Source organism: Amycolatopsis sp. NPDC034160 (assembly GCF_055575355.1).
Genome location: NZ_JBVISU010000001.1, coordinates 525,473 through 580,322, shown reverse-complemented (window position 1 = coordinate 580,322; position 54,850 = coordinate 525,473). Strand labels below are relative to the sequence as shown.

At 66.6% G+C, this 54,850-nt stretch carries 60 protein-coding genes and 1 tRNA gene (1 of these 61 only partly in view); 25 read left to right on the top strand and 36 right to left on the bottom strand.

The window, feature by feature from the left end; all coding sequences use genetic code 11:
• The first annotated feature begins 38 nt into the window (after positions 1-38).
• The 3 genes from ACZ54P_RS02815 (at position 39) to ACZ54P_RS02805 (ending at position 2,653) form a co-directional block, all read left to right on the top strand.
• On the top strand, positions 39-1,139 hold the full coding sequence (locus tag ACZ54P_RS02815) for an FAD-binding oxidoreductase (RefSeq protein ID WP_465460223.1): 1,101 nt from the start codon (positions 39-41) through the stop codon (positions 1,137-1,139).
• Between the two features lie 159 nt (positions 1,140-1,298).
• A complete protein-coding gene (locus ACZ54P_RS02810) occupies positions 1,299-2,051 on the top strand; it encodes a lytic polysaccharide monooxygenase (RefSeq protein WP_465459836.1) in 753 nt (250 codons plus the stop codon).
• Complete coding sequence (locus tag ACZ54P_RS02805) at positions 2,048-2,653, top strand: DUF305 domain-containing protein (RefSeq protein WP_465459835.1); 606 nt, start codon at positions 2,048-2,050, stop codon at positions 2,651-2,653. Before ACZ54P_RS02810 ends, ACZ54P_RS02805 begins: the two co-directional genes overlap by 4 nt.
• A 68-nt stretch (positions 2,654-2,721) precedes the next feature.
• Here the strand turns inward: ACZ54P_RS02805 and ACZ54P_RS02800 are convergent, their stop codons facing one another.
• The 7 genes from ACZ54P_RS02800 to ACZ54P_RS02770 all read right to left on the bottom strand — a co-directional run bounded on the left by ACZ54P_RS02800 (position 2,722) and on the right by ACZ54P_RS02770 (position 10,057).
• Positions 2,722-3,150 carry a heat shock protein transcriptional repressor HspR gene (locus ACZ54P_RS02800; protein WP_208616280.1) on the bottom strand — a complete coding sequence of 143 codons (429 nt, stop codon included), beginning with the start codon at positions 3,148-3,150 and terminating at the stop codon, positions 2,722-2,724.
• Between the two features lie 5 nt (positions 3,151-3,155).
• The gene (gene dnaJ, locus ACZ54P_RS02795) at positions 3,156-4,328 is read right to left on the bottom strand and encodes a molecular chaperone DnaJ (protein ID WP_465459834.1); all 1,173 of its coding nucleotides are present in this window, start codon (positions 4,326-4,328) and stop codon (positions 3,156-3,158) included.
• Between the two features lie 33 nt (positions 4,329-4,361).
• Positions 4,362-5,138, bottom strand: coding sequence for a nucleotide exchange factor GrpE (gene grpE / locus ACZ54P_RS02790; protein WP_465459833.1), 777 nt, complete (start codon positions 5,136-5,138; stop codon positions 4,362-4,364).
• Positions 5,135-7,012: a molecular chaperone DnaK gene (gene dnaK, locus ACZ54P_RS02785; protein WP_465459832.1), complete on the bottom strand. Its 1,878-nt coding sequence runs from the start codon at positions 7,010-7,012 to the stop codon at positions 5,135-5,137. Before dnaK ends, grpE begins: the two co-directional genes overlap by 4 nt.
• A 163-nt stretch (positions 7,013-7,175) precedes the next feature.
• Positions 7,176-8,594: an alpha/beta hydrolase gene (locus ACZ54P_RS02780; protein WP_465459831.1), complete on the bottom strand. Its 1,419-nt coding sequence runs from the start codon at positions 8,592-8,594 to the stop codon at positions 7,176-7,178.
• A complete protein-coding gene (locus ACZ54P_RS02775) occupies positions 8,591-9,262 on the bottom strand; it encodes a DUF4097 family beta strand repeat-containing protein (RefSeq protein WP_465459830.1) in 672 nt (223 codons plus the stop codon). Before ACZ54P_RS02775 ends, ACZ54P_RS02780 begins: the two co-directional genes overlap by 4 nt.
• A 27-nt stretch (positions 9,263-9,289) precedes the next feature.
• Entirely contained in the window at positions 9,290-10,057 is a 768-nt protein-coding gene (locus tag ACZ54P_RS02770) for a DUF4097 family beta strand repeat-containing protein (RefSeq protein WP_465459829.1), read from the bottom strand.
• A 161-nt stretch (positions 10,058-10,218) separates the two neighbouring features.
• Between ACZ54P_RS02770 and ACZ54P_RS02765 the strand changes: the two genes are divergently transcribed.
• On the top strand, positions 10,219-10,758 hold the full coding sequence (locus ACZ54P_RS02765) for a YbhB/YbcL family Raf kinase inhibitor-like protein (protein WP_465459828.1): 540 nt from the start codon (positions 10,219-10,221) through the stop codon (positions 10,756-10,758).
• An 85-nt stretch (positions 10,759-10,843) separates the two neighbouring features.
• On the opposite strand, the gene ACZ54P_RS02760 is transcribed toward ACZ54P_RS02765, so the two are convergent.
• The 3 genes from ACZ54P_RS02760 to ACZ54P_RS02750 are packed head-to-tail and all read right to left on the bottom strand — an operon-like array spanning position 10,844 to position 12,184.
• The gene (locus tag ACZ54P_RS02760; protein WP_465459827.1) at positions 10,844-11,275 is read right to left on the bottom strand and encodes a GNAT family N-acetyltransferase; all 432 of its coding nucleotides are present in this window, start codon (positions 11,273-11,275) and stop codon (positions 10,844-10,846) included.
• A 21-nt stretch (positions 11,276-11,296) separates the two neighbouring features.
• Positions 11,297-11,857, bottom strand: a complete 561-nt coding sequence (locus ACZ54P_RS02755; RefSeq protein WP_465459826.1) for a TetR/AcrR family transcriptional regulator — start codon at positions 11,855-11,857, stop codon at positions 11,297-11,299.
• On the bottom strand, positions 11,858-12,184 hold the full coding sequence (locus ACZ54P_RS02750) for a DMT family transporter (protein ID WP_465459825.1): 327 nt from the start codon (positions 12,182-12,184) through the stop codon (positions 11,858-11,860).
• 151 nt (positions 12,185-12,335) lie between these two features.
• Between ACZ54P_RS02750 and ACZ54P_RS02745 the strand changes: the two genes are divergently transcribed.
• From ACZ54P_RS02745 to ACZ54P_RS02735, 3 genes are all read left to right on the top strand, one after another.
• Entirely contained in the window at positions 12,336-14,630 is a 2,295-nt protein-coding gene (locus ACZ54P_RS02745) for a (Fe-S)-binding protein (protein WP_465459824.1), read from the top strand.
• A gap of 192 nt (positions 14,631-14,822) precedes the next feature.
• Entirely contained in the window at positions 14,823-15,323 is a 501-nt protein-coding gene (locus ACZ54P_RS02740; RefSeq protein WP_465459823.1) for a DUF742 domain-containing protein, read from the top strand.
• A gap of 30 nt (positions 15,324-15,353) precedes the next feature.
• Entirely contained in the window at positions 15,354-16,349 is a 996-nt protein-coding gene (locus ACZ54P_RS02735) for a cation diffusion facilitator family transporter (RefSeq protein WP_465459822.1), read from the top strand.
• Here the strand turns inward: ACZ54P_RS02735 and ACZ54P_RS02730 are convergent.
• The 3 genes from ACZ54P_RS02730 to ACZ54P_RS02720 form a co-directional block, all read right to left on the bottom strand.
• A complete protein-coding gene (locus tag ACZ54P_RS02730; RefSeq protein WP_465460222.1) occupies positions 16,343-17,038 on the bottom strand; it encodes a CAP domain-containing protein in 696 nt (231 codons plus the stop codon). The two genes, ACZ54P_RS02735 and ACZ54P_RS02730, sit on opposite strands and share 7 nt — an antisense overlap.
• Positions 17,039-17,257: 219 nt before the next feature.
• Positions 17,258-17,839, bottom strand: a complete 582-nt coding sequence (dcd, locus tag ACZ54P_RS02725) for a dCTP deaminase (protein ID WP_125679521.1) — start codon at positions 17,837-17,839, stop codon at positions 17,258-17,260.
• Positions 17,840-17,852: 13 nt separating this feature from the next.
• On the bottom strand, positions 17,853-19,058 hold the full coding sequence (locus tag ACZ54P_RS02720; protein WP_465459821.1) for an oxygenase MpaB family protein: 1,206 nt from the start codon (positions 19,056-19,058) through the stop codon (positions 17,853-17,855).
• Positions 19,059-19,169: 111 nt separating this feature from the next.
• Here ACZ54P_RS02720 and ACZ54P_RS02715 point away from each other — a divergent pair.
• Positions 19,170-19,240 (top strand) — tRNA-Gly (locus tag ACZ54P_RS02715).
• 94 nt (positions 19,241-19,334) lie between these two features.
• Here the strand turns inward: ACZ54P_RS02715 and ACZ54P_RS02710 are convergent.
• From ACZ54P_RS02710 to ACZ54P_RS02675, 8 genes are all read right to left on the bottom strand, one after another.
• A complete protein-coding gene (locus tag ACZ54P_RS02710; protein WP_465459820.1) occupies positions 19,335-20,513 on the bottom strand; it encodes a tyrosine-type recombinase/integrase in 1,179 nt (392 codons plus the stop codon).
• 1 nt (position 20,514) lies between these two features.
• The gene (locus ACZ54P_RS02705) at positions 20,515-20,733 is read right to left on the bottom strand and encodes an excisionase family DNA-binding protein (protein ID WP_465459819.1); all 219 of its coding nucleotides are present in this window, start codon (positions 20,731-20,733) and stop codon (positions 20,515-20,517) included.
• Positions 20,734-20,749: 16 nt separating this feature from the next.
• Positions 20,750-22,372 carry a replication initiator gene (locus ACZ54P_RS02700; RefSeq protein WP_465459818.1) on the bottom strand — a complete coding sequence of 541 codons (1,623 nt, stop codon included), beginning with the start codon at positions 22,370-22,372 and terminating at the stop codon, positions 20,750-20,752.
• The gene (locus ACZ54P_RS02695) at positions 22,372-22,758 is read right to left on the bottom strand and encodes a hypothetical protein (protein ID WP_465459817.1); all 387 of its coding nucleotides are present in this window, start codon (positions 22,756-22,758) and stop codon (positions 22,372-22,374) included. The genes ACZ54P_RS02700 and ACZ54P_RS02695 overlap by 1 nt, the downstream gene beginning before the upstream one ends.
• On the bottom strand, positions 22,755-24,329 hold the full coding sequence (locus ACZ54P_RS02690) for an FtsK/SpoIIIE domain-containing protein (RefSeq protein ID WP_465459816.1): 1,575 nt from the start codon (positions 24,327-24,329) through the stop codon (positions 22,755-22,757). Before ACZ54P_RS02690 ends, ACZ54P_RS02695 begins: the two co-directional genes overlap by 4 nt.
• Positions 24,330-24,640: 311 nt before the next feature.
• Positions 24,641-24,895, bottom strand: a complete 255-nt coding sequence (locus ACZ54P_RS02685) for an AMED_5909 family protein (RefSeq protein ID WP_465459815.1) — start codon at positions 24,893-24,895, stop codon at positions 24,641-24,643.
• Positions 24,873-25,121, bottom strand: coding sequence for a hypothetical protein (locus ACZ54P_RS02680; RefSeq protein ID WP_465459814.1), 249 nt, complete (start codon positions 25,119-25,121; stop codon positions 24,873-24,875). The genes ACZ54P_RS02685 and ACZ54P_RS02680 overlap by 23 nt, the downstream gene beginning before the upstream one ends.
• 303 nt (positions 25,122-25,424) lie before the next feature.
• Complete coding sequence (locus tag ACZ54P_RS02675) at positions 25,425-25,880, bottom strand: hypothetical protein (RefSeq protein WP_465459813.1); 456 nt, start codon at positions 25,878-25,880, stop codon at positions 25,425-25,427.
• A gap of 168 nt (positions 25,881-26,048) precedes the next feature.
• On the opposite strand from ACZ54P_RS02675, the gene ACZ54P_RS02670 reads away from it, so the two are divergent.
• Together ACZ54P_RS02670 and ACZ54P_RS02665 are read left to right on the top strand one after the other, a co-directional pair.
• On the top strand, positions 26,049-26,816 hold the full coding sequence (locus ACZ54P_RS02670) for a GntR family transcriptional regulator (RefSeq protein ID WP_465459812.1): 768 nt from the start codon (positions 26,049-26,051) through the stop codon (positions 26,814-26,816).
• Between the two features lie 13 nt (positions 26,817-26,829).
• Positions 26,830-27,492, top strand: a complete 663-nt coding sequence (locus tag ACZ54P_RS02665) for a YdcF family protein (protein ID WP_465459811.1) — start codon at positions 26,830-26,832, stop codon at positions 27,490-27,492.
• 164 nt (positions 27,493-27,656) lie between these two features.
• Here ACZ54P_RS02665 and ACZ54P_RS02660 read toward each other — a convergent pair whose 3' ends face one another.
• The 3 genes from ACZ54P_RS02660 to ACZ54P_RS02650 all read right to left on the bottom strand — a co-directional run bounded on the left by ACZ54P_RS02660 (position 27,657) and on the right by ACZ54P_RS02650 (position 29,672).
• Complete coding sequence (locus tag ACZ54P_RS02660) at positions 27,657-28,190, bottom strand: hypothetical protein (protein WP_465459810.1); 534 nt, start codon at positions 28,188-28,190, stop codon at positions 27,657-27,659.
• On the bottom strand, positions 28,187-29,026 hold the full coding sequence (locus ACZ54P_RS02655) for a hypothetical protein (RefSeq protein WP_465459809.1): 840 nt from the start codon (positions 29,024-29,026) through the stop codon (positions 28,187-28,189). The genes ACZ54P_RS02660 and ACZ54P_RS02655 overlap by 4 nt, the downstream gene beginning before the upstream one ends.
• A 523-nt stretch (positions 29,027-29,549) precedes the next feature.
• Positions 29,550-29,672 (bottom strand): hypothetical protein, encoded by a 123-nt coding sequence (locus tag ACZ54P_RS02650; protein WP_465459808.1) that lies wholly within the window; start codon positions 29,670-29,672, stop codon positions 29,550-29,552.
• 1,277 nt (positions 29,673-30,949) lie between these two features.
• Here ACZ54P_RS02650 and ACZ54P_RS02645 point away from each other — a divergent pair.
• On the top strand, positions 30,950-31,465 hold the full coding sequence (locus ACZ54P_RS02645; protein WP_465459807.1) for a hypothetical protein: 516 nt from the start codon (positions 30,950-30,952) through the stop codon (positions 31,463-31,465).
• Positions 31,466-31,479: 14 nt separating this feature from the next.
• A complete protein-coding gene (locus tag ACZ54P_RS02640; RefSeq protein ID WP_465459806.1) occupies positions 31,480-31,968 on the top strand; it encodes a GNAT family N-acetyltransferase in 489 nt (162 codons plus the stop codon).
• Positions 31,969-31,971: 3 nt separating this feature from the next.
• On the opposite strand, the gene ACZ54P_RS02635 is transcribed toward ACZ54P_RS02640, so the two are convergent.
• Both ACZ54P_RS02635 and ACZ54P_RS02630 read right to left on the bottom strand, forming a co-directional pair.
• The gene (locus ACZ54P_RS02635; protein ID WP_465459805.1) at positions 31,972-32,625 is read right to left on the bottom strand and encodes a hypothetical protein; all 654 of its coding nucleotides are present in this window, start codon (positions 32,623-32,625) and stop codon (positions 31,972-31,974) included.
• Positions 32,626-32,769: 144 nt separating this feature from the next.
• Positions 32,770-33,171 (bottom strand): DUF4279 domain-containing protein, encoded by a 402-nt coding sequence (locus ACZ54P_RS02630; protein ID WP_465459804.1) that lies wholly within the window; start codon positions 33,169-33,171, stop codon positions 32,770-32,772.
• A 214-nt stretch (positions 33,172-33,385) separates the two neighbouring features.
• Here ACZ54P_RS02630 and ACZ54P_RS02625 point away from each other — a divergent pair, with 214 nt between their 5' ends.
• Positions 33,386-33,913: a GNAT family N-acetyltransferase gene (locus tag ACZ54P_RS02625; protein WP_465459803.1), complete on the top strand. Its 528-nt coding sequence runs from the start codon at positions 33,386-33,388 to the stop codon at positions 33,911-33,913.
• Here the strand turns inward: ACZ54P_RS02625 and ACZ54P_RS02620 are convergent.
• From ACZ54P_RS02620 to ACZ54P_RS02605, 4 genes are all read right to left on the bottom strand, one after another.
• Positions 33,910-34,248 carry an MmcQ/YjbR family DNA-binding protein gene (locus ACZ54P_RS02620; RefSeq protein WP_465459802.1) on the bottom strand — a complete coding sequence of 113 codons (339 nt, stop codon included), beginning with the start codon at positions 34,246-34,248 and terminating at the stop codon, positions 33,910-33,912. The genes ACZ54P_RS02625 and ACZ54P_RS02620 overlap by 4 nt on opposite strands.
• Before the next feature lie 126 nt (positions 34,249-34,374).
• Positions 34,375-36,060, bottom strand: a complete 1,686-nt coding sequence (locus ACZ54P_RS02615) for a bifunctional metallophosphatase/5'-nucleotidase (RefSeq protein ID WP_465459801.1) — start codon at positions 36,058-36,060, stop codon at positions 34,375-34,377.
• Between the two features lie 105 nt (positions 36,061-36,165).
• Entirely contained in the window at positions 36,166-36,477 is a 312-nt protein-coding gene (locus ACZ54P_RS02610; RefSeq protein ID WP_465459800.1) for an alpha/beta fold hydrolase, read from the bottom strand.
• Positions 36,474-36,950 carry a GNAT family N-acetyltransferase gene (locus tag ACZ54P_RS02605; RefSeq protein WP_465459799.1) on the bottom strand — a complete coding sequence of 159 codons (477 nt, stop codon included), beginning with the start codon at positions 36,948-36,950 and terminating at the stop codon, positions 36,474-36,476. Before ACZ54P_RS02605 ends, ACZ54P_RS02610 begins: the two co-directional genes overlap by 4 nt.
• Positions 36,951-37,100: 150 nt before the next feature.
• Here ACZ54P_RS02605 and ACZ54P_RS02600 point away from each other — a divergent pair, with 150 nt between their 5' ends.
• Positions 37,101-37,748: a VanZ family protein gene (locus ACZ54P_RS02600; protein ID WP_465459798.1), complete on the top strand. Its 648-nt coding sequence runs from the start codon at positions 37,101-37,103 to the stop codon at positions 37,746-37,748.
• On the opposite strand, the gene ACZ54P_RS02595 is transcribed toward ACZ54P_RS02600, so the two are convergent.
• On the bottom strand, positions 37,689-37,865 hold the full coding sequence (locus ACZ54P_RS02595; protein WP_465459797.1) for a hypothetical protein: 177 nt from the start codon (positions 37,863-37,865) through the stop codon (positions 37,689-37,691). The two genes, ACZ54P_RS02600 and ACZ54P_RS02595, sit on opposite strands and share 60 nt — an antisense overlap.
• Positions 37,866-37,992: 127 nt before the next feature.
• Between ACZ54P_RS02595 and mug the strand changes: the two genes are divergently transcribed.
• The 6 genes from mug (at position 37,993) to ACZ54P_RS02565 (ending at position 43,118) form a co-directional block, all read left to right on the top strand.
• Positions 37,993-38,544 carry a G/U mismatch-specific DNA glycosylase gene (gene mug, locus ACZ54P_RS02590; RefSeq protein ID WP_465459796.1) on the top strand — a complete coding sequence of 184 codons (552 nt, stop codon included), beginning with the start codon at positions 37,993-37,995 and terminating at the stop codon, positions 38,542-38,544.
• Positions 38,545-38,825: 281 nt separating this feature from the next.
• Complete coding sequence (locus tag ACZ54P_RS02585; RefSeq protein ID WP_465459795.1) at positions 38,826-39,626, top strand: response regulator transcription factor; 801 nt, start codon at positions 38,826-38,828, stop codon at positions 39,624-39,626.
• 138 nt (positions 39,627-39,764) lie between these two features.
• Positions 39,765-41,609, top strand: a complete 1,845-nt coding sequence (locus ACZ54P_RS02580; RefSeq protein WP_465459794.1) for an acyl-CoA dehydrogenase — start codon at positions 39,765-39,767, stop codon at positions 41,607-41,609.
• 125 nt (positions 41,610-41,734) lie between these two features.
• Positions 41,735-42,010 (top strand): GlsB/YeaQ/YmgE family stress response membrane protein, encoded by a 276-nt coding sequence (locus ACZ54P_RS02575; RefSeq protein WP_465459793.1) that lies wholly within the window; start codon positions 41,735-41,737, stop codon positions 42,008-42,010.
• Between the two features lie 73 nt (positions 42,011-42,083).
• Complete coding sequence (locus tag ACZ54P_RS02570; protein ID WP_181775301.1) at positions 42,084-42,380, top strand: GlsB/YeaQ/YmgE family stress response membrane protein; 297 nt, start codon at positions 42,084-42,086, stop codon at positions 42,378-42,380.
• A 21-nt stretch (positions 42,381-42,401) separates the two neighbouring features.
• Complete coding sequence (locus ACZ54P_RS02565) at positions 42,402-43,118, top strand: leucine-rich repeat domain-containing protein (RefSeq protein ID WP_465459792.1); 717 nt, start codon at positions 42,402-42,404, stop codon at positions 43,116-43,118.
• Positions 43,119-43,121: 3 nt separating this feature from the next.
• On the opposite strand, the gene ACZ54P_RS02560 is transcribed toward ACZ54P_RS02565, so the two are convergent.
• The 3 genes from ACZ54P_RS02560 to ACZ54P_RS02550 are packed head-to-tail and all read right to left on the bottom strand — an operon-like array spanning position 43,122 to position 47,138.
• Complete coding sequence (locus tag ACZ54P_RS02560; protein WP_465459791.1) at positions 43,122-44,969, bottom strand: VanW family protein; 1,848 nt, start codon at positions 44,967-44,969, stop codon at positions 43,122-43,124.
• A gap of 26 nt (positions 44,970-44,995) precedes the next feature.
• Positions 44,996-45,289 carry a GroES family chaperonin gene (locus ACZ54P_RS02555; protein WP_061981779.1) on the bottom strand — a complete coding sequence of 98 codons (294 nt, stop codon included), beginning with the start codon at positions 45,287-45,289 and terminating at the stop codon, positions 44,996-44,998.
• A gap of 40 nt (positions 45,290-45,329) precedes the next feature.
• A complete protein-coding gene (locus tag ACZ54P_RS02550) occupies positions 45,330-47,138 on the bottom strand; it encodes an NHL domain-containing thioredoxin family protein (RefSeq protein WP_465460221.1) in 1,809 nt (602 codons plus the stop codon).
• Between the two features lie 189 nt (positions 47,139-47,327).
• Here ACZ54P_RS02550 and ACZ54P_RS02545 point away from each other — a divergent pair, with 189 nt between their 5' ends.
• Positions 47,328-47,897: a hypothetical protein gene (locus tag ACZ54P_RS02545; protein WP_465459790.1), complete on the top strand. Its 570-nt coding sequence runs from the start codon at positions 47,328-47,330 to the stop codon at positions 47,895-47,897.
• Positions 47,898-47,967: 70 nt separating this feature from the next.
• Here ACZ54P_RS02545 and ACZ54P_RS02540 read toward each other — a convergent pair whose 3' ends face one another.
• The gene (locus ACZ54P_RS02540; RefSeq protein ID WP_465459789.1) at positions 47,968-48,438 is read right to left on the bottom strand and encodes an SRPBCC family protein; all 471 of its coding nucleotides are present in this window, start codon (positions 48,436-48,438) and stop codon (positions 47,968-47,970) included.
• Positions 48,439-48,473: 35 nt separating this feature from the next.
• A complete protein-coding gene (locus tag ACZ54P_RS02535; protein WP_465459788.1) occupies positions 48,474-50,819 on the bottom strand; it encodes an oxidoreductase in 2,346 nt (781 codons plus the stop codon).
• 1,089 nt (positions 50,820-51,908) lie between these two features.
• Between ACZ54P_RS02535 and ACZ54P_RS02530 the strand changes: the two genes are divergently transcribed.
• The 4 genes in view from ACZ54P_RS02530 to ACZ54P_RS02515 are tightly spaced (at most 3 nt apart) and all read left to right on the top strand, a layout consistent with a single transcriptional unit that may run on beyond the window.
• Positions 51,909-52,412 (top strand): hypothetical protein, encoded by a 504-nt coding sequence (locus ACZ54P_RS02530; protein ID WP_465459787.1) that lies wholly within the window; start codon positions 51,909-51,911, stop codon positions 52,410-52,412.
• Positions 52,412-53,017 (top strand): DUF3558 domain-containing protein, encoded by a 606-nt coding sequence (locus ACZ54P_RS02525; protein WP_465459786.1) that lies wholly within the window; start codon positions 52,412-52,414, stop codon positions 53,015-53,017. The genes ACZ54P_RS02530 and ACZ54P_RS02525 overlap by 1 nt, the downstream gene beginning before the upstream one ends.
• A gap of 3 nt (positions 53,018-53,020) precedes the next feature.
• On the top strand, positions 53,021-54,229 hold the full coding sequence (locus ACZ54P_RS02520; RefSeq protein WP_465459785.1) for a hypothetical protein: 1,209 nt from the start codon (positions 53,021-53,023) through the stop codon (positions 54,227-54,229).
• A 2-nt stretch (positions 54,230-54,231) separates the two neighbouring features.
• Positions 54,232-54,850 carry the 5' portion of an ESX secretion-associated protein EspG gene (locus ACZ54P_RS02515; protein WP_465459784.1) on the top strand. It continues 125 nt past the right edge of the window, so 619 of the gene's 744 nt are visible here — the first part of the coding sequence; it begins with the start codon at positions 54,232-54,234; the stop codon falls past the right edge of the window.

Genomic DNA, 54,850 nt, shown 5'->3' with positions numbered 1-54,850 from the left:
CACTGATCGAAGCACCGGCGGCGGACAAGACCGTCCAGATGGCCAAGCTCATCAGGGAGAGTTTCGCCGCCGTCGAAACGAAAGCCGAGGAGCTGTCCCAGTACTTCTACGGGGTGCTCTTCTCGGTTTCGCCGGACGCCAGGGCGTTGTTCCCGATCAACATGGCCACGCAACGAAATCGTTTACTGCGCGCCCTCGTCTACGTCGTACAGATGGTGGGCCGGCCGGACGAACTGTCCACGTTTCTCAGTCAGCTAGGCCGGGACCACCGTAAGTTCGATGTCCTCGGCCGCCATTACGACGCCGTCGGCGTCGCGCTGATCACCGCGCTGAAACGGTTCTTGAAGGACGACTGGACGCCTGAGGTCGAAGACGCCTGGGTCACCGCGTACGGCGTCATTTCGAAGAGCATGCGTGAGGCCGCGGGCAAGGAGATCGGGCCGGCGTGGTGGAAGGCCACGGTGGTCGAACACCGCCGCGCCTCCCGCGACGTCGCCGTCATCAAAGTGCGCACCGACCAGCCACTGCCGTACCGGGCAGGCGGCTACGTCAGCGTCGAAGTCCCACAACGTCCCCGGATGTGGCGGTACTTCTCACCGGCGACGGCGCCGCACGACGACGGGACACTGGAGTTCCACGTGCACGCCGTGCGCGGCGGCTGGGTCTCGCGCGCGATCGTCCACCACACCAGGGTCGGCGACGTCTGGCGCATCGGCCCCGCACTCGGCGCGCTTTCGGTGCACCACACGGAAAGCCGTCCACTGCTGATGATCGGCGGCGGTACCGGCATCGCGCCGCTGCTCGCCCTGCTCGACGACATGTCCCGCTGGCGCCACAACCCGCCGGTGCATCTGTTCTTCGGCGGCCGGCGGCCGGAAGACCTCTACGCCCTCGACGACCTCCGCGGGCTGACCGTCACCTGCCCTTGGCTCACGGTGACCCCGGTGACCGAGGAAGGCACCATCCCCGGCGGTGACCGCGGCACGCTGGCCATGGCGGTCACGCAGCGCGGAGAATGGAAGGACCGTGACGTCTACGTCGCCGGGTCGCCGTCGATGATCCGCGCGACGATCGCGAAACTGCTCGCCACCGGGACGGACCTGGCCAGGATCAAGTACGACCCCTTCACCCTGGATTGACCCGGCGGTTCCTTCGTATTAGGCCGATCGGCTGTTCCACTTGGGCTCTCTGCAGCAGTAGGTCAGTGAATCATTGACCGTTGGTCACCGGCGGATCTATGGTCTAGACCACATTGCTCCCCCTCGCGGGAACACCGTCGTTCCATCCCAGGAGCCGGCATGACCGTCAAACGTAAGCTCATGGCAGCCGCCGCCGGTGCGGTGCTCGCCCCGATCGCCATCGTGGCCATCCCGCAGGTGGCCAGCGCGCACGGCTACGTGCTGTCCCCACCCAGCCGTCAGGCGAACTGCGCACAGGGCAAGGTTTCCGGTTGCGGCAGCATCGTCTACGAACCGCAGAGCGTCGAAGGTCCCAAGGGGCTTCGCAGCTGCAACGGCGGCGTTCCGGGGTTCGCGCAGCTCAACGACGAATCGAAGTCGTGGCCCGCCGCCTCGGTCGGCAACAGCGTGACCTTCAACTGGAAGTTCACCGCCTACCACCGGACCACGAACTACGAGTACTACATCGGCGGCACCAAGATCGCCGACATCAGCGGCAACAACTCCGCGCCGAAGGACCCGACGTCGCACACGGTGAACCTGAGCGGTTTCAGCGGCCGCCAAAAGGTCCTCGCCATCTGGAACATCGCGGACACCCCGATGGCCTTCTACAGCTGCATCGACCTGCAGATCGGCGGCGGAAACCCGCCGACAACGAGCAACCCGCCGACCACCAGCAACCCGCCGACCACGTCGAATCCCCCGACCAGCACCACCACCCCGCCCGCTGGTGGCACCTGGGCGACCGGGACGGCCTACTCGGTCGGCACCACGGTGACCTACGGCGGCGCGACCTACCGCTGCCAGCTGGCGCATACGGCGATCCAAGGCTGGGAACCGCCGAACACCCCGGCATTGTGGAGCCGGCAGTGAAGTTCGGCCTGATACTCGTCGCCGGTCTCGTGGCCCTCGCGGGCTGCGGGACCGGTGATGGCTCACCCACCACCGCCGGCGCCCCGATCTCCCCGGTTCCCCAGTCGGCGACGGGCGCCCCGGCGTCCGCGGAGTACAACGACGCCGACGTGATGTTTCTGCAAATGATGATCGCCCACAACAACCAGGGCGTGGAGATCGTCAAGCTGGTGCACACCAAACAGGGGCAGCAACAGCCACTAAAGGATCTCTCGTCCGCCATCGAGGCGACGCAGCAGAGCGAGAGCTCCGACATGCGGAACTGGCTGAAGTCCTGGGGCAAACCCGAGACGGGCTCGATGGACCCGCACGCGCACCACCATCACGGTGGCGACGGGCTCACCGACAAGGGTCTGCTCGAAGCACTGTCCAAAAAGGATGGCGGGGAGTTCACCCTCGACTTCGTGGACATCCTCGTCGCGCACCAGCACAACGGGGTCGCCCTCGCGAGGACCGAACTGAAGGACGGCAAGAACCCGGAGTCGAAGGCCTTGGCCCAGCGGATCATGGACTCGCGCACCGGCGAGGTCCAGCAGCTGCGCGCCCTGGTCCCCGGCCAGTAGAACGCATTTAGTCCTCTAAATGCACCGGTCGCAGCCAAGCACCGGAAGGCGTTCCCGCATTTAGAGGACTAAATGCGTTTTTTGGGCTTCCAGATCACCAAGGCCGTCTGCTGCCGCATGGGCACGAGGTCCTTGCGGTAGGAGGCGTGCACGGCCGCGGCCGTCTGTTCGGCGGCGACGTACGCGGCCGTGAGCTCCTCGGTCAGTTCGGCGATCCGGCTCCGCAACGCGTCGACCTGGTTCTCCAGCTCGATGATCCGCTTGATGCCCGCGAGGTTGACACCGTCCTCTTGGGACAGTCGCTGCACTTCGCGCAGCAACGCGATGTCCCGCATGGAGTAACGGCGTCCACCGCCGGACGTCCGGCCCGGAGACACGAGACCCTGCCGGTCGTAGGACCGGAGGGTCTGCGCGTGCATACCGGAAAGCTGCGCCGCCACCGAGATGACGAACACCGGCGTGTCTTCGTCCGCACCGTGCGGCAGCCCGCCGAACATCATGCTCACCTGCCTTCGAGAAGTTCGGTGATCTCCGGTCGCGGATCGTGGTCGGCCATGGCTTCCGCGTAGGCTTCCAGTGCCTCACGGGCCTTGTCGTCCAATTTGGACGGAATGGCCGCCTGCAGGGTGACCAGCAGATCGCCTTGCGAGCCGTCCCGTTTCGCGATTCCCTTGCCGCGTACGCGAAGCACACGGCCGCTCGCCGTGCCCTGCGGCACCTTCAGCGAGACCTTGCCCTCGAGGGTCGGCACGGTGATCGTGCCGCCGAGGGCCAGTTCCGCGAAGGACACCGGCACGGTGATCGTCAGGTCGAGGTTCTGCCGCCCGAACACCGGATGCGGTGCGACGTGCACGCGGACGTACAGGTCACCCGCATGCGCGCCACCCTTGCCCGGTTCACCCTGGCCGGCGAGCCGGATCCGCTGGTCGTCGGCGACGCCCGGCGGAATCCGCACGGTCAGCGTGCGGGTGCGGGTGCTGACGCCCTCGCCCGCGCATTCCGGGCAGGGGTCGTCGATGATCGTGCCGCGGCCACGGCAGTCGCGGCACGGCTCGGAGAACGCGAACGCGCCCTGGCTGCGGCTGACCAGCCCGCTGCCCAGACAGGTCGAACACGTCCTCGGGGAAGTCCCCGGTTTCGCGCCGTTCCCGCCGCAGGTGGAGCAGGTCGCCGGGCTCGACAACCGGAGCGGCAGGGTCGCGCCCTTGACCGCCTCGGTGAAGTCGATCCGGACGTCGGTCTCCACGTCCGAACCGCGCTGCGGCCGGTTCGCCGTGGCACCGGCGGCACCGCGGCGGCCGAAGAGACCACCGAGGATGTCGCCGAGCCCACCGAAGCCACCCTGCTGCTGCTGGCCCGCCTGGCCGAAGATGTCGCCGACGTCGAACCCGCCGGCACCGCCGCCGCCGGGGAAGCCGAAGCCACCGGGACCGCCGGAGCCGAAGAGACGCCGGGCCTCGTCGTACTCCTTGCGCTTGGACGTATCGGAAAGCACGCCGTAGGCCTCGGAGACCGCCTTGAACTTCTTCTCCGCCTCCGCGTTGCCCGCGTTGGCGTCGGGGTGGTTCTCCTTGGCCAGCTTGCGATAGGCCTTCTTGATCTCGTCCGGGGTGGCGTCGGAGGAGACGCCCAACTCACGGTAGAAGTCCTTACCGATCCATTCCCGTGCACTCACCGAACGTCTCCTCCTTTCACGCCGTTTCGCCGATCAGCGATTGTTTTCATCGAAGAGCTCGCCGTCGAGCGGCAGCTCGCCGCCGACGGGCGGATCCACCGGGGTGGCCTGCGCCTCTGGTGCGGACGCGGCCGCGGGTGCGGCACCCGGTTCGTGATCGGTGACCCCGACCAGCGCCGCGCGCAGCACACGCTCGCCGAAGCGGTAACCGCGGCGCATGACCGTGGTGACCGTCGGGCCGGCGACGTCCGGGGACGTGCTGTGCTGGACGGCCTCGTGCACGCTCGGGTCGAAGGCTTCGCCCTCGGCGCCGAACGGCTCGAGTCCCGACCGCTGCAGGCTGGCGACCAGCTTCTCGCCGACCGCCTTGAAAGCGCCCGTCAGATCGCCGTGCTGCTCCGCGCGCTCGAGGTCGTCGAGCAGCGGGAGCAGGTCGCCGACGACCGACGCCTTCGCGCCGGCGACGACCTGCTCGCGGTCACGGTCGACGCGCTTGCGGTAGTTGGCGTACTCCGCCTGGAGACGCTGGAGGTCCGCGGTGCGTTCCGCCAGCTCTTTCTCCAGACCGGTGGCCACCGACACCGAATCGTCCACAATGGAGTCCCCGAGGCCGGGGCCCGCGTGGGTCGCGGCCGACGGGGGGTCCGCGGGCTCCTCGGTGGGGGCCGCGTGCTTCGGGCCGTCCTGGGGTTCGGCGGCCGGGGCGGCCTGACGGACCTCACCGGTCGTCGGATCGACCCGGCCACGGTCCCGCACGACCACCGGTTCGTCCGGGCCCCGGCCCTCGGTTTCGTCGTAGCGTTCCGTCACTTCTTGTCCTTCTCGTCCTCTTCGACGATCTCGGCGTCGACGACGTCGTCGGCCTTGGCCTGCGAACCCGCACCGGCACCGGCCGCGCCGGTGGCGCCTTCGCCCGCGGCCGCACCGTCGGCGGCGTTGCCTGCCGCGTTGGCGTAGAGCGCGGTGCCGAGTTCCTGTGAAGCGGTGTTCAGCTTCTCGATGGACTCGCGGATCTTCGCCGAGTCGGTGCCCTTGAGCGCCTCGTTGGCTTCGTCGATCGCGGTCTTCACCTTGCTCTTGAGGTCGTCAGGCAGCTTGTCCTCGTTGTCCTTGACGAACTTCTCCGTCTGGTAGACGAGGGTCTCCGCCTGGTTGCGGGTCTCCGCCTCTTCGCGGCGCTGCTTGTCTTCCTCGGCGTGCGCCTCGGCGTCCTTGACCATGCGCTCGATGTCGTCCTTCGGCAGCGCGGAACCACCGGTGATCGTCATCGACTGCTCCTTGTTCGTGCCGAGGTCCTTCGCGAGGACGTGCACGATGCCGTTGGCGTCGATGTCGAAGGTGACCTCGATCTGCGGCACGCCACGCGGGGCGGGCGGGAGACCGGTCAGCTCGAACATGCCGAGCTTCTTGTTGTGCGCCGCGATCTCGCGCTCACCCTGGAACACCTGGATCTGCACCGACGGCTGGTTGTCGTCCGCGGTGGAGAAGATCTCCGAACGCTTGGTCGGGATCGTGGTGTTGCGCTCGATGAGCTTGGTGAACACGCCGCCCTTGGTCTCGATACCCAGCGAAAGCGGGGTCACGTCGAGCAGCAGGACGTCCTTGACCTCACCCTTGAGCACACCGGCCTGCAGCGCGGCGCCGACGGCGACGACCTCGTCCGGGTTCACGCCCTTGTTCGGCTCGCGGCCGCCGGTCAGCTCCTTGACCAGGTCCGACACGGCGGGCATGCGGGTGGAACCACCGACGAGCACGACGTGGTCGATGTCGCCGACCGCGACACCCGCGTCACGGATGACGTTGTTGAACGGCTTGCGAGTGCGCTCGAGCAGGTCCGAAGTGATCTTCTGGAACTCGGCGCGGGAAAGCTGCTCGTCGAGGAACAGCGGGTTCTTGTCCGCGTCCACGGTGATGTACGGCAGGTTGATGCTGGCGGAGTTCGAGCTGGACAGCTCGATCTTCGCCTTCTCCGCCGCCTCGCGGATGCGCTGCAGCGCCATCTTGTCCTTGGTCAGGTCGATGCCGTTGGACGACTTGAACTTGTCGACCAGCCAGGTGACGATGCGCTCGTCCCAGTCGTCACCACCGAGGTGGTTGTCACCGGAGGTCGCGCGGACCTCGACGACGCCTTCGCCGATCTCCAGCAGCGAGACGTCGAACGTACCGCCACCGAGGTCGAAGACCAGGATGGTCTGTTCCTTCTCGCCCTTGTCCAGGCCGTACGCCAGCGCCGCCGCGGTGGGCTCGTTGACGATGCGGAGCACGTTCAGGCCGGCGATCTGCCCGGCCTCCTTGGTGGCCTGCCGCTGCGCGTCCTCGAAGTAGGCGGGGACGGTGATGACCGCGTCGGTGATGGTCTCGCCCAGGTACGCCTCGGCGTCCCGCTTGAGCTTCATCAGCACGCGGGCGCTGATCTCCTGCGAGGTGTAGGCCTTGCCGTCGATCTCGGTCTTCCAGTCGGTACCGATGTGCCGCTTGACCGACCGGATGGTCCGGTCGACGTTCGTCACGGCCTGGTTCTTCGCCGGCTGGCCGGTCAGCACTTCGCCGTTCTTGGCGAAGGCGACGATGGACGGGGTGGTGCGTGAACCTTCGGAGTTGGCGATGACCGTCGGCTCGCCGCCCTCAAGGACAGCGACGACCGAGTTGGTCGTGCCGAGGTCGATGCCGACCGCTCGCGCCATGGTGTTCCTCCTGCTATTCGTGACCTGCACGTTCACCCCCACCTTGAGTGGGTGCTACGCAAGTTCTATCGGGATGATGCGGTTTCCGTCAAGCCGGACTTGAGCCGACTGCACTCAACCTTGTACCCGGCTCAACGAGCGACCAGGGCGTCTTGTTCCCGGCTTACCGGCAGACCGTGCCCGGAGCGGGTGTGACCCCGCTCACCAGGTATTTCACTTCTTCGGCGCGTACGCAGGCCGAGTTGAGCAGCCCGGTGTGCCCGTATCCGGCGTCGACCAGCAACATCGAGTTCTCGATGTTCCGCGCGAGCCCCCGCGCCCACACCAGCGGCGTCGCCGGGTCGTGTTCGCCCCCGACCACGAGGATCGGCGCCGCGCCCCGCACCTTCTGCGGCCGCGGCAGGTACGCCGACGCCACGGGCCAGCCCGCGCAGCCGCTCGCCATGTCCCAGAACTCCGTGTAGCGCCAGGCATGCGGAGCGAGGGTCTTCACCAGCCCCTGCATCGCCTTCATGTCGGCGTAGGAGGTGAAGGGCGAGCCGAAGTCGTGGCAGCCGATCGCGCGGTACGCGCCGTACGTCGGATCCAACTGGGCGTAGGGCGCCAGCGCCGACGCGTCCGGCTTCTCCGCCGTCGCGGCGGCGATGCCCTGTGCCACCGTCGGCCAGAACGCCGGCAGGATCAGCCCGCCGTAGATCCCCGCCGACATCTCCTCGGCGGTCACGTTCCGCCCGAGTTCCTTCGCCGGGACACCACCCGGCGTCCGCATGAGGGCGTCGTAGGTCGCGAGGACGTCCTTGCCGCGAAGCACGCATTCAGCCGACGTCGTGCACCACTTCGCGAAGTCGTTGAGCGCGCCTTCGGTCGCGATGGTCTCGTCGAGGATCGCCTGCCACGTCGGCCGGGAATGGTCGACGGCACCGTCGAGCACCATCGTGCGGACCCGCTTCGGGTACTTCTCCGCGTACACGGCGCCGAGTTCGGAGCCGTAGGAGACGCCGAGCCAGTTGACCTTCGGCTCGCCGAGGGCGGCCCGGATCGCCTCGACGTCGTCGGCGGCATGCCAAGTGTCCACCTTGGACAGTGCGGGACCGGTCCGGTCGAGACATTCCTGCCCCGACGCGCGGTTGTGCGCGAGGAACCGGTCGTACTCGGCACGAGTCCGCGGGAACCGGCTGACCAACGGGTCGTGCAAGGCCGGGCCGCAGCGCACGGCGGGTGTACTGGCCCCGACGCCGCGCGGGTCGAAACCGATGACGTCGAAGCGCTGCCGCACCTCGGCCATTTCCGGTTTGTCCAGTGCGAACCCGAGGCCGCCGTACCGGAGCACGGAGACCCCGGAGCCGCCAGGTCCGCCGGGGTTGGTCAGCAGTGACCCGACACGGCGCGCGGGGTCGGTCGCGGGCAGTTTCGCCAGCGCGATCGAAAAGGTGCCGCTCGTCCGGAGGCTCGCGCATTCCAACGTGGGCGCGTACTCGGTCGCGCAAGGTGTCCAGTCGATCCGCGGTGCGGCGGCCGCGGGCAGCGCGGAAAGCGGCAGCAGGGTCAGCGCGGTGACGGCGGCGAGTGCCTTCGTTTTCACGCGGCCTTCACCGTGACCTTGCCGGTGCCCGCGTTGAGGTCCAGGACGTTCGGCGAAGCCTGGTCCTGCCGCACGCCGCCGGTCTCGACGCCGCCGACCTCCGACTTCGCGCGCACCTGATACGCGCCGTCCGGGACGGTGACGGTGATCTTGCCGACCTCGGCGTTCGCGGTGACCGCGCCGGGTTTGGCGAGACCGACCTCGATGTCACCGGTGCCGATGCGCAGTTTCACCGGACCGGAAGCACTCTGGACCTCGAGACCCCCGACGTCGCCGTGGAGGTCGACCGAGGCGGCGCGGGTGAGCGTGATCTTGCCGGTGCCGATACCGCCGGAGATCGCCAGCTCACGCGGGACCACGACCTCGTAGTCCACCCCGCATTGGCTGCAGCCGCCGAGTACCAGAGTGCCGTTCTCGACGCTGTGCGTCTTGCCGGGATTGCGGCCGGTGTAGGTCACTTCGCGGCGCAGCGAGACCGGTGCGCCGTCCTCGACCCGGAGCGTGACGCCGCCGACCGGGACGTCGACCCGGACCGCGGTGATCTGCTCGGTGACCGGCGTGCCGTCGCTCAGCGTCTGGCGGCTTTCGCTTGTGCAGCCGACGATCCCGAAGGCCGTCAGCGCGCCGAGTGCGAGCGCGCCGAGGACGCGCTTTTCCGTGTTCCCCATGAGAAAGTGTTTCCCCCGATAAGTCCGTCAGGCCGCGTTGACCTTGACGCTTCCGCTGTCGGTAGTGAGATCGAGCTTGTGCGGGGCCGAACCGGACTGGTTCACGCCGATGTCGCGGCTGCCGCTGTCGGTGGTGCCGCTGACGTTGTAGTCGCCCGAGGGCACGGTGACCTCGATCGAACCGCTGTCACTGCGCGCCGTGACGTCGGCGCCCTTGACCAGCCCGAGTTCGATCCGGCCGCTGTCGGCGCGCGCTTCGACGTTGCCGCCGAGCCGTTCCCCCTTGATGGCGCCGGAAGACGCGTGCACGGTGACGGCCTGTCCGATGTTCTTGAGCTCGACGCGACCGGAGTCGGCCTTGACCTTCACCGTGCCCGGCACGTCACTGACCTCGACCCCGCCGGAGTCGACGGTGACATCCACAGTGGACACCCCGGCGATGTCCAGCGAGCCGGAGTCGAGCCTGCCCGAAACCGGGATGCCCGCCGGGACGATCACGTCATAGCGGACCTCGCAGTTGCTGCCGCAACCGGCGAGGACGAGGGTGTCGCCCTCCACGCGGTAGGCGTCGCCCGGCTTGTTCCAGCGGTACTCGAACTCCTGGTGCACCTTCACCGGCCCGCTGCCCGTGCGGATCTTGACCGCGCCTTCGTCGTTGTCGACCCGGACGCTCTTGATCGACTGGGTCAGCTCGGCGGTCGCCTTCGCGTCGGACGGCCACCACCAGCCGAGGCCGGTGAGGACACCGACGCCGATCAAGGCGATGCCTCCGATTGCGAGGAGTGGGCGCGCCATGGTCTTGAGTCCCTCCAGAGCAGGTTTTCGTGTGCCTCGACGCTAAGGGGGCCACGCCGGGAAGGACATAGGGGTTACCCCCGGAATCGTCCCTGATCCCGCACCGGGGTCCTCGGGGTCATAACCTGGCTTGGTCATCGGTTCCACGACCAGGAGGACGCATGCCGCAGGCACCCGATCCGTACGACTTCCTGCCCGATCTGCCTGCCTTCACCTTGAGCAGCAAGGACATCGAGGAAGGCGGCTTCCTGCCGACGCCGCAGCTGTCCGGGATCTTCGGCGCGGGCGGCGAAGACCGTTCCCCGCAGTTGTCCTGGGAAGGCTTCCCGGCGGAGACCAAGAGCTTCGCCGTGACCTGCTACGACCCGGACGCCCCGACGGCGAGCGGATTCTGGCACTGGGCGGTCTTCGACATCCCCGCTTCGGTGACCGCGCTGGCGGCGAACGCGGGCGACGCGGCAGGGTCCGGCCTGCCGGCGGGCGCTGTCACTCTGAAGGGGGACGGCGGCGTGAAGCAGTTCCTCGGAGCCGCCCCGCCGCCCGGGCACGGTCCGCACCGGTACATCTTCGCGGTGCACGCTGTCGACGTCGAGAAGCTGGAAGTCGGCGAAGACGCTACGCCGGCCTTCCTGGGCTTCAACCTCTTCAGCCACGCGATCGCTCGGGCCACCCTGACGGCCCTTCACGAGAACAAGGGCTGAGGCGGCTTTCCCTCAAGTGTCATGGGGGGTCCCCATAGGACGAAATCTGTCCTATGGGGACCCCTCATGACACTCCGGCAACGCGCTAGACCCGTCCACCGGGCCGGGCACGCTCCATGTACTGGGTGTCCGGGGCACCGAAGCCGAACCGCCGGTACATCTCGTGCGCGTCGGCGGTGTGCAGCATCCACCGGAACTCCGCGCCCGGCCCGTTGTCGATCATCTCCCGCACCAGCTCCTTGCCGAGTCCGGCACCGCGCGCGTCCTCGACGACGAAGACGTCCGCGAGGTACGCGCTCCCGATGGTGTCCGAGAAGGCCCTCGCGAAGCCGACCATCCGTCCGGTCGAAGTCTCGTACGCGCCGACGACGCGCCACGCGTTCCGGACGACCTTCTCGATCATCTCCCGATCGCGCCACTTGCCCCAGTAAGCGCTGGTGGAGAGGAACTTCCACACCACGTCGAGGTCCACCCGCGCCGGGTCGTCGTCCAGTTCGTAAGCACCGACAGTCCGCATGATCCGAAATTACCCGGCGGGTCAACGGGGTTTCAGCAGGTAATCCACCACCGGGCGGAGCTCCTCCGCGGACGGCGGCTCGTCGTCGATGAGGCCCTGGATCAGCAGCCCGTCGATCCCGGCGAGGAACACCCGGAACGCGACCTCGTCGTCGTGCCGGACCATCGAGGTCAGCACGTCCAGCCAGCGCCGCGCGGCAGGCCGCAGCTCGGGTTTCCGCGCGGCGAGCAGGTACAGCTCGTACTCCGCCATCGTCCGCCCGCGGCGGGGGCCCAGCGCCTGCGCGAGCAGCCCGGCGACCTCTTCCGCGCCGCGGCTGCCGCGCGAGCGGGCCCTGTCGATCATCCAGTAGACCTCGGTCGCCATGTCCCTCGCGCACGAGATGAGGGTCGCGATCAGCAGGTCGTCGAGGCTGGAGAAGTGGTACGTCGTCGAAGCGGTCGGCACGCCGGCCTCGGTCGCGACCGTCCGATGGGTGACCCCGGCGACGCCGTCCCGCTCGATCACCCGCAGTGCGGCCGCGATGATCTCCTCGCGCCGCTTCTCGCCCCGTGCCTTCCGGCCGTCGATCTGGATCTTCACTTAGTGCGCGCTCCCTGCCTCGATCAACACGACGCCGCCGATCACCAGCACCAGCCCGCTGATCACCGCGAGGTTGACCGGCTCTTTGAAGAAGACGATGCCGACCGCCGCCACCAGGGCGACACCGGCCGCGGCCCAGATCGCGTAGGCGATGCTCACCGGGACACCCGCCTTCAGAACGTACGCGAGCGCTACGAAGGCGATGGCGTATCCGACGACCACGACGATCGACGGGCCCACCTTGCTGAATCCCTCGGAAAGTTTCAACGACACCGTCGCGGATACCTCCGCGGCGATGGCCAAAGCGAGGAGGAAGTACGCACTCATGTCACAAAAACTACCTGGACGATCGTCTTAAAACAAAGAGAGGTGTACACCACATCGGTGGGACTTGGGCGCGGTCAGTGGGTTACCCATCAGTAAGAAGCATTAGTCTGCCTCCACCACCACGCTTCACTCGGACGAAAGGCACCCGACGATGGGCGCTGTACAGCTGACGCTCGGCGGGATCTCGGTCCTGCTCGGCGTCGTCGCCTGGGGAATGTTCTTCGCGACCATCGCCCGCTTCGTGCGGGTGATCCGCCTCGGTCAGCCGGACTCGACCCGCAACGGCCCGATCACGGCGCGGCTGAAGACCTTGATCAAGGAATTCGCCGCGCACACCCGCATGAACAAGATCCGCAGCGTCGGCGCCGCGCACTGGCTGGTCATGTGGGGCTTCCTGCTCGGGTCACTCGCCCTGTTCGAGGCCTACGGCGAAGTCTTCGTCCCCACGTGGGGCTGGCCCATCCTCGACGACTGGTCGCTGTTCCAGCTGCTCATGGAGCTGCTCGGGGTGGGCACCATCGTCGGTGCCTTGGTGCTGATCGGGATCCGCCAGAAGAACCACCCGCGCCGCGCCGACCGGCAGTCCCGCTTCCAGGGCTCCAACTTCAAGTGGGCGTACTTCATCGAGGCCGTCGTGCTCATCGAGGGCATCGGCATCATCGGCGTCCGCGCCGCGAAGTCCGCGATGAACGTCCACGAAACCCCGGTCTGGGCCGCGTTCGTCTCGCATCCGATCGGTGAGCTGCTGCCCGCCAGCCCGAACCTGGTGTCGGTGTTCGCGTTCGTCAAGCTGATGAGCGCCACCATCTGGCTGTTCGTCATCGCGCGCACGATGACGATGGGCATCGCCTGGCACCGCTTCAGCGCCTTCTTCAACATCTACTTCAAGCGCGAGGCCGACGGCGGCGTCGCGCTGGGCGCGCTCAAGCCGATGATGAGCAACGGCAAGGTGCTCGACCTCGAAGAGGCAGACCCGGACGAGGACACCTTCGGCGTCGGCAAGGTCGAGGACTTCAGCTGGAAGGGCTGGCTGGACTTCTCCACCTGTACCGAATGCGGCCGCTGCCAGTCGCAGTGCCCGGCGTGGAACACCGGTAAGCCGCTTTCGCCGAAGCTGCTCATCACCCAGCTTCGTGACCACGCCTACGCGAAGGCGCCGTACCTGCTCGCGGGCGGCAAGCGCGACATGGCCGGTGACGAGGTCGGCTTGTCGGGCGACGACATGTACGCGGGCATCGACGTCCTCGCCATCGCGGAATCCCAGAAGGCCCTCATCGGCGACGACGGCGGCGTCATCGACCCCGACGTGCTGTGGTCCTGCACCTCTTGCGGCGCGTGCGTCGAGCAGTGCCCGGTGGACATCGAGCACGTCGACCACATCGTCGACATGCGCCGCTACCAGGTGATGATCGAGTCCTCGTTCCCCAGCGAGCTCAACGGGATGTTCAAGAACCTGGAGAACAAGGGCAACCCGTGGGGCCAGAACGCCAAGGACCGGCTCGCCTGGACCGAGGACCTGGACTTCGAGGTGCCGGTGTTCGACGGCGACCTCGGCGACACCGAATACCTCTTCTGGGTCGGCTGCGCCGGCGCGTTCGAAGACCGCGCGAAGAAGACCACGCGCGCTGTCGCGGAACTGCTGCACATCGCGGGCGTGAAGTACACCGTGCTCGGCTCCGAGGAGTCCTGCACGGGTGACCCGGCCCGCCGCGCGGGTAACGAGTTCCTGTTCCAGATGCTCGCGCAGCAGAACGTCGAGATCCTGAACTCGGTGTTCGAGGGCCGCGAACGCAAGGCGCGCAAGGTGGTCGTCACCTGTGCCCACTGCTTCAACACGCTCGCGAACGAGTATCCGGAACTGGGCGGCCAGTTCGACGTCGTGCACCACACGCAGCTGCTCAACCGCCTCGTGCGGGAGAAGCACCTGACCCCGGTGGCCCCGGTCGCCGAGGACGTCACCTACCACGACCCCTGCTACCTGGGCCGCCACAACAAGGTCTACGACGCTCCGCGTGAGCTCGTCAGCGCTTCGGGCGCACAGCTGCGGGAGATGCCGCGCCACGGCGACCGTTCGATGTGCTGTGGCGCCGGCGGTGCGCGGATGTGGATGGAAGAGAAGATCGGCAAGCGGATCAACGTCGAACGCGTGGACGAGGCGCTCGGCACCGCGCCGTCGAAGATCGCGACCGGCTGCCCGTTCTGCCGCGTGATGCTCACCGATGGCGTCACCGCGCGTCAGAGCGACGGTCAGGCGAGCGAGAAGGTCGAAGTCGTCGACGTCGCCCAGCTCCTGCTGACCGCGGTCAAGCGGAAGCCGGAGCCGCAACTGGTCCCGGCAGGCGCCCCTTCGCTCGACGGCGTCTCGGATGCCGAACTCGACGGTGAGGCCGACGTGCCCACCGACGAAAAGGCCACCGGTACGCCACTTCCCGAGGAAGACAAGTAGCACGTTCCTGCCAGTGGGGGCATTCTCTCGCACATAATGCGAGAGAATGCCCCTTCGTGTTTTATCTGGACTAGACCATTCTGTTCCCTTACCCGTTCGGCGGTACACGGTGACGATAAGCTGGCGTTTCCTCGTTGCCGTTGTCGTCCGCGAGGTTCCTTTCGGCGGCACAGAAATGGGGCGAGGAAATCAATGGGCAACCGTCACGAACTCCGTCCGGGCAAGGAACATCGGCTCGCGTTGCCGGGCTCGTCGACACCTCGTCCGCCCTCCCGCGCCGCACTCGCCCGAATGGACCAAGAGGCCACCATTCCGAGCATCCCGGCCGCCCGGCGCCCCCAGCGACAGCAGCGGCAACGCACGCGCGTCCGCCCGTACGTCCGCACGGGCGGACGCACACACTCCAAACGGAACTTCGCCATCGAAGCGATGATTTCCGTCCGTGACGACGCGCCATGGAACGCCCCGGGGTTCAGCATCGAATTCCATTCGGTCCGATCACTGTGCCACCGGCCGACTTCGGTCGCGGAAGTAGCCGCGTCACTAAGAGTTCCGCTTGGCGTTGCAAAGGTCCTTTTGGGTGATATGGCCGAACTCGGTTTGGTCACTGTTCATGAAACGCAGGCTGAATTCGACGGCCATCCGGCACTCGCCTTGATGGAACGTGTACTGCAGGGTCTTCGTCGTCTGTGAGATCGGCTCGGTCGCACTACGCTACGCAAGGTGAGTGAAGAATCCGGTGGCGAAAGCACCCTGACCGTAGTGCTGGCTGGCGGGGTCAACCTCGCCATCGCGGTGCTGAAACTGATCGCCGGGATCGTCACCGGCTCCGGCGCGATGCTCTCGGAAGCCGCGCACTCGGTGGCCGACACGATCACCGAGGTCCTCCTGCTGACCGCGCTGAAACGCTCGGACCGGCCCGCCGACCGCGTCCATCCGTTCGGCTACGGCAAAGAGCGGTACTTCTGGTCGCTGCTCGCGGCGGTGTCGATCTTCGCCTCCGGCGCGATGTTCGCGCTTTACGAAGGCTTTTCGACGGTGTTCGGGGAGGGAACCGAGCAGACCGACCCGATCGTCGGCTACGTCGTGCTCGCGATCGCCTTCGTGCTCGAATCGGTCTCGTGGGTCCAAGCCGTGCGGCAGGTGCGGCGCGACGCCGCCCAAGCGAACCAGAAGGTCTCGGTCTACCTGCGGATGATCGACGACCCGGCGCCGAAGACCGTCCTGTTCGAGGACTCGGCCGCACTGATCGGCCTGCTGCTCGCGTTCGCCGGCATCGGCCTGCACCAGCTCACCGGCTCCCACGTCTGGGACGGGGCGGCGTCGATCGCGATCGGGGTCCTGCTGGCACTCGTCGCCTACGTGCTCGGGCGCACCAACCGGGGGCTGCTGATCGGCAGGCAGGCGGATCCGAGGCTGGTGCGCGGACTGCGGGACCACCTGGTGGCCGCACCCGAGATCGAGGCCGTCGTCGACCTGCAGACCATGCTCATGGGCACCGACCAGGTGCTCGTCTGCGCCCGCGTCGACTTCGACGACGCGCTCGGCGCGGCGGACGTCGAACGCGCCTGCGTCCGGCTGGCGACCGAGCTGACGGCGGGGTTCGGCGACGTCACCGAGGTGTTCATCGAACCGGTCCCGCGCACGGATCCCGAGCTGCGCGCGGCGGTACTGGCCCGCTACGGCGACATCGCGCAGCGATGGGACAAGGGTCAGTAGCCGAAGTTCTGCGTCCAGTACATGCCCTTGGTGTTCACGCCGACGCCGATCTTCTTCAGCTTGCAGTTGAGGATGTTCGCGCGGTGGCCGTCGGAATTCATCCACGCGTCCATCACCTTCGCGGCCGTCGACTGGCCCTTGGCGATGTTCTCGGCGCCGGGCTTGTCATAGCCGGCGGCCCGGATGCGCTGGTCGAAGGTGACGCCTTCCGGCGTGGTGTGCGAAAAGTAGTTCCGGGCGGACATGTCGTCGCTGTGGCCCTGAGCCGCGGCGGCAAGGTGCGATTCGTTGCTCACCGGCGAGCAGCCCGCGTCGGCACGCTCGGCGTTGACGAGATCGATGACCTGGGTGGCGAGCGAGCTGTCCTGCGAGCGAGGCGGTTCCGGAGCCTTGCTGGGGGTCGGCTTCGGCGCCTCGGAAGGCTGAGCGGGCGGCTCGGCCGGAGCCGAGGACGAGCCGGGCGGGGCGGCGGAGGAAGACGTGGGGGCTTCCGAAGTCGACGTCGGAGCGGACGTACCGGGCGCGGCTCCGCCTGGCGCCGGAGCGGACGTCTGACCGAAGTAGGCGGGAGGCTTGGCGAGGGCGTCACCGGGTCTGCCCTTGGTGTCGGGCACACTCAACGACAGGTTACTCAGCGCAGTGCCCTGGAACCGATCGGTCACCATCAGGTAACTCGCACTGGCGAGCACCCCGCCCAACAAGAAGCTGAGCGTGACCAAAAGTAACCGGCTTCGTGTTCTATTGGGGGGCACGGGGCCGAAAACTATCACGAACTGGTTACGACAATACCCCCGAAAGTAGTAATACCGGTCAGCGGTCCCGAAGGCGCTCGCCGCCTACGCAGGGTCGGCTGTCGTGAGTGATTTGGGTCGTTAGAACGACCCAAATCACTCACGAGGCCCTGTCGCTTACCGCCAGGTGTCCACGCGGTGGAAGTTCTTGTACGCACGGCTCGGGGTCGGCCCCCGCTGCCCCTGGTAGCGCGAGCCGGCCTCGTTCGAGCCGTACGGGAACTCCGCGGCACTGGACAGGCGGAAGATGCAGAGCTGGCCGATCTTCATCCCCGGCCACAGCGTGATCGGCAGGTTCGCCACATTCGACAGTTCGAGGGTGATGTGGCCCGAGAAGCCCGGGTCGATGAAGCCCGCGGTGGAGTGGGTGAGCAGACCGAGGCGGCCGAGGGAGGACTTGCCTTCCAGGCGCCCGGCGAGGTCGTCGGCGAGCGTGACGGTCTCGTACGTCGAGCCCAACACGAACTCGCCGGGGTGGAGGACGAAGGGGTCTTCGCCCTCCTTCTCGACCAACGACGTCAGCTCGTCCTGCTGGAGCTGCGGGTCGATGTGCGTGTACTTGCTGTTGTCGAACACGCGGAAGTAGCGGTCGAGGCGCACGTCGATGCTCGACGGCTGGACCATCGTCGGGTCGAACGGGTCGACACCGAGACGGCCGGCGTCGAGCTCTTTACGGAGGTCACGGTCGCTGAGGAGCACGCGATCAGCGTAGTCAAGCTGCCTTCATGTGCCTGCCGTAGGTCGGGTCGAGCCGGAACACCTTGGTGACCTGCCGGAGATAATGGCGTCGTCCGGCGGCACCGAGCCGCTCCTGCAGCGCTGTCGCCCCTGGCACCAGCCGCCGGACGGTCTCGGCGGCGAAGTTGACGCCCGCCACCGCGACCACGGCCGCCTGCGCGATCGGATCGTCGGGCAGCTCCAGGAAGTCGGCGTTGGTCTTGCCCAACAGCAGTCTGCTGATCGACCCATGCGCCGCGACCGACACGTGCGACAGGACCTTGCCGACCGCGCCCCGGCCATCACCGATCGCGGCATGGGATTTCATGAGCGCCGCGGCGAGCCGCTTCGAGTCGTCGTCGGGGATGAACTCGGTGGTGGCGAGCAGCCACAGCAAACGCCAGGCGTCGTCCTCGCCCGCGGGCAGGAGTTCCTCGTCGACGCCCATCAGCCAGCCGACGTAGCGCCAAAGATGCAGGATGTCGGCGCGCTCGCGGGCGCTGTAGCGGAGCCCGAGCAGTTGCGTGCCGAAGACGTAGACGAGGGAGAAGAGCAGAAGCGTGCCCGCGGTCTGGACCTGATTGACCGGCTTGTCCCAAGCGGCGTAATCCCAGTCCTCGCGGCGATTCATGGCCGCGCGGACATGCGCGTGCACGATCCGTACCCGCAACGCCGACTCGTACCCGCGCCCACCCGGCACGAGCGCGCCCGGCGTGGTCACGTCGATCCACCACGTCGCCGTCTCGACGAGCCGCCGCGCCGCCTTGTACTCGATCTCGCCGGTGCCGACGAGCGACTTCGTGGCACGCGAGGCGAGGTAGCCGCCCATCAGCGAGACGTCGCCCAGCGGAAAGAGACCGAGCAACCCGGCACGCGTGACCGCCCGCGCTCCGCGGTCCAGCCTGTCCGGATCGACCCAGTACGGCGTCGCCTCGACATTGCGGAAGAAGGCTTCGAGCTCCTTCGGCGGAGCCTCGACGCTGTCGATGCCTTGCCGCAGCGCCTGTGCGAACTGTTTTTGGGCACCTTTTCGCAGCAAGGGCACCAGCACGTCGGCCGCCGGATCCTCCCGCTGCGCGAACCTCCGCAGCCGGGCCACCTGGCGCTCGTCACCCCTGATGTCACCCTCGATGAACAGCCTCGACGCGACCCGGAACCCGCCTTGGCGGAACAGCTCGGGGTCGGGCAGCCTCTCGTCCATCCGGCTCACCTCCGACGTAGACAACAAGTGTTGTCACTTGATGGCGGCGACGTCAAGATGGGGTGGGGCTTGGCAAGGGGAGATCCGGACCATGTATGCTGACCGGGCACTGCGGATGTAGTTCAATGGTAGAACATCAGCTTCCCAAGCTGAATACGCGGGTTCGATTCCCGTCATCCGCTCTCACGCGAAAGCCCCAGGTCAGTGGATGTCCACTTAGGACCTGGGGTTTTCGCTTTGTCTGCTCGTCGGCTCTCGCGTGCCATTAACGTGCCATTAGCCGATCGGGACCGGCTGGCCGTCCTGATCTTCGTCGTCATCCGGAGTCGTGCCCTTGCGGTGGCGGTCGACGAGCTTGGACAGCCGATCCGCGATCTGCGCGTCGGCCTCACTCGTCGCCCGCTGGTAGATGAGCGCCGCCCGCATGTCGTCATGCCCCATCCGCGCCATGAGGTCTTTGGTCGACGTGCCTGCCTTCGACGCCCAGATGTTCCCCGCGTGCCGCAAGTCGTGGAAGTGCAGCCCCTTCAAGCCCATCTTCTCCACGACCTCGACCCACTTCGTCCGCTGACTGAAATTCGGCCGACGTACCGCGTTCCCACCTCGCTCACCGGTGAAGAGGAGCGCGTCTTGCTCGGGCTTGACCCAGGTCTCCAAGTGCCGCAGGAGGTCAGGCCGGACCGCCGCCGGAATGATCAGCGTCCGGACACCCGCCTTCGACTTGGGCGGCCCGACTATGAGCCCGCGCCCGGGAACCTCGACCATCGCGCGCGACACCCGAACCCAGCCTGCATCTTCGGCGACGTCGCACCGACGCAGTGCGGTCACCTCACCCCACCGCAGCGACCCGAACGCGGCGAGGAGCACCAGGGCGCGGAAGCGCTCCGGCATCCGGCTGGCCAGGTCGAACACTTGGGCCACGGTGATCACCGGGCGTTCGTCCGGATTCTCGCGATCGGCACCGCGGACTCGGCACGGGTTACGAGGCAAGATTTTGTCCTCATCCACCGCCGTGTTCAGGATCGCCCGCAGCAGCCGGTACGCCTTGGCCGTCACCGACTCCGAGATACCAGACGCCAGACGGTCCGCGCGCCAGTGACGGATGACCGCCGTCGACAGCTTTCCCAACTCGACTCCGCCGAGGTCCGGCGCAATGTGCTTACGCAGCAACCATTTGTACAGCTCGACCGTTCGCGGACGAAGCCCAGGCCGTTGGGTGATCCACTGGTCCGCGTAGTCGCCGAGCTTGCGCTTTGCTCGCTCTGGGTCGATCCATTCGCCTTGTGTGACCTGCGTTTCCGTCAACGACAGCCAGCGTTCAGCGGACCGCTTCGTGTCGAAGGTGTCCGGTGCTGGTCGCATGACTCCGTCAGGGCCGGGATAGCGAGCCTGCCACCGCTTGGACGGAAGTTGCCGAACGGTCCCGAAACCACGATGCCCACGCTTGTTCGCCATCTCAAGCCGCCCTTCCCAGGTCACGGCGGACAGATGCGCGCGTGATCGGCTCTACCCGTCCTGCCTGCATGAAGCTCTCCAGATCTGCGAGAGCGAGCCGGACATGAACCCCCGCCTTATGGAAGGCGATCCGACGTTCGGCGATCAGTCGACGTACGAAGCGAACGCCGGTGTTGAGGTAGACGGCCGCCTCTTCGACCGTCAGATACTTGGCTTCCATGTGTCTCCCCCAGTTCCTAAGCAGCCACGCTCTGAGTTGCCGAAAGGTCCGGCGGACTCTGCGCGGCGAGCAATGCCTTGTCGTACTCGGCTTTCCAGGTGATCCGTTCCGAGATTGCGTGCATCACCAGGTGGTCCCGAGGTGGCACATTCGCGTCGCCGGAGTCGACTTTGCGCCACACCAGGTGAGCCGGGTCCGGTGCGGGTTTCTCGATCCCGACCGCCGCCAGCGCCCCCAGGACGAATGCTTTCCGGTCGGCCTTATGGTCGACGAGCGTCTTCCCCGACCACTTGCGCGACACCAGCACGCGACGCCCCGGCAGGCCGAGGGTGGTTCGCCGGTGAGCCCGTCCCTTGCAGTGCCCTGGTGTGGTCTTTCCGTTGGCGCCCTTGGGATTGATCCCGTATAGCAGCCAGACCGCGCAACGCGGCGAGCACGGTGTCACCGACAGTTCCGCGTGCAGCCGGTCGTGGTGATCCTTCTGTCGCGCGGTGTCTGCTTCGACCACCTCACCGGTGGATTTGGTGAGGTACTTGGTCAGGTAGCCGATGTGCCGCCCAGCTTCCTCGGAGCCGCCAAGGATGCCCTTGGAGTGCACCTGTCGTCCGAAGGTGACCACGTGCGCCGGGTCTTCCACGGCCTCTACCGCGTCGTCCCAGTCGGTCAGTGGCTCGCGGGTGTCGGGGTCGACGAACACTCTGGCGTCGCCGTTCCACATCGGCATCCGGTCGACGTAGACCACTTCGTCGTGCGGAGGCCACCAGACCTGGTGATACGTGGCTTCGGTGACTTGGCGGATCACGTCGTGCGGGACCGATCCCCGGATCGCCGCGTGCAGGTGCGGGGCCGCGCGTCGTTGGGGTTCGACGGTGGCGAAGTACTGCGCGTCCCAGCCCACGACCCGTCGGAGGTTCTGCCACCACCGGTCCACGAGCGCGGAGAAGTGGACCGCGTCCCGAGCGGCCCGCCGGTAGTCATAGGTCGATGGGTCGACCGGGGCGCCGTCGGGGCGTACGGGGCCGTAGGTGTCGCAGGTGAGCGTGACGAACATCGACGGCCGGAACCGTCCCGCGTACTCCCGCCCGACCGTGGTCTTGGCGACCTTGCGCCGAGGGAGGTTCGGCGCGTCCTGCCGCCGTTTCGTCGAGCGCTTCACCGCCTTCTTCGCGGGCGGGTCGATGGAGGGGAGGCGGCCGCGCATCCCGAGTTGCCGAAGTTCGTCGTCGACGCCCTGGATCTCCTCCCGCAGCTCGTCGGCTTCGGCCTGGTTGGTCTCTTGCCGGTAGGCGGCGACGAGGTCAGCCCGGAATGCCAGCAGCTCCGTCTGAACCTCACTCGGTGGCTCTGCGGTGAAGTCAGGTTCTTCGGCCATGTGCCAGCCCTCACGGCACTGGACCTGCCTGAGCGCCTTGGCCTTGCGAGCGCAGGGCAGGCAGACCGATTCGACGGTCGAGCCACACGGGACGGGGACGTAGCGGAGTTCTCCAGTGTCGGTGTCCCCGACCTCCATCGTGAACGGCCGGACACAGACCCCGTGCTTCTCAGCGGTCGCCTTCACCACATCCGACGCGAGCGGTTCCCGCATCCGAGCGGCCCGAGTTTTGGCCGGCATAGTCACCGCGGCTTCGTCGGTACTCATCAGGCGGCCACCTCCCCAGGCGTGTGCCACTGCCGCAGCACGAACACCGGCATCTCCTGCCGCATCCCCGCAGGCAAGTCCGGGAAGGTCGCTTCGTCGAACTGGACTCCGCCGTAGACCACGACCGGGATGCCACAGGGAGTCCGGCCCTGCACTTCCAGATGCACGCTCCCGCCGTGGGGCACCCGCCAGATCGAGGCGGTCACGTTTTCCAGGGAATCCGCCCAGACGACCAGGCTCCGCGCCACGTCCGTCAGACGGTCGGTATCGAGCTGGACAGACACCGGGTCTGGGCCGAACCCGACCCGCACGGACGCGACCGGCGGGAAAGCGTAGGAGTCGAGGTGATCGCGGATCGCATCGAGGAACACCAGAACGCGGTTCACGCCGCCACCCCCTCAGGACCGCGACGGGTGGCCAGGTCGACGACATGGGCGCCGCCGTTGGTCACGTAGGTCTCCAGCGCCTTGACCGTCTCGTCCGGTACCCAGCCAGCACGGACCCGCAGCGGTTCGCGGATGCCCTCGCCCCAGATGTAGCCGACACCCGCAGCCGACTCCTCGATCCGATTCGCCCACGCCCCGCGCTCATAGGCCCCGTCACCGAGGACCATCCCGACGTGCGTCTTCGACGTGACTCGCAGGCACACCCGACGCGGGAACAGCTCCCGAACTGGAACCGTGTCCTTCGTCGGCTCCTGCACATACCCGCGCACCGTGTACCCGAGCGCCCGGCCCTGGGTGGTCAGGATGGCGACCCGTTCGACGATGGCTTCACGGGTCTTGCGGTCGGTGTACTTGGTCAGCGCGCCGATCTCGTCGAACTCCAGCACCTCCAACGGGCACTCCGTGGAAATCGGCACCTCACGGGTGAGCCCGGCGAACTCGCGCTTGCGGGATTCAAGACCGCCGAGCAAGTCGTCCAGGACCTCGATCGCTTCCTTACCCGCAACCCCGTAACGGGCGAAGATTCCGCGCCCGTAGGCGAGTTCCATCCCCTTCGGGTCGATCCCCGAGACCCGCACAGTCCCAGCCCTGATCGCCGAGGCCGCCGACACGAGCGGAGACCACATCACGGAGTTCTTCCCGGCCCCTGTCGCCCCGGCGACGAGCATGTGCGCGCCCGGACCGGTCAGCGGCAGCCGCCAGTCCTTGCCGTACTCGGTGCGTCCGGCGAACACCCGCCGCAGATCCACGGCGTCGACGGCCGCCAGCCCGGGCAGCTCCGCACAGTCCACCGGAGCTTTGAGGAGGTCCCGGCGCTGGAAGTCGAGCGAGACGACGTTGGGTTCCAGCTCCCGCACCTGGCACCGCGTGACCTTGCGAGCCACGGCCAGCGCGCGGGCGGCGGCGTCGAAGTCCTCCGGCTTCTGACCGGGTACGAGCCGGACCCGGACCTCATCCCACGACGGCCCCGACTTCACCCCCAGCACCTTCGGCACCTGCACGGCAGCACCACCCGAAGTGCGGGAGACCGCCTTCCGGCGACGGCCGACCAGGTTGACGGTCACTTCCACCGGCACGGTGCCATCGGAGATGGAGAGACCGCAGGCGTGCAGCCAGCCCGGCAGTTTCCGGGCGTAGGTGAACCACCGCAGCCACCAAGCCCGCAGGAACCGGCCACAGCACCGGTCGAACGACACCAGGTCAAGCAGCCGCCACACCGTCAGGACCACCGCGACCGAACCCACGGCGACGGCCAGCGAGAGCCAGCCAAGCCACTGCCACCAGACCACCACCGCGATCACTCCGAGACTGGTCCGCCAGTGCGTCACAACCTGCTTGCCCAACCACACCAACAACTTCACCGCCGACCACAGAGCGATGAACACCACCGCAGCCGCCGCGAGAACTTCCGCGATCGTGGCCAAGGCGCGGCCGAGCTTGTGCAGCAGCCACACCACCACACCCAGCACCCCGCCACCGACGAGAAGAAGACCGATCCCGTTCGCGTTCATCGGCGACCACCGCCGCTCAGGTCCAACGGCAGCATTCCCCGACAGAGAGCACATTCCGTCTCACCGGGCAGCAGTTTCGCGAACCGCTTACAGACTGTGCAGCGCGTTCGGGTGACCCCGTCTAGCGGCCGGTTGTTGCCATCGTTTAGCGTTGTCATTGTTCACTTCCCAGTGGTTGTGGACAGCGCAGGACCGGCGAGGTTTCCTAGGCCAGGTACCGGTTCTGCGCCTTACGAGACGAGGGAAGCGCGCGAGGACGTGTTTGTACGCCGCACGTCCCCACGCACGTTTTCCCTACAGCTATTCAGTTCTCAGCTAGCTTCCGACTTGTTCTTCTGGATCTGCGCGGCCACCTCCTCTGCCTTCCGCTCCTCATAACCCACCCAGTAACGGAGTTCGTGGTGGTGGCCTCGGTCCACATCGGACACAGCGCGGTACATGCGGGCGTTGGCCTGATGGAACTTCAGCCAGGTCGTCAGATTCGCCCCTGGCTTCGGACGATGAGCCGAGGCGACCATGTGCGCGTCCGCCAATGTCTGTGGCTCATTCCGGCCGTGCGTCGTCATCACGCACCGCCTTGTGCTTGCCGAGGAACACGGCCAGTTCGTCCGCGCTGTCGCGGATTTGGCGAAGGAGCCGGATGAACTCCGGCCACTCGGCCGGGTCGGACGGCGGCAGGATCGCCAGGCTGTCCGGATCCAGGTAGATCACCAGGGCCGGGTTCGCCGAACCATGGCCCTGCATGCCCGCGACCGCCTGCCGTCCCGGCTTCCACATCGCGTTGAACGCCACGGCCCTGCCCTCCCTCGCTGTAAGCGCGCATCTCCCACGACCGCGCGTTCTCCTCAAACCCCTCAGCCGCAGCCGTCACCGCCGCCAGCACCCACCACGGCAACTGGCCCTGCGTTGCCAGATCCCGCCACGCCGACGCCACCGCGAAGGAAGCGACGGCCATGTCATGCGCCGCCAGGGCGTCCCCGCCATGTGCGGTCCGCTGCGCCATCGCGCTGTAGTGGCGGTACGCCTCTTCCCAGGCTTGGACCAGGTGCGGTGGAACCACGGCCACGCCCTGACTGCCAGGCACCCGGCCCGTCATCACGCCGCCTTGGGCGCGGACTCGGCAGTGTTACGGCCCGACTTGGATGTGCCACCCGATGCGGCAGCCTTGAAACCGGTCGCGCGGAAAACGTAGGACTGGTACTTGAACTCGCCCTGGCCAGCCACCTTCGGCTCAGCCGTCAGGCCCTCCAGCTCGATCGGCCGCATACCCGGCAGCACCTCGGACGTGGTCGGCACCGGCTGCACGTCTGCCAGGAACGTGACGTCGTAAGACGCGCGCTTGGAGTTGGTCTCGCTTGGGTCGGTGACCGTCGCCTTCCACTGACGCTTGCCCGTCACTTCGTCGACCCGCTGACGAACAGGTCGGCCAGCAGACCTGTCCTCCCGCGACTGGTACTCGTTGTCCGGCGCGACCTCCCCGACCATCACCAGCCCCAGCGGGAACGCGGCATCAAAGTCGATCTCGAAACGGTGTCCCTTGGCGATCGCCATGCGTCTGTCTCCTGTCGTCTCTGGAGCCCTACCGGGCTTACACCTTGTTAGAGGTAGTTCTATTAAGCGCTTCGCCGCGCGAGTTGTCAATAGAACTATCTCTATTGGGCTCCGTAGACCATGATGGGGTGATACCGCTAGCGTTATCGACCGACGAAGGAGGACCAGGTGGGCACTGGCTACCGAGAGCTGGCCGCGATCCTGCGAGACGCGATCCAGCGGGGCGACTACGCCCCGGACACCACGCTGCCCAAGCAAGACGAGCTGGCCGACGAGTACGACGTCAACGTCAACACCGTTCGCAAGGCCGTTGGGGTCCTCGAAGCCGAAGGACTGGTCACGCCGATCAGACGACGCGGGACAGTCGTTCGCGCACGCCCGCCCATGAAGCGCCTGGGCAAGGACCGGTACGCGAAGAGCAAGTGGAAGTACGGCGACACCGTCGCCTTCGTCGCCGACCGCGAAGCCTCCGGCCGCGACTGGAAGCCGACCGACCAGACGCAGACCGTCGCCAAGATCGAAGCTGACCGAGAAGTCGCCGACGCCCTCGGTGTCATCGTCGGATCACCGGTCTACGAGCGGGCACGACTGGTCAAGGACGCCGGCCAGCCCACCCACATGCTGACGAGCTACTACCGGCCCGCCGATGTAGAAGGCACCCCTATCGTCAACCCGACGCCCGGCCCCGCCGGACGAGGGGGCGGGTTCCTGGTCCTCACCTTGCAAGGTCTTGAGCCGGACACCATGAGCGAGACCTTCTACGCCAGGATGCCGACGCCCGACGAGGCCGAACAGCTCGAACTCCCCGCAGGCGAACCCGTCATGGTCCTGCAACGCCGCACGTACACCGAAGACGGCCGCGTGGTCGAATTCGCACGAGGTGTACACGCCGCAAGCCGCTTCTCCTGGACCTACACTTTCAAGATCCCCGACTGACCCCGGAGACCCTATGCCCGAGCGCTCGACCACCCTGCCGGACAACCTCCGCGCCGACGTTCAGACGCTCTGGGACTACCACGACATGCACCACGAACTCCGGCCCGCCGACGTGGGGATCGGACTCGGCAGCCACGATCTCGGGGTCGCGACCTTCACCGCGGAACTGTTCCAGGCCGGAATGTTCCCGCTCATCGTCTTCACCGGAGCCAACGCTCCGACGACCGTCGAACGGTTTCCGCGCGGCGAGGCGGTGCACTACCGCGAACATGCGGTTGAGCTGGGCGTACCCGATGACGCCATCCTTGTCGAGCCCGAGGCGCGGAACACCGGAGACAACATCACGCTCACTCGGAAGCTGCTGGAGTCTCGCGGCATCGAGGTCAGGTCAGTCGTACTCATCTCGCGGCCGTACCAGCAGCGACGCGCGTATGCGACATGCAAGAAGCTCTGGCCCGAGGTCGACGTCATCTGTGCGTCCCGGCCGCTCCCGCTGGATGAGTACATCGAGAGCATCGGCGACGTGGACCGCGTCATCAACATGCTGGTCGGTGACACGCAGCGCATCACCGTCTACGCTGAACGCGGTTTCGCCATCCACCAGAAAGTTCCGACCGACGTCACAAACGCGTACGACCGCTTGGTCCAGGAAAGTTTCACAGAACGCCTGCTCTGACAGAAGCGCGTTCAGAATTCCCTTACATGTTCAAGACGGCCCATGCCGGGAACGCGTAACACTGCGGTACGCGAGCGGCCAATCAACGCTTCAATTGCGAGAATTATAAGACTACGAACTCAATCCAGCATCACAACCACTCGATACACTCGGCATCAAGTTAATTACCCATAAGGACTTCTGTTTCTTTCGAGAATAGCAAGCGTCAGACCCGCGCCCCCCACAAGAAGCCCTATTGCAGATCCGGCGGCACAAGCAAGGTCAATTGCAATCAAATTCTCCGGACCGTGATCGTCAGCATCAATGCCAAGCAGTATTGTTGACAGAATAAGAACCGAGAGGAGCAATAAAGCCGAGGAGAGTAGCGCGCCAGCGACGATCACACGAGCACGCCCTAGCTTCTTCTCGGCAACTTTACGCTCTTTATCCGCAACTTTATTTTGAGAGAATGCAGCGAGAATCGTTACTGCTGCGATAGTAAATCCAAGCAGCGAGCCAGAGGAGCTAGCCAACGATGAATAGACTTGTTGTCGCACCGACGACTTTGCGGAGGCAAGGAATACTGGCGCACTAGAGAAAATCGACCAAACAAGAAGAGTAATGAACACTAGAGCAAATACTACTATTGGCACGATCCATAGATTCCTATCAATCCACGGATCGCTCTTACCGCCCCTCCCGTTTACCTGTTCGCTCATTTGAATACAGCTTGCGCTCGGATGGCGCGTTCGATTAATCCTTCAGCATCAAGGGTCACGCGCGCTTTCTCAATTGCCACAAATGTATCTGCCGCGCGCGGAACGGATGGCACTCCGCGCTCAGCCGGGAGAGCCACCTCTACATGGACACGCTCATTTAGCAGATTAACTCTCTCAGCTTTGCCAGTTCGAGAGCTAATGCCTCCAATGATCATGCGGTCAACTTGATCGTGGGCTTGCTCGGCGATCTCAAAAGCTGCGCTTTCGATTTCCGAATCTAGATATTTATTCCGTGATCCGTAGCGCCCCATGCCAATCGCTACCGTGAGAGACGGAGTCCGGCGGCCAGCTATCTCAGGAAGAAGAGTACTGAAGGCTCCAGCCCGATCACTCTGATTCCAGGTATCGGGCTTAAGAAGTGAAATATGGATATTTCGAACTTGCCCACGGATAGAATCCAACTTCTCGAACATGTCCGGGTTATATAGCCCATCAAACAGTAACTTGTCGCTAAATTTCTTTCTAAGAAACAAAGATAGTCGACCCATTCTAGGAACATCTCGATGAAACTCTTGAGCCGCAACACCATCTGCCCATATACAGATGTGACTGACATCGGCAGAGTACTCTCCACTTAGCAGATTTATAGACTCAAGGGGAGAATCTGGACTCCACTTGGCAGGAAGTTTTGTCCCTCCTCGCAGTGAGAGCATTCGAAGATGCACCGGCGAAGAGTCATTTTCAAATTGCAAGGGAAGCACTGCGGTTTTATACTCGCCCGAGTCGAGTATTTCAAAATCTTCTTGCTCGCGAATTCCCGCACATAGCCGTTCCATGGACCTATGAGGCCGAAAGGGATTCTGTTCATCGAATGACGCCCAGCGATAAAAGACAAGCTTTCGATTTAGCAAGATCGATGCCCCTTTCCCTCACCTTCACAACTGGTCTACTTGTTGGAGTCGGGAAGCATCGATATCCCGTTACAACACGTTGCAGTATGGTTTCAAAGCAATATCAGTGTGGAGGTAGCCTGAGATGCAGACTGCCCTGGAGCAGGGGCTCAGCGTCAAAGGAAACCTCAGTGCCGAGATCAACACGGACCTCGACACTCACCTCTGCCGCCCTGAAACATGAGCATCGACCCGACGTTTACCCTCGCCAATGATCACCAGAAGATGACATCCAACAACAGAAAATGATCATTTGTGTTCGTGATCGGCCCTGCCCTAATCTCTAGGTCGCAGGTTCAGCAGCTTCTGAGCGGCCTGCTTCTAGGCGAATTATCCCCGCCTCCAATCGACGTGGCCTGCCGAACTTGGCTCTATAGGATCAAGGGCGCCGCCAGCGGCGGCGCGCACGTCACCACCCGAACGCCGGGCCACCCGATCGCGGCACGGACGGCCTGCCGCTCCGCTCCGGCCGCCGGCCGCCGGGCGGCCCGCCGAAACACAGGTGGCGCAGCGCGCCGTCACTGGCGGCCATATCAGCTCATCGGCCTAGTTACGGCGAGCACCTCACCTGGCAGGGTCGAGTGCTATGGCGCGATCCGACAAACTCATCGCAGACAGCCACGCCGAAGCAGCCCGTCGAGCCATCAAGGCGGGCAAGTCCGGCACCGACCCGGTCAGCTTGGCCACAGCAGAGGCACTGCTCGCGCTCTTCCACCAGCTTCGGCATATGGAGAACAACTCCATCACCCAGAGAGGCGTGGCTGACCTAAGCGACTCCATCGACCGGCTTAGCCGGAAGCTCGGAGACCGATAGTAGTCACCCCGAAGCTGGATCATGACTACGGCCGGTAGCACCGCGTCAAGGCGGGAAAGCGTGCCTTGACCCGGCACCACCGGCCGCGTGCTGGCTTCGTATCGGGGCGACGGGGGAGGTGTGGGTGGGGCACTGGCCATGCCATTAGCGTGCCATTAAGGCCGGTCAACTAAGGTCAACGGCGGGCACGATGAGACAAGCTCATCCGCAGGTCAGGGCCACTTCCAGCATGATCACCCTGGTTCCCAAGCTGAATACGCGGGTTCGATTCCCGTCATCCGCTCTCCCGCGAAAGCCCCAGGTCAGTGGATGTCCACTGTGGACCTGGGGCTTTCGCTTTGTCCGGCCGACCTTCCGACTGGGCCATCAACGTGCCATTAACCGACCGGGACCGGCTGGCCGCTCAGACCGTCGTCATCGTCATCCGCGTTGCCCGTCCGATGTTGGTCGACGAGCTTCGACAGCCGGTCGGCGATCCGTTCGTCAGCGTCACTGGTCGCCCACTGATAAGGGATGGGACGCCCTGAACTTGCACCAGCCGCGTGCTGGCTTCGTATTGCTGGCGGCGGGAAGTTCAGGTGAATCCCGCCACCTCCACCTCAAAACACCAGCAGAGGCCGTTACCCAATAGCCGCATCCAACTGTTGTGCAACCACCGACCTGTCTGCCGCACGGATCGAATCACCAGATCCAATGAGGTCAGCTGAGACAAACTCAGCCAGCGAGTTTACGACTGGATCTTCCGGCATCGCTAGCTCGACCGACTGCGCGAAAACGACGACGCGGCGGCACAACGTCCGGCTGCCCCTCGGCCAACTGCCTGAGCGCTGCCAACGCAGCAGATACCGGCTCATCGGGGACGGCCTCGAGGAGTAAATTGCTGACGTGTGGGCGTCGGCGAGGCCCGCGTGGACCGGCCTGTCAGAGGCGTCGACGGTGATCGACGATGGACCGGATTTGTACCGCCCCCTGTTACGTTCTGCAGCGTGCCAAAAATGTCGAGTGACAGCACAGCGGCCGTCTTGCTGACCGGTCTGCTGGCGGTGCTGATACTTCCGCTCCTGCTGTTCGGCTGGATCTTCCTCGGCATCGGTCTGAACACGGGCAGCGGACCGGGGCCGTACACGGTCGTTTTCACCAAGCCGGGTGACGAATGCGGGCCGAAAGGGCAGTATCTCGACGCGTCCACCGGCGAGCCGCTGAGGTGCATAGGTCCCGGAGTGATCTCGATGGCTTCGCTCGACTTCCCCGGTTTCTCCCGGGAGCAGAACGACGAAGTTCGCCGTTGGCTGGCCACGTTGGCGGAAGACGGCGACTTGAGCGTCTTCGATCACCGGGCGGTCCAGATCAGGGTCGACGAGATCGCGGCCGGGTTGCCGCCGGGAACGCGCGTCGAGCGGGAATCCGGGACGACGGAGATCTGGATCGGCGCGGGTTTGGCAGGCACCGGGCTGCTCTTGGGTTGCGGCTTCGCCTGGCGGTGGTTCCAGAACCGCCGGACGGGTTTTTGACTACGGTGCCGGACATGGAGATCCGCGAGTTCACGGACGACGACTGGAAGCAGGTGTGGCCGATCGTGCGCGAGGTCGTGCGTGCGGCGGACACCTACACCTACGACCCGAACCTGTCCGAAGAAGCCGCGCGCGCCACCTGGGTCGGGTCGCCGCCGAGCCGGACGGTGGTCGCGGTCGAGGACGGCCGTGTGCTCGGGACGGCGAAGATGGGGCCGAATCGCGACGGGCCAGGGTCGCATGTGTCGACGGCCAGTTTCATGGTGGACAAGGACGTTCGCGGTAAGGGCGTCGGCAGTGCGTTGTGCGCGCATGTCCTCGAGTGGGCCCGGGAAGAGGGTTTCGCGGGGATGCAGTTCAACGCGGTCGCCGAATCGAACGCCGCCGGGATCCGGGTTTACGAACGGCTCGGGTTCAAGATCGTTGGGACGGTGCCGGGCGCGTTCGAGCACCCGACGTCGGGGCGCATCGGGCTGCACGTCATGTACTGCGACTTCGGCTGAGGGTCAGCCTTCGACGAGTTCCCACGGGGCGTCGGCGCTGGCGCGGTCGTACACCTGGCCGGGTGCGGCGCTGAGCACCAGCGCGACATCCGGGTACAGCGTGACGGCGTGCTCCATCTCCAGCGCTTCGACCTCGAAGTCCTCGTTCTCCGGCACCTGGAAGCCGACGAACAGCCAGGTGCCGTCGGCCTCGCGGACGACCTGGCGCACGGCGCGGGCCGGGGAGGCGGGGTCGGTGGAGATCTCGGCGAGTTCCGCGCTCACCTGCACTTCTTCCAGCGGCGAGCCCGGGTGCGTCCACGCCGCCAGGCGGGCGGCGCGGACCAGGAGGTCTTCTTCGTCGTCATCGGAGTCCGCGACCGAACTGAGCAGCCACGCGCGTCGCTCCGGATCCCAGTCGGCGGCCATGCCGGTGGGGAGGCCGGCCAGCGCGGCGATTTCGGGGATGAGGTCCAGGGCTTCACGCAGGGGCAGCGAGCCGAACGCGTCGCGGTTGAGTTCCATGTCTTCGGAGAACTCGTTGCCGTCGCTGATGAACCAGTCGCCGTCGTCGTCCAGCACGACGAACGCGAGGTTCGACGGATCCTCCACCAGCGACCGGGAGATGATGACCGGCGACTCCGGATCCTGACGCATCGGCCAGTTCTCGCTCGACATGCTGGGCTCCCAACGGGGTTGTCCGGCTGTGGGGCACCATCCCACCATCTCCGGCGTTCCCGCCGCGCACCGGCTCACATGAACGGGGATCGTGCGTCGGGGCTGCTCGGCGATTCGTTGCCAGCCGGCGAGACGCCGGTCGGATCATTCGCTGAGGTCGTATTCGTCGACGTCGAGCGCGGCGGCGGCTTCGGTGAGGAACGCGATCACGGCGGGCGAGAGGTGCCAGCCGAACTCCTCGCCACCGTCGCGATGATGGAAGTAGCGGACCACTTGCAGCACGGCGCTCGCGCCTTCGTCCACCAGCGCCCGGATTCCCGGGCGGACCGGGGCGAGCCTGCCGATCACGCTCTCGATCTGGTCGTCGACCGGTCCCGAACCCCGATGCGTCACCTTCCAGGCGTGCATACGCGGCAATCGGTGTTCGGCCGACCGTGAACCCAGTACCAGGACCTCGTCCGGCCGCATGCCGAGCCGCGCCGTGATCTCCACGGCGGACACGGTTTCGCTCTTCAAAGCGAAGTAGCAGTACTGGTGGACCTTCATCGCCCCGGACCCTAGCTTTCGGGCGAGCTGACTAGGTGAAACGTGATCAATCGCTTATCGAACGCCTCTCCCGGGAACGAAACGCCTGGTTGTGCACCCTTCGGGCGGACGGTTCGCCGCACGTCACGCCGGTGGAAGTCCCCGTTAAGCGGTGGCTACTCGAGGGCGTCGCCGAATAGTCTCGAAAGTCCGAAACCGATCTTGGGATGGGACGATGCTGACCGGTGAACTGATCCGCCTGCGGCCGCTGGAGCCTGAGGACGCCGACACGCTCTGGCGTTGGCACAACGACCCGGAAGTCACGCGCTGGCTTCCCGCGGACCATCCGGAATCGCTCGCCCAGATCCGCGAGCGGTTCGCCAAGCGGAAGCCGAACAGCTACGAGCAGGCGGACTTCGCCATCGAGAGCCTCGCCGTCGGCACGTTGATCGGCACCTGCACGCTGCGCGACGCCACGCCGGAACAGGGCCGCGCCGAACTCGACATCTATCTCGGCGAGAAGGACCACTGGGGCGGCGGCTACGGCACCGACGCCATGCGCACGCTCTGCCGCTACGGCTTCGACGTGATGCGACTGCACATGATCGCGCTGTGGGTCGTCGTCGACAACGAGGCCGCGATCCACGTCTACAAGAAACTCGGGTTCCAGGTGGACGGCAGGCATCGGCAGTCGTTCCGCGGCCCGGACGGCCAGTGGCACGACGAGTACCTGATGAGCCTGCTCGAAGGGGAGCTCCGCTAGTCCTCCAGTCCTTTCGTGAGCCTGGCGGGTGCCTTCATCCGCCAGGCCTCCTCGACGAGCTCGCGCAACTGTGCTTTGTCGATCTTCTCCAGGTCGACGAGGATCGCGCCGTAGCCGTCGTAATGCGGTGTGGTGAAGTACGCGGGGTCGCCGGTGGCCAGCAGGGCCTCCTTCTCCGCGTGCTCGCACAGCAACATCAGCCCGCCCTCGGCCTCGGTGCGGAGCCGGGCGAAGCTCTTGCCCGCGACCTTGAGCGACGGCGTGCGATACGACGTGGACTCCTCGACCTCCGGCAGCCTGGCTGCCAGCGCCACGACTTCTTCCCAGGTCGTCATGGCGGTCATTGTGCCCTCGGTCACTGACAAAACCACCCCCCGAATGTCCGCATCGGACGCAATGAAGGGGCCTCTCCTCGCAAATTTCGCAAGGAAAGGCCCCTTCATCTCACGCGCGGAGAGCGGTTACGGCAGGACGGTGATCCGGTCCGCGGCGGGCGGGGCGATGCCCGGGTGCGCCGCGAAGTACGCGATGAGCGCGTCCAGGTCCACCGGACCACCCGAAAGATCGGTCCCCTTGGTGAACTCGGTGAAGCCGTCCCCGCCGGCGGCGAGGAAGTTGTTCACCGAGACGCGGTACGACGCCGCCGGGTCGATCGGCGTGCCGTCGAGCGTCAGGTTCGACACGCGCGCACCGGCGGGCGCCGACGCCGAGTACGAGTAGTTCAGCGACTTCGAAATCTGCAGAATCCGCACGACGCCGTTCGCCTGCCACTGCTGTTCGAGGACACTCTTCAGGTTCGCCCCGGTGAGCGTGATCGTCTGCATGATGTTCGCGAAGGGCTGCACGGCGAACGCCTCGCCGTAGGTCACGACGCCGTCACCTTCGCCGGCGGGCGAGGACAAGTAGGTGAAGTCCGTGCGGATGCCGCCCGGGTTCGTCATGGCGATCTGCGCGCCGTTCGACCGCGTGGCTTCGAGCTGGGCGTCCGCGATGACGTCACCGAGCGTGGACTCGCCGGAGGGCGCGCCCTTGGCGACCAGGTCCGCGGTGATGGTGCCGACGGCCTTGTTCGCGATCGGTGCGGCCTTGGTCTTGGCCTCGTCGATCAGCTTCTGCACGTCGGTATCCGGCGCGACGTCGCGGGTGACGATCTCGTTGTGCGCCTTGGTCTCGCCGCGCACGACGTCACGGGTCCGGCGGTCGATCTTCAGGTCGACGACCGACAGGAGACGACCGAAGGACGCGCCCTGGATCACCGGACGCGGCCCGCCGTCGGGATCGGCGATCGAGCAGTTGTACTGCTGGTGGCTGTGCCCGGTGAAGATGGCGTCCACCTTGGCCGTCACCCTCCGCGCGATCTCGGTGGCGGCGCCCGGCTTGACCTTGCATTCGTCCGGACCGGCGGTCTCGGAGTTGTCGCCTTGGTGCAGCAGGACGACCTGTGCCTTGACGCCGAACAGGTCGAGCAGTTTCGCGGTGCGGTCGATCGCCTGGACCTCTTCGCCGAACTTGATGCCCTTGATCGCCTCCGGCGTGACGACCTGCGGCAGATCCTTCAGCGTCGCACCGATGACACCGATCGGGACCCCACCGGAGAACTCGATGCTGAACGGCAGCAAGGCGGGGAGGCCGTTCTCGTAGTACACATTGGACCCGAGGAACGGGAAGTTCGCACCCTTGAAGGAATTCCGGAACTGGCAGCCGTCGGTCGGATGACAGCCGCCGTGCTGCATCCGGCGGAGTTCCTTGAGACCTTCGTCGAATTCGTGGTTGCCCACCACGGAAGCCTCGACCCCGAGCAGGTTCAGCAGTTCGACGGTCGGCTCGTCGTGGAACAGCGCCGAGATCACCGGCGACGCGCCGATGCTGTCACCGGCCGAAAGCACGACGGAGTTGGCTACTTCGCCGCGCAGCCGCTTCAGGTGCGTCGCGAGGTAGGCGGCACCGCCCGCGTTGACCGTCCCGCCGCCGGGCAGCGTGACGCGGCCACTCGAACCGGACGGCGGTTCGAGGTTGCCGTGCAGGTCGTTGAACGTGACGATCCGGACGTCGGTGGTCGCCGACGCGGCGGACGCGGGCGCGGCGACGGTGCCCAGCGCGGTCAACACGGCAGCGCTGATGACGGCCAGCCGGGTAGCGAGCTTCATTCTTCCTCCGATTCGCGCCCCGAGTCCCCAACGGGCGCACGGCGGAGGAGTTTGCCTTGCGAACTTGACGATCACCAGAGACGAAAGCAGGACGATAAGCAAACGTCACCTGTCGCGGGGACCGTTCAACAGCACCCGCGTCACCAGCTCCGGCTCGTCGCTCATCGGCACGTGCCCGCCGCCGGGAAGGACCAGCAACTCGGCCTTGGGCGCGATCCGGCGCAACTCGGCGGCCTTCGGGCGGGCGAGGATGCGGTCGCGCTGTGCCCATGCGATGGTCACTTGCCGAGGCCGAGGCGCTGGAAGAAGCTCCCGAACATCTCGACCCGACGCCGATGGCCGACCCCGTCGATGAGCACCAGCGGCTCGCCTTGGCCGGCGCGGTCGAAGACGACGTTGTCCATTCCGTGAGGTCAAGCGGTAACAGGTAAATAAAGACGTTCCCGCCGCCGTGTGACGTCGTTCGGCATCGGCTCCAGCTCCCCGGACGCGATGAACCCGAGTTTCAAATACAGCCGACGCGCCCGGTCGTTGTCCTCCGCGACGTGCAGCCACACCTCACGCGCGCCATCGACCTCGGCCGCCGACCTCACCTCACCCATCAGCCGCGTGCCAAGACCCCGGCCTCGCGCTTCGGGCGCGACCCACATCGAATAGAGGATCCAGCTTCCGTCGCGGGCTCGCCCGGCGACCAGGCCGACCGGGCGACCGTCGTCGAAGGCGACGAACCAGGCGTCCCCGGCGAGTCTCGCGAGCCACTCTTCGTCGGACTGTGCCCGTTCGGCCTCGGCGATCGAGCCGTAGTTCTCGGGGGTGTCCATGAGGGCACGCAGGCGGATCTCACGGAAGAGGTCGAGGTCTCCGGCGGTCAGCCGTCGAACGAGCAGCATCCGGGCAGAATCCCACGGCCGTCGTCGTAGCGGGGAGCGAATATCGCCGATCGGCCAAGATCGAGGTCGGCCACTCGGCCGATCCGGTCGCGGCCACCGCGACCCTTCGACCGAAGTGGCGGCCCCCTCGAGATCCATAACGTCGGTGTCATGACGAACGCACAGGTCACTGCCCTGCAGTACGGCTTGATCGGCTTCTTCGCGCTGTGGGCGACGCTGCTGATCCCGCAGCTGATCATCCTGCACGCCAGGCACGGCCAAGTGCGTCTTCGTCCCGTCCTGACCATGGCCGCCGTGCTGCTCTACACGACCATGACCCTCGCGGTGACCTTCCTGCCGCTGCCTGGTCCCGGCGCCGGACGGCCGAGCCAGACCATCCAGTCGCACCCGTTCCAATGGGTCGCCGACATCCACACCGAACTGCTGAAGCACGGGCTGTCTGCCGCCGACTGGTTCACCACCCAGACCTTCCAGCAGGCCACCATGAACGTGCTGCTGTTCGTCCCGCTCGGCTTCTTCGCCAGGACACTCTGGAAGCGCGGCCTCATCGGCACCACGCTGATCGGCTTCACCGCGTCGCTGCTGATCGAGCTCACCCAGCTGACCGCGAACTTCGGCACCGCGCCCTACGTCTACCGGATCTTCGACGTCGACGACCTGCTCAACAACACCGGCGGCGCGATGCTCGGCTGGATCGCCGGAGCCCTGCTGCTCAGCCTCGTGCGGACGCCCGTGCCGTCAACGGTCGAGATGCAGCCGCTGCGCCGCGAGTGGATCGACCTCGCCCAGGCTCGCTAGTCTCGCCTGCCGCCGCTGGGCCGCGCGCCGCGCGGCCCGCCGGTCTTCCAGGACCACCAGCAAGGTGGCGACCACGAAGATCAACGCGACCAAGCCGAGGATGAGCGAGAGCTGCAAAACCCCTCCTCGAAGACAGCCTTGTGTGCGAGATCACAAACAGTACGCATGTCGTGGTGACTTGGCCACCCCTTGCGACGACGGATCGTGTCGGCGGTCACGCGAGAGGACCGGGGAAACTGGTGCGGTGAGGACACGACCGACCAAGGACCAGCTGGCCGCCGCGTACGGCAAGACCATCGCCGACGTCATCGCGCCCGGCCTGGATGTACTGTTCTGCGGGATCAACCCGGGCCTCTACTCCGGCGCGCTCGGCCTGCACTTCGCCAGGCCGGGGAACCGGTTCTGGCCCGTGCTGCACCGTGGCGGCTTCACGCCACGTCAGCTCGACCCCAGCGAGCAGGAGGAACTGCTCGGTTACGGGCTGGGCATCACCAACGTCGTCGCACGGACGACGGCGCGCGCCGACGAGCTTTCCCCGGAAGAATTCCGCGAGGGCGGACGGCTGCTGACGGCCAGGGTCGCCGAGTACCGGCCGCGCTGGCTCGCCGTGGTCGGGATCACGGCCTTCCGGAGCGCGTTCGGCCTGCCGAAGGCGAAGGTCGGTCCGCAAGACGTCGAGATCGGCGGAGCGCGGGTCTGGGTACTGCCGAATCCGAGCGGGCTGAACGCGCATTGGACACCTGCGGCGCTCGGGGACGAGTTCGGTCGCCTCCGAACTCAAGTCCACTCTGAGTAGTTATTTCGCGAAAAATTACCGTCGGCGCGCACAATCGAGCCAGAGATCCACGACCAGGGAATACCCAGAGTTTGCTGCGACGATGGGATACATCTATGAGGGGGATACCGCGTCACGTCCCCGGACCCACTGACTCGTAATAGTTACGAGGTGTTATTTCCGTCCGGTCCCGCAGGGGGGACCGGTTGTCGAGGGCGACCACGCCGGGGGGCCGTGGGCGCCGAATGGACTTCATGTCCTCTCGTCCGGAGATGACGGGCAGGAAAACGGAGGGGTCCGTGATGCGAGGCATCGAGCCGAACCGAACGCCGGCCGGAAGGCCCGGCGGATCACCACCAGGCGGGCGAGGCCTCGGCGTGGCCGCGGTCGATCCGATCCCGATCTTCTGCGAGGGCCTGAGCTCGCTGGTGCACCGCACGCCGGGGCTGCAGTGGCTCGGGCACGCCGGCAGCCACCACGCGGCGCTGCAGCTGTGTGAGCAGCTGAAACCGGACGTCATCGTGCTGGACTCGGCGCTCGACCCGAACTGTCACCTGTCCAGGCTGCTCAGCGGCGGCGACCCGGCGCTGGTCATCATCACGCTGGTCAGGGACACCAACCGCACGCAGCAGTACCTCGCCGCGGCGATCGCGGCCGGGGTGCACGCGATCGTGCCGCGCGCGACCGACGGCCGTCATCTGACCGAGGCGATCCGGCGTGCGCACAGTGACCGTCGCTACATCGACCCCACGCTGGCCGCGCTGACGGCGAGGCCGAAGCGTCAGCCGGTGCTCCCCAAGGACGGCGAGGCCCCCAAACCGGCGGCCGCCCGCGGCCTGATGCCACTGTCCCGACGCGAGTACCAGGTCCTGCAGCTGGTCGCCGAGGGGCTGGAGAACTCCGGGATCGCGAAGATCCTGTTCCTCTCCGTGGAAACGGTGCGGACCCACGTCAAGAGCATCCTGCGCAAGCTTTCGGCCCGCGACCGGACACACGCGGTCACCATCGCGTTCCGCTCCGGCATCCTGATCGCGACCCCGGACGACGCGCACACCCCGCCAGAGACGACGCCGGCCACCACAATCGCGCCGTCACCCCGGTGAGACCCCCCGTATTGCTGATTTACACATCACAACAGTGGCCATTCACTTGCCGCGGTTACCGACAGGTAATATCCTGAAGTTACCGGCGAGTAGGGGACGTGTGCCCGGCCGGGGAGCCGAACACATTGGAGTGACGAAATGGGCCACTACAAGAGCAACGTCCGAGACCTGGAGTTCAACCTCTTCGAGGTACTCGGCGTGCAGGACCGCCTCGGTAAAGGCGTCCTCGCCGAATCCGACGAGGAGACCGCGCGGGGCGTGCTGACCGAGCTGAACAAGCTCGCTTCCGGTCCCCTCGCCGATTCGTACGCCGACGCGGACCGCAACCCGCCGGTGTACGACCCGAAGACCTTCTCGGTGAAGATCCCCGAGTCGTTCAAGAAGAGCTACAAGGCGCTGATGGACGGCGAGTGGTGGCGGCTGGGCCTGCCGAACGAGCTGGGCGGCTTCGGCCTGCCCCCGACCGTGCAGTGGGCCGCCGCCGAGCTGATCCTCGGCGCCAACGCGCCGCTGTTCATGTACATGGCGGGTCCGAGCTTCGCCGGGATCGTCGACAAGAACGGCACCGAAGAGCAGAAGCAGTGGGCGCAGATCATGATCGATCGCGGCTGGGGCGCGACGATGGTGCTCACCGAGCCCGACGCCGGTTCCGACGTGGGCGCCGGCCGCACCAAGGCCGTCAAGCAGGAGGACGGCTCCTGGCACATCGACGGCGTGAAGCGGTTCATCACCTCGGCCGAGAACGACATGGTCGAGAACATCATGCACCTGGTGCTGGCCCGTCCCGAGGGCCCCGGCATCGAGACCAGGCCCGGCACCAAGGGCCTGTCGCTGTTCCTCGTGCCGAAGTTCCACTTCGACGGCAAGACCGGTGAGCTGGGCGAGCGCAACGGCGCCTTCGTGACCAACGTCGAGCACAAGATGGGCATCAAGGCCTCCACCACCTGCGAGCTGACCTTCGGCCAGCACGGCACCCCCGCCAAGGGCTGGCTGCTCGGCGAGGTGCACGACGGCATCGCGCAGATGTTCCAGGTCATCGAGTACGCCCGCATGATGGTCGGCACCAAGGCCATCGCGACGCTGTCGACCGGTTACCTCAACGCGCTCGAGTACGCCAAGGAGCGCGTCCAGGGCGCCGACCTGCCGAACATGCTGAACAAGACCGCGCCGCGCGTCACGATCACCAACCACCCGGACGTCCGCCGCTCGCTGATGCTGCAGAAGGCGTACGCCGAGGGTCTGCGCGCGGTTTACCTCTACACGGCGTCCTTCCAGGACCAGGTGTGGACCGGCGAGGGCGACGAGGCTTCGCAGAAGGTCGCGCATGGCGTCAACGACCTGCTGCTGCCGATCGTCAAGGGGGTCGGCTCGGAGCGCGCGACCGAGCAGCTCGTGCAGTCGCTGCAGACCCTCGGCGGGTCCGGCTTCCTGCAGGACTACCCGATCGAGCAGTACATCCGTGACGCGAAGATCGACTCGCTGTACGAAGGCACCACGGCCATCCAGTCGCTGGACTTCTTCTTCCGCAAGATCGTCCGCGACAAGGGCGCTTCGCTGGCCTACGTCGCCGGGGAGATCACGAAGACCGTCGAGTCGGAGGTCGGCAACGGGCGGCTCAAGAACGAACGCGGTCTCCTCAAGCAGGCCCTCGAGGACACCCAGGGCATGCTCGGCTCGCTGATCGGCTACCTGACCTCGTCGCAGGAGGACCCGCAGAACATCAACAAGGTCGGCCAGCACACGGTCCGCCTGCTGATGTCGGTCGGCGACCTGCTCATCGGCTGGCAGCTCATCAAGCACGCCGAGGTCGCCATCGCCAAGCTCGACGCGGGCGCGTCCGCGAAGGACACCCCGTTCTACGAGGGCAAGATCGCCGTGGCGTCGTTCTTCGCGAAGAGCGTGCTGCCGGAACTGACCGCGCGCCGCGCGATCGTCGAGGCCGCGGACAACAGCCTCATGGAGATCTCCGAAGCAGCGTTCTAGGCCATTCGGACACCGGAAGAACCCCCTCCCGAGCGGAGGGGGTTCTTCTGGTTTCGAGGGGGTTTTCGGCGGGCATCTCCGTGCTGAGTCCGCCTCCCGGCGGAGACCTCGGCAAAGGAGTCTCAATGACAGTCACCGGCATCATCACGGCGATCGTGGTCGGTTTGATCCTCGGGGTGCTCGGCAGGTTCTTCGCCCCCGGCAAGCAGTCCATCCCCATCTGGCTGACGATCATCGTCGGTATCGCCGCCGCCTTCATCGGTACCTGGATCGCCCGCGGGCTCGGCTACGCGGACACCAACGGCTTCGACTGGCTCGAACTCATCACCCAGATCGTGGTCGCGGCCGTCGGTGTCGCCCTGGCCGCGAACCTTTACGGACGCCGGGGTGTCACCCGGTAAGGGGTCTTGAGGCGCGATGAGCCCGGATCGGTGCCACCGTGGGGCTCATCGATCTCCAGCGAAGGAGGAAACCATGTTGGGTGGCCTTTGGGGCATCATCACCACGATCGTGGTCGGTCTGATCCTCGGTGTCATCGGCCGGATGCTGGCGTCCGGCGATCAGAAGATCCCGATGTGGCTGACGATCGTGGTCGGCATCATCGCCGCTTTCATCGGCAACTGGCTGGCCGGGGTGTTCGGTGTCCGTGACACCGCGGGCATCGACTGGATCCGGCACGCCTTCCAGGTCGGCGCGGCCGTCGTCGGCGTCATCGCCGCGGCCGCCATCTACGCGAAGGTCAAGGGCGGCGGACACCGCGCCGTCACCTGACCGGGGTTAGGGTCGGCCCCTGTGACCACTCGACTCGAACTCAGTGGCCAGGGGCTGACCTCCCTGCGCGGCCTTCCCCTCCCGGAATCGCTCGAATACCTGGACCTGTACGACAACCAGCTGACCTCGATCCCCGAGGAACTGTGGTCGCTTTCCGGGCTGCGAGTGCTGAATCTGGCCACCAACCGGCTGACGGCCATCTCGCCTTCGATCGGCGCCCTGCGACAGCTGCACACGCTGGATCTGGGGCACAACGAGCTTTCGACCGTGCCGGACGAGCTCGGGGACCTTTCGGGGTTGACGGAATACCTTTACCTGAGCGACAACCGGTTGACCGAGTTCCCCGCCGCACTGTGCTCACTCGGGCGGCTGAAATACCTGGGCTGTACGGACAACCGCATCCCCACCCTGCCGGAAGATCTGTCCGGCCTGACGTCCTTGCGGGAGCTGCGCTTGTACGGCAACGGTTTGACGGCGTTGCCGGAGTCGATCGGGACGCTTTCTTCGTTACGTGAACTGCATCTGCGGAAGAACCGGCTGACGTCGTTGCCGCCTACCGTCGGCGAGCTGAGCGAATTGCGTCAGCTGGATCTGCGCGAGAACCAGCTCACCTCACTGCCGTCCTCGTTGGCCCGGCTGTCCAAATTGGACAAACTGCATCTTCGGTGGAACAAGGACTTCCGAGAGCCTTCGTGGCTCGCGGACTTCGAAGCCCGCGGTTGCATGGTGCTGCGATGACGCTCAGGCGCAGATGACCGTCGGGCGCGGCGAGTAGGTCGCGTTGCGGGTCTCGCGGCGGACCTCGGTACCGGAGACGACGTCGATCAGCACGCGGGTGTCAGAGGTGCTGAAGCCGGCGGCGCCGGGGTCCGGCACACAGCCGGGGCCCGAGCCGACCTGCACCGGCTGTGGCACGTAGGAGTGCCGTTCGCCGCCGGTACTCTGTACCGAAAACCGTTTGGTGCCCCAGATCCGCACGGTCACCGAGCCGTTGGCGGGGATGGCCTGGATGGCGATGCCGGTCGGGGCGTCGTTGACGACCTGCATTTCGACCGGCGAGCCGTCGTTGTTCACGGCTTTCACGTCACGCGCGACCGGATAGCGGTCGAGATAGTGATCGTGCTCCAGATGCCCGCCGTCGGCCAGCCCCGCCAGATACGCGGCGTTGTAGAGCGTCGTCGCGAGCTGCGAGACACCGCCGCCGACCACGACCGGACCGGTGCCGTCCTCGGTGACCGGGGCGGGGACATAGCCCGCGTCCGCCGTTCTCGGCCCGGACCGGGCGCCGAGGCTGAACGTCTCGTTCGGCTTCACGATGGTGCCGGACACGCGCGTGGCCAGCGCCTGCACGTTCGTCATCGCCGGTCCGCTCAGTCCCGACGTGGTGAATTCGCCGATGACCTCGTTGATGCCGAGGACGTTCGCCGCGTCGGTGCTGACGGCCGGGCTGCTGGCGTCGTACACCGCCGTCAACTCCCGCTCTTCGCTCCTCGTGAGCACCGAGGTCAGCGCGGCGAACGTGCGGTCCCAGTTGACCTTCCGCGCGTCCTTCGACGGCTGGACCGCCGGCCGGTCGCCGACGAAGACGATCTGCGCGTCCGCCCCGTCGGTTTCGGTCGCCTTCAGCTGCGGCTGCGCCACCGCCCGCAGCTTTCCCTGGTCGATACGGACTTCGAGATTGCCGTCGTCGCGCGGGGCGAACTGGAAGGAAGCCGCGATCGTCTCCGGTTTCAGCGTCGCGTCCTTGCCCTCGCCGCGGATCACCAGCGGCTTCGCCACGGCAGGGACGACGACCTTGCCGAGCGCCGCGTGCACGCCCGCCGAATTCGCCTTCACCGGCGCGACGTTCACCTTCAGCTCGACACCGCCGTCGCTCAGCCAGCCGTCGGTGACCGCGGTGACCGCCGTCTTGACGTCGGCGAGGCTCTGTCCCGCCCGTGGTTCGACCGCGACCGGGAGGACACCGCCGTCACTGCCCGCGATGGGCTGGAAGGTGATGTTCCCTTCGACCGGCGGACGGTTCAGTTTCGCGGCGGCGAGATCGGAAACGGCCTTTTCCAGTTTCGGCGCGTCGGTCCACGTCACGACGCCGACCTCACGGCTGGTGAAGAACGACATCAGACGCGTGTACGGGCTCAACGGCTGATGCCCGGCGCGCCCCAGCGTCTGCGGCCAGTCGAGACCGAGACCGGACGACGTGGGGTACAGCACCGTGCGGACGTCCCCCGCGCGGATGGGCACCGGCTCGATCAGCCTCGGCTCCAGCTCACGGCGAAGCTTCGACTCGGCCTCCTTGTGCGTGAGACCGCCGACGTCGATCCCCGCGACGGTGACACCACGCGGGACGTCCCCGGCGCTGGAGATCAGGTCCGCCGCGTACGCGAGCACGAACAGGCCCATGAGCACCCCAGCGACCATGAAGGCCTTGCCGACGGCCTTCCGGAACTTCGAGGCGGGCGTCAGCGGCGGATGCACCACCCTGTCGCCCTCGAAGAGCTCGTCTACCAGGTCTTCATCGGTCTCGGCGGCGGGAAGGAGATCGTCGGTGAACAGGTCGGTGCCCGGTTCGTCGTGCTCATCGCGCGCCAACTCTTACCACCCCTCCCGCGACGGAGTTACAGATACAACCCCGTACCGTGCTCCGTCCGCTCGGTCGCCACCGCGTGGATGTCACGCTCCCGCATCACCAGGTGCCCCTCGCCCTGGATCTCGACCTCGTGCTGGTCTTCCGGGTTGAACAGCACCCGGTCGCCGGTCTTGACGTTCCGTACGCTGTTTCCCACGCCCAGTACATCACCCCACGCGAGCCGCCGCGCGACCTGCGCGGTGGCGGGAATGACGATCCCACCGGAACTCCGGCGCTCTCCGTCCTCGGGGGACAGCTTCACGAGCACCCGGTCCTGCAGCATCTGAATCTCGAGTTTCGGCCCATCTGACACGAAGACGACTCTACTTACCCGGATCCCCGGCCATGACCAGGCTCAGCGCGCTTTCTCCGCCGTTTTCGAACCGCACGGGCACACCCCAGTCCTGCCGGGTGATGCGGCAGGCGGGATGTTCGCCACCGTCGTCGCAGCTCGCGGCCTGCGCCACGATCTGCAAAACGCCTTCGGTGACCCCTTCGGCGAAGCGGAGCTTGCGGAACAGGTCGGTACCCACGCCGGCGCCGTCGGCGAGCAACTCCGGCGGCGACGCACTGATCTCCAGCCGCGTCGACGGGCCGTAGCGGTCGTCGAGCTTCTCGCCGGGCGGCGGGGTGAACACGACCGAGAACTCCAGCTCACCCGGCGCCAGCACGGTCGGCGGACGGCGGACCGCGTGCGCGTCCCCGGTGATGGCCTGCTCGCCGAGCGGCACGGGTCCGATCCGGCTACCGGCCGACTCGACGACCAGCAGCGAGCCGTCGTGCACCAGGAGGCCTTGTGGCTCGGCGAGACCGGTCGCGAGCGTCGTCACCCGGCGGGTGAGCGGGTCGTACCGGCGGATCGCGCCGTTGTAGGTGTCGGCGATCGCGATGGTGTCCCCGGGCAGCACGGCGAGGCCGAGCGGATGCTGCAGGAGTGCCTGGTCGGCGGGGCCGTCGACGTGGCCGAAGGAGAACAGGTCGACGCCGACCGCGGTGTGCACGGTGAACGTCTCGTCCTCGGGCTGGATCCAGCGCAGCGCCGACGTCTCGGCGTCCGCGAGCCACAGCCGCTGGCCGTCGGGCGTGAGACCGGACGTCTGCGCGAAGAAGGCTTCGTGGACGTCGCCGTCCTTCAGGCCCTCGACCGTCGTACCGGCGAAGCGGCGGATGGTGCCCGAGACCGGCTCAAAGACGCTCAGCGTGTGGTTGCCCGCCATGGCGACCACGACGCCGCCCGCGGGGCCCCACCAGGCGACGTCCCACGGGCTGGTGAGGTCGATGGCGAGCGCCTCGCCGGTGTCGACGCCGTCGCGCCACTGGCGGCCGGTGCCGGCGACCGTGCTGACCTCGCCGGTGATCAGGTCGATCCCGCGCAGCCGGTGACCGGCCGTGTCGGCGACGACGGCGTGGTAGCCCGCGCGCTCCGCGACCTCGTACGGCAAGAGCGTGATCCCGGACGGCTCGGTGAAGCTCGCCAGGTCGAACGGCCCGTCCTGCGCGCCGCGGGCGCCGCTGCCGAAGCGGCGGATGATCGTCTCACCGTCGGAGGCGAACTCGACGATGGAATGGTTGCCCGTGTCGGCGACCAGGATCCGGCCTTCGGCGGTGGTGACGGCCTTGCTCGGGAAACGCAACTCGGTGCGCTGCTCCTCGGCCGGGACGTACGGGCTGCCGCCGCGGCGCAACGTGCCCTTGGCCTCGTGCGTCGCGACGAGGTCGGCGATCACGCGGCGTAGCGCCTCGGCGTGGCCCTCTCCGGCGGCGACGTGCACGACATAGCCCTCGGGGTCCACGACGACCAGCGTTGGCCAAGCCTTGACCGCGTACTGCGACCAGGTGGTCATCTGCGGATCGTTGAGCACCGGGTGGTGCACCTCGTAGCGCCGCACCGCCGCTTCGATCGCGGCCGCCTCACCCTCGTGCAGGAACTTGGGGGAATGCACGCCGATGGTCACCAGGACGTCGGCGAACTCGGCCTCCAGTGGGCGCAGTTCGTCCAGCACGTGCAAGCAGTTGACGCAGCCGCTGGTCCAGAAGTCCAGCAGGACGACGCGGCCGCGCAGCCCGGCGAGCGTGAGCCGCTCGCCGCCGGTGTTGAGCCAGACGTCACCGGCGAGCTCGGGCGCCCGCACGCGGGACTGCGTTCGTGGAGAAGTCACGCCATGAGTGAACTACACCGGCAGTCGCTCTGTTCCGAGGTCCAGGCGTTGAGAGGGCGAGCTCACCCCGAGGGAGGAGGCTCATGTGGGTGATGAGGGCCGACATGTGAGCGGCGGTAAAAGAGAAGGCGTCACCGCGTCGCGCGACTTAGGCTCGAACACATGTCCACAGTTGAGCCCGCCTTCACCCTAGAGGAGGCACACGACCTCCAGGCGAGCTTGGCCGAACCCGTGCGCCCCGGGTTGAGCGAGGCCGAGCTCGACGACGTCGAAGTCCGTTTCGGCTTCCGGTTCGCCGCTGATCACCGGACCTTCCTCGCCGCCGGGGTGCCGATCGGCGACCGTTGGCCGGACTGGCGCTGCGGCAACCCCGCACAGCTGCGAAAACGGCTGGATTGGCCGGTCGACGGGGTGCTCTACGACATCGAGCACAACGGCTTCTGGCTGCCCGACTGGGGCATGCGGCCGATCGACCTCGCCGACGCACTGGCGCGGGCCCGCGAACACCTCGCGCGAGTGCCGCAACTGGTGCCAGTCTGCGGGCATCGGTATCTACCCGGGATAGCCGGCAGCTCGGGTTACCCGGTGCTGTCGGTGTATCAGACCGACATCGTCTACTACGGCTACGACCTGCGGGGATACCTACGGCACGATTTCTGCGACCAGCCGCTGGGCCCACCGCCGCCGGGCGGGCCGCGTCAGATCGAGTTCTGGTCGCGCTTCGTGGAGTGAGCCCGACTCCCCACCGCGTTTAGTCCTCTAAATGCGGTAGTTGGAGGTGCGAACGACCGCATTTAGAGGACTAAACGCGGGATTCGGCGGTGGCCTTCAGCCGGGCCAGCGTCGCGGCGATGTTCGCCCGGTTGGCGTCGTCCCGTTTCCAGACCCCGGTGAACAGTGACGTCGGGCCCCGGAGCCAGCCGGGGCGCCGATCCCACGTGCTCTCGACGGCCACGCAACCGTCCTCCGTGGCCTCGATGTCGTACTGCCAGCGCGCGACAGGAAGCCCGGCGAAGGTGGTCACCTCGAACGCGAAGCGCTTGCCCTCGTCGGCGTCGGTGATCGTCGAAAGGGTGCTCCAACGGCGGAGCCCACGGCGGTTGCGGCCGCGGAACTTCGCGCCGACAGCGGCACCCTCCGCACCGCCGACCCAGCGGTGCGCTTCGTACTCTTCGGACATCTCCGCAAGCGCGCCCGGATCGCTGACCAGGGCGAACACCTTCCGGGGCGGAGCGGCGATCGCGATCTCGCCGGTGGCGCTGGGTTCCGTCATCATCTACCTCCGTACTGAGGGTATGTGAAATACCCTCAGTTGTCCCGGCGGAGCATGCGACTGATCCCGGCGGCGACCGTCGTCGCCAGCACCCAGCCCGACGCGGTGAAACCTGCCGCGACCCACTTGTCCGTTCCGTGCATGTACCAACGCGACTTGTTCCCGAAGTCGACGATCGGGACCAGAAGATCGACCGTGTACAGCACCGGGTTCCACTGCAGCCCCGTGTCGTCCTGGTTGACCACGCACCGCGGCCCGCTCACGGTGAGTTTGGGATTGCCGACGCAGTCGTCGACCCCGAGCCAGAACCAAAGGCTCCCGAGCACGAGCAGCGCGAGCAGCCAGCCGAGCGCACGCACCGGACGGAAGCCGTAACCGACCATCGACCGTTGCAGCCAGCTCCACACATGCACGCCGGGCCCGAAGAACTTGAAGCCCTTCGCGAGCGCCTCGTACCGGAACTGCTGTTTCTTCAGCAGCACCGTGGAGGCGTGCTCTTCGTTGCCGGACGCGCGCAGTGTCGCCGCCAGCTGGTCGTAGGGTCCCGGGCGGTAGCCGTCCATCGCCTTGCGCAGCAACACGATCCGATGGTCGATGGCCCTGTCGTCGTCGAGGGCGATGTCCTCCTGCAAGGCGTCGTACCGGAAGTCCTCCAGCTCGATCCCCGCCGCCGACGCCCAGAAGGCCTCGTTGTCACCCAACGTGCCGCAATGCGCGCGCCGCAACACGATCCGGCCGTCCGGCGGAGTGCCCGGGGTGAGCAGGAACTCGTCGGCCGACACGTCACTGCCGTCGAGCGCTATCCCGTGCTGCGGCAAGGAACCGAGCCGCGCCCCGCGGAAATCGACGCGCCGCGCGACCTGGGCGCCGTCGAGGTTGACCCCGCCCTGCGCGACGAACGGACGCTCCTTGTTCTCGGTGAGGACGAGGTCCCGCCCGATCCGCGCGGTGCGGACGTCCAGCGAGTAACTGGTGTTCGTCCGCGCGCCGGGCTCGGTCAGACTGGTACCGAAGAGGTTCACGCTGCCGCCGACCTCGGCACCCTGCAATCGCAGTGTTCCCTGCACGGTAGCGTCGGTGAGCTGGAAGTTTCCCGCGATCTTCGCGCGCCGCGCCGAGAAGACGTCTCGGCGCGGATGCAGGAACAGCGAATTCCAGGCGAGGACGTTGCCACCGACGGTGATGTCGGCCATGCGCAACTGTCCCGACGGCACGCGCAGGCTCGTGGCCTCGATGTCGCCGCCGATCGTCGTCCCGTCGAGATGGATCGCCCGGTCGTAGTACGGGATGCTCTGCCCGCGCACGACCTGGACCTCGGCGCCCGCCAGGCGCAGCGATCCGCCGATCCGCGCGTTGACCATCCGCAGCGTCCCGGTCGCCTGCAACCCGTCGCTCAGTTCGAGGTTTCCGTTGACCGTCATGCGATCCGCGACCAACGCCGGTCGCGGATCGATGTACGGATCGTTCGATTTCCACGCGTCCACGACGATCGGCCCGGACTGGTTCACCGAGAGCCTGGCCTCGCGCATGATGATGTCACTGTTCACAGTGGCGCTCGGCAGGAACATGATCCCGCTGGCGGTGAAGCGTTTCCGCTGCGCGGCCGGCCCGTAGTTGTCCACCTCGCAGAGCAGGCTGCCGCCGATGTGGATACCGTTTCCGTTGAGGGCGAAGCCATCCCTGTTGTTGAGCGTCGCACCGGAGAAGTTGACGTTACCGCCTGCCCGCATCCCCGGAATGCGGACTTCTCCGTTGGCCACCAACCGATACGCGAGCAGCGCGCCGACGATGTTGACCCGGTCAGCCTGGATCGCCTTGCCCCGCGGATGCGAGATCACCGTGCGCGTCAGCACGACCGACCCCTCGATGACCGCGTCCGTGAGGTTGACCGCCGCGTTCGGCATCCCGCGCTCACGATCGTCGCCACGCTGGACCGTGGTCTCCTCGATCTCGTGCTCGCCGTCGACGTGCACGACACTGCGGATCAAGCGGACGTCGTTGCGGGTACGGAGATTCCGCGCCTTGAGCCCGGGCAGCCAGCACTTGCGAAAGACCAGCCCCAGCAGATGCGCCTCGCGGACGTCCGGTGGATGCTCGAAGCGGCACCGCTCGAACCGGAACAGATACTTGATGTCCGCCGCGCGCAGATCGAGCGTCCCGGTGATGTAGGCGTCCTCGACCTGCACGATCGGCGCGTTGGTCGCCTGACGGCGCCACCGGAGCAGACCGGTCGTGCCCGGCTTCATCAACTCGGACGCCGGGACCTCGTACCGCTTGTCGGGGTTCGGGTCGAACGGGTCGAGCGGCGGCAAGGCGGCGTCGCCGTTCGCCTCACCTTCCCCCGGATCACGCGGCCCGTTGTTGCGCCGAAAACCCGGCATCGTTTCGCTTACCTCCCCCGTCGTCCCTCGGGTACCAGCGAAGCCGATCACGTACCGGATTCGCAAGTGGCCCAGGGCAGTAGACCGGAACCTGCCACCGAATTACGACGGCAGAACGGCCACCGGGGTTCCGGACCAGGCCGTTCGGCTCCGCGCCGGTGATCTTGGCCGGAACGGCCGATTCGCTGCCACGGTCACTCACCGGAGTCAGCGGTGGACTGTGGGTAGGAAGCGTCCTTCGTGGCGCCCCTGCTCGTTGCCGCTGCTTACGGGGCCGAACCGGAGGAACAGCGGGACGGTGACCGGCAACCGCTTCGGCGAATGCCGCAGGGCATGCAGCGATTCCGAACGCAACCCGACAACATCGGCTCCTTCGTCGTCCGTCGGGCAGTCGGCCTCACTACCGCGGGCCGGTGCGCCGAACGTCGAAAGCCGCTGGATACCACTGCCGCCGAAGCCGACCCCTGCAGCGTGGTGAAGAGCGAACAGACCAGACTCTCGGTGGCGGTGCGGTGGACCGATATCGAGTGGAAGACCTGTCCTCCGGCAAGGTCTGCACCTGTGTACGCCAACGGAATGGTTACCATCAGCGCGGGAAGCAACACCGGTGAACGTGCTGGTCCAAGCCACCTGTACGCGTTGAACGCACAGTATGTCTGCAAGCTCGCGGTCGGTGTCCGCGATGACTCATGTACACGATCGTCGCGACTCGTGGGTCCGGGAACCCGAACCGGTCCGACCCGTGCGACATGGCCACCGAACTCGGTACGTACGCAGTTCAGCATCTCAAGGCGGCGCGATAACCTGCAGCGAATTGAGAGATCTTCGATGACAGCCAGCCGAAACCTTCCAGGGGTTATCGCGGCCCGGATCAAGGCGTCCACGTCCGCTTCGGCGATCTCCACCGAACCTATCTGATCAGGCAAAACCGTCTTTCACGGCAAAATACGCTTGTCGTGCCATCTTTAGATGGTGATCTTCCGCAAAGGGGCTGTTCGGCGGTTTACCTGCTGCTATCGTCACCGCTTGGAGTCAGTGGGGAACTACGGGTAGGTCGCGCCCATCGCGGCCCGTGCGGGGAGGCACGACATGACAGGACCGGGCGGCGGCCCGCAAAGGATCTACGACCAGATCAACGGACCGGGGCCGCAGGCGCCGCCACAGGGCTCGGGCTTGGTCCCAGGCGCTGCTGTGCCACCGCCACCGCCCTCGTCGCCGAACTACGGCGAGCTGGGTAGCGGGCAGGCGAAGGCCGACTTCGCGGCCGCATCCGCGAACGGTGGCTGGGAGTTCGATCCAGCGGCTATGGACCAGGTGATCAAGTCCCTCGAAACCTGCCTCGAGAACGACTTCAGCCGAGCGCAGGACCACGCCGCTTGGCTGACGCTTATCCAACCCCCGGGTCACGAAGTAGGTAGCGAGGGCTACGCCGCCGCGGCGAACGCGTCTGGCGCGCAATATCAGTCCTTTCTGCAAAGCGCGCGTGATTACACCGAGGCCTACCTCGTGACCTTGAGGCAGATCCGCACCGCCTACCAAAATCAGGACCAGGCGGCCCTCGACGCCCTCCGTCAGATTGGAAAGACCGCCTGATGCGACCCACCGTCACCTTTCTTACCTTCGCAACGCTGGCTTCGGTCGCACTGCTGGGAGGTTGCAGCGACAAGAGGGCCGACACTCCCTCAGCGACTGGCGCACCCTCGTCGACCGGGGTTCCGGCAGCCGGAGCTCCCACAGTGAAAGATCCGATTGTGAACACCTCTGCGGTCGAATCAGACCCGTGCGGCGCCATTCCCACTCCTGAGATGGAGACCATTGCCGGGAAGGTCAAGCGAACCCGTGCCGAAGACATGACCGCTGGAAAGGCCTGCACCTGGGTTTTCGAAGTGAGCCCGACCACGATCAACGCGGGCCTCGTCACTGGCAACAAAGACGGATTGGGCGCTCTTTACGCACAGCACGCATCGGGAAGCCTGACCACCTTCAAACCAGTCGATCCGGTCGACGGATACCCCGCTGTCGTATACGCCAATGGAGGCGAGGGCAAGGGAAACTGCACTCTCGCCGTGGGTGTTCGGGACGACCTCGTCTACAACGTGATCCCGCGGCTTTCCAGCGAGCATCCCTCCCACTCTGATCCCTGCGGCCTCGCCACCAAGGTCGCCGCCGCCGCGATCAAGAATCTCAAGGGGGCGTAGGACGTGACCTACAGCGGTTGGGAGATCTTCACCAAGCTCAACGCCAACCCCGCTACGACGGAGACCCTCGACAGGGCTCAGGTGTCATCGCACAAGCTGATGGTCATCCACGAAGACATCAGCAAAGCGATGGAGGCCAGCCAAACCTCGCTGACTTCCTTCTGGAAGGGCAAAGCCGCCGACAGCGGAACAGCAGGCCTGGCGCCGCTCATCGCGACCTCCAAGATCGCGGGCGAGAACATGGACCGCGCCCGGCAGTCGATGTTCGACCAGAACGCCTCTTTCCATTACACGCGCGGGAATGTCCGCCCGGTCGAGAAGGAGCGCGCCGGGGACAGCGGGCCCGAGGACGTATTGTCCATCGGCGCGAGTGACGACGAGATCGCGGCCGCGAAGTTCGACGCGGACACGAGGCACAACGTCGAGATCTACGAGCCGTACTACCAGAGCACCCAGCCGCGGCAGCAGAGTCTCGCGCCAGCTTACCCGGCCGCGCACGATCCGAACGTCTCCGCCGGGCCGATCACGCCGGATCCGATCGATCCTGGGCAGACCAAGGTCAGCGGGTTCACCGGCGGTCCTGGCGACTCAGGACGGCATGGTGGTACCGGTGGCTACACCGGCGGGCCGAGTTCGTACAGCGCGCCTCCGGGGGCCGAGGGGTATCAGGCGCCGAGGCCGCCGCAGGTTCCTCAGCCGCCGAGGATGCCGCAGATGCCGCGGCCACTGCCGTCTCCGCGGCCGAACGACGGGACCGACCTGTCCAGGGCGGACGACCGGGTGCAGGGACGTCCTGGCGAGTTCCGGCCGCCCAACTTCGGACCCGGCAGTGGACCGGGCAGCGGCCCAGGCGGCGGATTCGGCCCTGGCTCGGGCGGGTTCAGCGGCGGATTCGGGCCTGGTGGCGGGTTCGGGCCCGGCGGATCGACCGGTGGGCCGGGAACGATGGGGCCTGGTCGCGGAGTCGGTGCCGGTATGCCCGGTGAAGGCGCGATGCGCGGTCCGGCGGGCACGCCCGCGGGTGGACCGGCGGCGGGCAGGCCCGGCGCGCCCGGGATGGGCGGCGGCATGGGTGCCGGCGCCGGTAAAGGGGGCAAGGGCGGCGAGGACGAGGAGCACCAGCGCAAGATCACGCTGCAGGAAGAGGACGGCGACACCATCTTCGGCGGCTACGACGGTGACAAGCCGGTTCCGCCGGTGATCGGCGCATAGCCATGCTGCAGAAGCCCGTCGAACTGACGCTCCAAACCTACGAAACCTTGCTGGACCAACACAATCTCGGTGACATCCATCCGACGCTCGTGCGCGGCGCGCAGTGGTACCTGCCGGAGGAACGTCGCGAGCTGGCGGCCACCACGCAGTCCGAATTGGACAGACAAGGGCTGCTCCGGCGCGGCCGCGTCGACGACGAGTTCCTCGACACGCTGCGTTTTCTGCAGCGGCCGGCGGTCGAGTACTACTCGTGGGTGAAGGCCGAGGGGCGTGAACGGACGGTTCGCGCGGCGGGCAGCGGCCGGGAGGCGGTCACTGTCGTTCTGGTCGACGAGGTCGTCTACCTGACGCCGACTCGGCCGGACACGCTCGCGCAGGATTTCACCGGCCTGCTCCCGGAGGCACCCGCCGCGCGGACGCCTTCGCTGAACTGCTCGGAAGCCGATCTGCAGGTCCTCATGAAGGGCGAGCTGCTGACCGGCACCGGTCCGAGCATCCGCGATGCCAAGAAGATCCTCCAGTGGATCCGGTCGCCGCACACCTTCTTCGGCAGGCTGTACGCCGCCATCCGTGACGGTGGCGGCAACCGGAAACGCGTGGAGCGGCCACCGGGCTGGATGG

Bases quoted from the DNA above. Each gene is read 5' to 3' on its own strand.
- ACZ54P_RS02770 (WP_465459829.1), bottom strand. From the start codon at position 10,057: ATGGCGCGCCCACTCCTCGCAATCGGAGGCATCGCCTTGATCGGCGTC.
- ACZ54P_RS02640 (WP_465459806.1), top strand. From the start codon at position 31,480: ATGGAGATCCGCGAGTTCACGGACGACGACTGGAAGCAGGTGTGGCCG.
- ACZ54P_RS02630 (WP_465459804.1), bottom strand. From the start codon at position 33,171: ATGAAGGTCCACCAGTACTGCTACTTCGCTTTGAAGAGCGAAACCGTG.
- ACZ54P_RS02585 (WP_465459795.1), top strand. From the start codon at position 38,826: ATGCGAGGCATCGAGCCGAACCGAACGCCGGCCGGAAGGCCCGGCGGA.
- dnaK (WP_465459832.1), bottom strand. From the start codon at position 7,012: ATGGCGCGAGCGGTCGGCATCGACCTCGGCACGACCAACTCGGTCGTC.
- ACZ54P_RS02660 (WP_465459810.1), bottom strand. From the start codon at position 28,190: ATGAGCGAACAGGTAAACGGGAGGGGCGGTAAGAGCGATCCGTGGATT.
- ACZ54P_RS02685 (WP_465459815.1), bottom strand. From the start codon at position 24,895: ATGACGACGCACGGCCGGAATGAGCCACAGACATTGGCGGACGCGCAC.
- ACZ54P_RS02635 (WP_465459805.1), bottom strand. From the start codon at position 32,625: ATGTCGAGCGAGAACTGGCCGATGCGTCAGGATCCGGAGTCGCCGGTC.
- ACZ54P_RS02600 (WP_465459798.1), top strand. From the start codon at position 37,101: ATGACGAACGCACAGGTCACTGCCCTGCAGTACGGCTTGATCGGCTTC.
- ACZ54P_RS02775 (WP_465459830.1), bottom strand. From the start codon at position 9,262: ATGGGGAACACGGAAAAGCGCGTCCTCGGCGCGCTCGCACTCGGCGCG.
- ACZ54P_RS02605 (WP_465459799.1), bottom strand. From the start codon at position 36,950: ATGCTGCTCGTTCGACGGCTGACCGCCGGAGACCTCGACCTCTTCCGT.
- ACZ54P_RS02705 (WP_465459819.1), bottom strand. From the start codon at position 20,733: ATGGAAGCCAAGTATCTGACGGTCGAAGAGGCGGCCGTCTACCTCAAC.
- ACZ54P_RS02580 (WP_465459794.1), top strand. From the start codon at position 39,765: ATGGGCCACTACAAGAGCAACGTCCGAGACCTGGAGTTCAACCTCTTC.
- ACZ54P_RS02745 (WP_465459824.1), top strand. From the start codon at position 12,336: ATGGGCGCTGTACAGCTGACGCTCGGCGGGATCTCGGTCCTGCTCGGC.
- ACZ54P_RS02710 (WP_465459820.1), bottom strand. From the start codon at position 20,513: ATGGCGAACAAGCGTGGGCATCGTGGTTTCGGGACCGTTCGGCAACTT.
- ACZ54P_RS02525 (WP_465459786.1), top strand. From the start codon at position 52,412: ATGCGACCCACCGTCACCTTTCTTACCTTCGCAACGCTGGCTTCGGTC.
- ACZ54P_RS02700 (WP_465459818.1), bottom strand. From the start codon at position 22,372: ATGAGTACCGACGAAGCCGCGGTGACTATGCCGGCCAAAACTCGGGCC.
- ACZ54P_RS02800 (WP_208616280.1), bottom strand. From the start codon at position 3,150: ATGTTCGGCGGGCTGCCGCACGGTGCGGACGAAGACACGCCGGTGTTC.
- ACZ54P_RS02570 (WP_181775301.1), top strand. From the start codon at position 42,084: ATGTTGGGTGGCCTTTGGGGCATCATCACCACGATCGTGGTCGGTCTG.
- ACZ54P_RS02720 (WP_465459821.1), bottom strand. From the start codon at position 19,058: ATGGACGAGAGGCTGCCCGACCCCGAGCTGTTCCGCCAAGGCGGGTTC.
- ACZ54P_RS02575 (WP_465459793.1), top strand. From the start codon at position 41,735: ATGACAGTCACCGGCATCATCACGGCGATCGTGGTCGGTTTGATCCTC.
- ACZ54P_RS02740 (WP_465459823.1), top strand. From the start codon at position 14,823: ATGGGCAACCGTCACGAACTCCGTCCGGGCAAGGAACATCGGCTCGCG.
- ACZ54P_RS02765 (WP_465459828.1), top strand. From the start codon at position 10,219: ATGCCGCAGGCACCCGATCCGTACGACTTCCTGCCCGATCTGCCTGCC.
- ACZ54P_RS02665 (WP_465459811.1), top strand. From the start codon at position 26,830: ATGCCCGAGCGCTCGACCACCCTGCCGGACAACCTCCGCGCCGACGTT.
- ACZ54P_RS02625 (WP_465459803.1), top strand. From the start codon at position 33,386: ATGCTGACCGGTGAACTGATCCGCCTGCGGCCGCTGGAGCCTGAGGAC.
- ACZ54P_RS02555 (WP_061981779.1), bottom strand. From the start codon at position 45,289: ATGCTGCAGGACCGGGTGCTCGTGAAGCTGTCCCCCGAGGACGGAGAG.
- ACZ54P_RS02620 (WP_465459802.1), bottom strand. From the start codon at position 34,248: ATGACGACCTGGGAAGAAGTCGTGGCGCTGGCAGCCAGGCTGCCGGAG.
- ACZ54P_RS02530 (WP_465459787.1), top strand. From the start codon at position 51,909: ATGACAGGACCGGGCGGCGGCCCGCAAAGGATCTACGACCAGATCAAC.
- ACZ54P_RS02545 (WP_465459790.1), top strand. From the start codon at position 47,328: ATGTCCACAGTTGAGCCCGCCTTCACCCTAGAGGAGGCACACGACCTC.
- ACZ54P_RS02650 (WP_465459808.1), bottom strand. From the start codon at position 29,672: ATGGCCGCCAGTGACGGCGCGCTGCGCCACCTGTGTTTCGGCGGGCCG.
- ACZ54P_RS02760 (WP_465459827.1), bottom strand. From the start codon at position 11,275: ATGCGGACTGTCGGTGCTTACGAACTGGACGACGACCCGGCGCGGGTG.
- ACZ54P_RS02675 (WP_465459813.1), bottom strand. From the start codon at position 25,880: ATGGCGATCGCCAAGGGACACCGTTTCGAGATCGACTTTGATGCCGCG.
- ACZ54P_RS02815 (WP_465460223.1), top strand. From the start codon at position 39: ATGGCCAAGCTCATCAGGGAGAGTTTCGCCGCCGTCGAAACGAAAGCC.
- ACZ54P_RS02535 (WP_465459788.1), bottom strand. From the start codon at position 50,819: ATGCCGGGTTTTCGGCGCAACAACGGGCCGCGTGATCCGGGGGAAGGT.
- ACZ54P_RS02810 (WP_465459836.1), top strand. From the start codon at position 1,299: ATGACCGTCAAACGTAAGCTCATGGCAGCCGCCGCCGGTGCGGTGCTC.
- ACZ54P_RS02750 (WP_465459825.1), bottom strand. From the start codon at position 12,184: ATGAGTGCGTACTTCCTCCTCGCTTTGGCCATCGCCGCGGAGGTATCC.
- ACZ54P_RS02690 (WP_465459816.1), bottom strand. From the start codon at position 24,329: ATGAACGCGAACGGGATCGGTCTTCTTCTCGTCGGTGGCGGGGTGCTG.
- ACZ54P_RS02655 (WP_465459809.1), bottom strand. From the start codon at position 29,026: ATGGAACGGCTATGTGCGGGAATTCGCGAGCAAGAAGATTTTGAAATA.
- ACZ54P_RS02615 (WP_465459801.1), bottom strand. From the start codon at position 36,060: ATGAAGCTCGCTACCCGGCTGGCCGTCATCAGCGCTGCCGTGTTGACC.
- ACZ54P_RS02645 (WP_465459807.1), top strand. From the start codon at position 30,950: ATGTCGAGTGACAGCACAGCGGCCGTCTTGCTGACCGGTCTGCTGGCG.
- ACZ54P_RS02540 (WP_465459789.1), bottom strand. From the start codon at position 48,438: ATGACGGAACCCAGCGCCACCGGCGAGATCGCGATCGCCGCTCCGCCC.